The sequence below is a fragment of the Pseudomonas sp. D1HM genome (genome assembly GCF_019266105.1).
Classification (GTDB): domain Bacteria; phylum Pseudomonadota; class Gammaproteobacteria; order Pseudomonadales; family Pseudomonadaceae; genus Aquipseudomonas; species Aquipseudomonas taetrolens.
Genome location: NZ_LRMN01000006.1, coordinates 230,687 through 287,477, shown reverse-complemented (window position 1 = coordinate 287,477; position 56,791 = coordinate 230,687). Strand labels below are relative to the sequence as shown.

Annotated in this window: 53 protein-coding genes (2 of these 53 cut by a window edge); 36 read left to right on the top strand and 17 right to left on the bottom strand. The window is 60.0% G+C overall.

The window, feature by feature from the left end; all coding sequences use genetic code 11:
* The 7 genes from AWM69_RS08835 to AWM69_RS08805 all read left to right on the top strand — a co-directional run.
* Nucleotides 1-63 carry the final stretch of an acetyl-CoA carboxylase gene (locus AWM69_RS08835; RefSeq protein ID WP_131653871.1) on the top strand. It extends 183 nt beyond the left edge of the window, so 63 of the gene's 246 nt are visible here — the last part of the coding sequence; the start codon falls outside the window, past its left edge; the stop codon is at nt 61-63.
* Between the two features lie 10 nt (nt 64-73).
* A complete protein-coding gene (locus AWM69_RS08830) occupies nt 74-1,447 on the top strand; it encodes an acetyl-CoA carboxylase biotin carboxylase subunit (protein WP_218726307.1) in 1,374 nt (457 codons plus the stop codon).
* On the top strand, nt 1,444-2,316 hold the full coding sequence (locus AWM69_RS08825) for an allophanate hydrolase subunit 1 (RefSeq protein ID WP_218726306.1): 873 nt from the start codon (nt 1,444-1,446) through the stop codon (nt 2,314-2,316). The genes AWM69_RS08830 and AWM69_RS08825 overlap by 4 nt, the downstream gene beginning before the upstream one ends.
* Nucleotides 2,313-3,287 (top strand): biotin-dependent carboxyltransferase family protein, encoded by a 975-nt coding sequence (locus AWM69_RS08820; protein ID WP_218726305.1) that lies wholly within the window; start codon nt 2,313-2,315, stop codon nt 3,285-3,287. The genes AWM69_RS08825 and AWM69_RS08820 overlap by 4 nt, the downstream gene beginning before the upstream one ends.
* A gap of 199 nt (nt 3,288-3,486) precedes the next feature.
* The gene (locus AWM69_RS22830) at nt 3,487-3,822 is read left to right on the top strand and encodes an RcnB family protein (RefSeq protein ID WP_256930248.1); all 336 of its coding nucleotides are present in this window, start codon (nt 3,487-3,489) and stop codon (nt 3,820-3,822) included.
* A 561-nt stretch (nt 3,823-4,383) separates the two neighbouring features.
* On the top strand, nt 4,384-4,545 hold the full coding sequence (locus tag AWM69_RS08810) for a hypothetical protein (protein WP_218726304.1): 162 nt from the start codon (nt 4,384-4,386) through the stop codon (nt 4,543-4,545).
* A gap of 211 nt (nt 4,546-4,756) precedes the next feature.
* Nucleotides 4,757-5,167 carry an SgcJ/EcaC family oxidoreductase gene (locus tag AWM69_RS08805; protein ID WP_038452922.1) on the top strand — a complete coding sequence of 137 codons (411 nt, stop codon included), beginning with the start codon at nt 4,757-4,759 and terminating at the stop codon, nt 5,165-5,167.
* A 178-nt stretch (nt 5,168-5,345) separates the two neighbouring features.
* Here AWM69_RS08805 and AWM69_RS08800 read toward each other — a convergent pair whose 3' ends face one another.
* Entirely contained in the window at nt 5,346-5,603 is a 258-nt protein-coding gene (locus AWM69_RS08800; RefSeq protein WP_218726303.1) for a hypothetical protein, read from the bottom strand.
* A 38-nt stretch (nt 5,604-5,641) separates the two neighbouring features.
* Nucleotides 5,642-6,256, bottom strand: a complete 615-nt coding sequence (locus AWM69_RS08795) for a Yip1 family protein (protein ID WP_131653866.1) — start codon at nt 6,254-6,256, stop codon at nt 5,642-5,644.
* A gap of 310 nt (nt 6,257-6,566) precedes the next feature.
* Between AWM69_RS08795 and AWM69_RS08790 the strand changes: the two genes are divergently transcribed.
* From AWM69_RS08790 to AWM69_RS08780, 3 genes are read left to right on the top strand one after another with little or no spacing between them, the layout of a single operon-like run.
* Nucleotides 6,567-7,946 (top strand): iron-containing redox enzyme family protein, encoded by a 1,380-nt coding sequence (locus AWM69_RS08790; protein WP_218726302.1) that lies wholly within the window; start codon nt 6,567-6,569, stop codon nt 7,944-7,946.
* An 18-nt stretch (nt 7,947-7,964) separates the two neighbouring features.
* The gene (locus AWM69_RS08785; protein ID WP_218726301.1) at nt 7,965-8,945 is read left to right on the top strand and encodes a class I SAM-dependent methyltransferase; all 981 of its coding nucleotides are present in this window, start codon (nt 7,965-7,967) and stop codon (nt 8,943-8,945) included.
* Between the two features lie 6 nt (nt 8,946-8,951).
* Nucleotides 8,952-10,091, top strand: a complete 1,140-nt coding sequence (locus tag AWM69_RS08780) for a carboxylate-amine ligase (RefSeq protein WP_218726300.1) — start codon at nt 8,952-8,954, stop codon at nt 10,089-10,091.
* 11 nt (nt 10,092-10,102) lie between these two features.
* On the opposite strand, the gene AWM69_RS08775 is transcribed toward AWM69_RS08780, so the two are convergent.
* The gene (locus tag AWM69_RS08775) at nt 10,103-10,360 is read right to left on the bottom strand and encodes a DUF6555 family protein (RefSeq protein ID WP_218726299.1); all 258 of its coding nucleotides are present in this window, start codon (nt 10,358-10,360) and stop codon (nt 10,103-10,105) included.
* A 290-nt stretch (nt 10,361-10,650) separates the two neighbouring features.
* On the opposite strand from AWM69_RS08775, the gene AWM69_RS08770 reads away from it, so the two are divergent.
* The 12 genes from AWM69_RS08770 (at nt 10,651) to AWM69_RS08715 (ending at nt 24,251) form a co-directional block, all read left to right on the top strand.
* Nucleotides 10,651-10,914 (top strand): DUF2790 domain-containing protein, encoded by a 264-nt coding sequence (locus tag AWM69_RS08770; protein ID WP_218726298.1) that lies wholly within the window; start codon nt 10,651-10,653, stop codon nt 10,912-10,914.
* A gap of 82 nt (nt 10,915-10,996) precedes the next feature.
* Nucleotides 10,997-12,235: a cytochrome c biogenesis protein DipZ gene (locus AWM69_RS08765; RefSeq protein WP_218726297.1), complete on the top strand. Its 1,239-nt coding sequence runs from the start codon at nt 10,997-10,999 to the stop codon at nt 12,233-12,235.
* A gap of 171 nt (nt 12,236-12,406) precedes the next feature.
* Nucleotides 12,407-13,147 (top strand): response regulator, encoded by a 741-nt coding sequence (locus AWM69_RS08760; RefSeq protein ID WP_218726296.1) that lies wholly within the window; start codon nt 12,407-12,409, stop codon nt 13,145-13,147.
* On the top strand, nt 13,144-14,451 hold the full coding sequence (locus AWM69_RS08755; protein WP_218726295.1) for a HAMP domain-containing sensor histidine kinase: 1,308 nt from the start codon (nt 13,144-13,146) through the stop codon (nt 14,449-14,451). The genes AWM69_RS08760 and AWM69_RS08755 overlap by 4 nt, the downstream gene beginning before the upstream one ends.
* A gap of 172 nt (nt 14,452-14,623) precedes the next feature.
* Complete coding sequence (locus AWM69_RS08750) at nt 14,624-15,247, top strand: ferric reductase-like transmembrane domain-containing protein (protein WP_218726294.1); 624 nt, start codon at nt 14,624-14,626, stop codon at nt 15,245-15,247.
* A 33-nt stretch (nt 15,248-15,280) separates the two neighbouring features.
* Complete coding sequence (locus tag AWM69_RS08745; protein ID WP_218726293.1) at nt 15,281-15,805, top strand: DoxX family protein; 525 nt, start codon at nt 15,281-15,283, stop codon at nt 15,803-15,805.
* 46 nt (nt 15,806-15,851) lie between these two features.
* Nucleotides 15,852-16,712, top strand: coding sequence for a DUF692 domain-containing protein (locus tag AWM69_RS08740; RefSeq protein ID WP_218726292.1), 861 nt, complete (start codon nt 15,852-15,854; stop codon nt 16,710-16,712).
* Complete coding sequence (locus AWM69_RS08735; protein WP_218726291.1) at nt 16,705-17,475, top strand: DUF2063 domain-containing protein; 771 nt, start codon at nt 16,705-16,707, stop codon at nt 17,473-17,475. Before AWM69_RS08740 ends, AWM69_RS08735 begins: the two co-directional genes overlap by 8 nt.
* A gap of 290 nt (nt 17,476-17,765) precedes the next feature.
* Entirely contained in the window at nt 17,766-18,296 is a 531-nt protein-coding gene (locus AWM69_RS08730) for a hypothetical protein (RefSeq protein ID WP_218726290.1), read from the top strand.
* Nucleotides 18,297-18,463: 167 nt separating this feature from the next.
* Nucleotides 18,464-19,630: an efflux RND transporter periplasmic adaptor subunit gene (locus AWM69_RS08725; RefSeq protein ID WP_218726289.1), complete on the top strand. Its 1,167-nt coding sequence runs from the start codon at nt 18,464-18,466 to the stop codon at nt 19,628-19,630.
* The gene (locus AWM69_RS08720; protein WP_218726288.1) at nt 19,627-22,806 is read left to right on the top strand and encodes an efflux RND transporter permease subunit; all 3,180 of its coding nucleotides are present in this window, start codon (nt 19,627-19,629) and stop codon (nt 22,804-22,806) included. Before AWM69_RS08725 ends, AWM69_RS08720 begins: the two co-directional genes overlap by 4 nt.
* A complete protein-coding gene (locus tag AWM69_RS08715) occupies nt 22,803-24,251 on the top strand; it encodes an efflux transporter outer membrane subunit (protein WP_218726287.1) in 1,449 nt (482 codons plus the stop codon). Before AWM69_RS08720 ends, AWM69_RS08715 begins: the two co-directional genes overlap by 4 nt.
* A gap of 33 nt (nt 24,252-24,284) precedes the next feature.
* Here AWM69_RS08715 and AWM69_RS08710 read toward each other — a convergent pair whose 3' ends face one another.
* A complete protein-coding gene (locus tag AWM69_RS08710) occupies nt 24,285-24,950 on the bottom strand; it encodes a DUF3313 domain-containing protein (RefSeq protein WP_218726286.1) in 666 nt (221 codons plus the stop codon).
* Nucleotides 24,951-25,000: 50 nt separating this feature from the next.
* Nucleotides 25,001-25,285 carry a hypothetical protein gene (locus AWM69_RS08705; protein ID WP_131653850.1) on the bottom strand — a complete coding sequence of 95 codons (285 nt, stop codon included), beginning with the start codon at nt 25,283-25,285 and terminating at the stop codon, nt 25,001-25,003.
* A gap of 162 nt (nt 25,286-25,447) precedes the next feature.
* Here AWM69_RS08705 and AWM69_RS08700 point away from each other — a divergent pair, with 162 nt between their 5' ends.
* From AWM69_RS08700 to AWM69_RS08690, 3 genes are all read left to right on the top strand, one after another.
* On the top strand, nt 25,448-26,158 hold the full coding sequence (locus tag AWM69_RS08700; RefSeq protein WP_048379857.1) for a response regulator: 711 nt from the start codon (nt 25,448-25,450) through the stop codon (nt 26,156-26,158).
* A complete protein-coding gene (locus AWM69_RS08695) occupies nt 26,155-27,504 on the top strand; it encodes an ATP-binding protein (RefSeq protein ID WP_218726284.1) in 1,350 nt (449 codons plus the stop codon). The genes AWM69_RS08700 and AWM69_RS08695 overlap by 4 nt, the downstream gene beginning before the upstream one ends.
* A gap of 289 nt (nt 27,505-27,793) precedes the next feature.
* Entirely contained in the window at nt 27,794-28,441 is a 648-nt protein-coding gene (locus AWM69_RS08690; protein ID WP_218726283.1) for a dTMP kinase, read from the top strand.
* 102 nt (nt 28,442-28,543) lie between these two features.
* Here AWM69_RS08690 and AWM69_RS08685 read toward each other — a convergent pair whose 3' ends face one another.
* Nucleotides 28,544-29,386, bottom strand: coding sequence for a type 1 glutamine amidotransferase domain-containing protein (locus tag AWM69_RS08685; protein WP_218726282.1), 843 nt, complete (start codon nt 29,384-29,386; stop codon nt 28,544-28,546).
* 119 nt (nt 29,387-29,505) lie between these two features.
* On the opposite strand from AWM69_RS08685, the gene AWM69_RS08680 reads away from it, so the two are divergent.
* From AWM69_RS08680 to AWM69_RS08655, 6 genes are all read left to right on the top strand, one after another.
* The gene (locus AWM69_RS08680; RefSeq protein ID WP_218726281.1) at nt 29,506-30,411 is read left to right on the top strand and encodes a LysR family transcriptional regulator; all 906 of its coding nucleotides are present in this window, start codon (nt 29,506-29,508) and stop codon (nt 30,409-30,411) included.
* A 346-nt stretch (nt 30,412-30,757) separates the two neighbouring features.
* Entirely contained in the window at nt 30,758-32,002 is a 1,245-nt protein-coding gene (gene kynU, locus AWM69_RS08675; RefSeq protein ID WP_218726280.1) for a kynureninase, read from the top strand.
* 31 nt (nt 32,003-32,033) lie between these two features.
* Nucleotides 32,034-33,449 carry an amino acid permease gene (locus AWM69_RS08670; RefSeq protein WP_048379843.1) on the top strand — a complete coding sequence of 472 codons (1,416 nt, stop codon included), beginning with the start codon at nt 32,034-32,036 and terminating at the stop codon, nt 33,447-33,449.
* 131 nt (nt 33,450-33,580) lie between these two features.
* Nucleotides 33,581-34,906, top strand: a complete 1,326-nt coding sequence (locus AWM69_RS08665; RefSeq protein ID WP_218726279.1) for an OprD family porin — start codon at nt 33,581-33,583, stop codon at nt 34,904-34,906.
* A gap of 91 nt (nt 34,907-34,997) precedes the next feature.
* The gene (locus AWM69_RS08660; protein WP_218726278.1) at nt 34,998-36,752 is read left to right on the top strand and encodes a hypothetical protein; all 1,755 of its coding nucleotides are present in this window, start codon (nt 34,998-35,000) and stop codon (nt 36,750-36,752) included.
* A 104-nt stretch (nt 36,753-36,856) separates the two neighbouring features.
* Nucleotides 36,857-37,882: a porin gene (locus tag AWM69_RS08655; protein WP_048379841.1), complete on the top strand. Its 1,026-nt coding sequence runs from the start codon at nt 36,857-36,859 to the stop codon at nt 37,880-37,882.
* 162 nt (nt 37,883-38,044) lie between these two features.
* Here the strand turns inward: AWM69_RS08655 and AWM69_RS08650 are convergent, their stop codons facing one another.
* From AWM69_RS08650 to AWM69_RS08605, 10 genes are all read right to left on the bottom strand, one after another.
* Nucleotides 38,045-39,031 carry an amidohydrolase family protein gene (locus tag AWM69_RS08650; RefSeq protein ID WP_218726277.1) on the bottom strand — a complete coding sequence of 329 codons (987 nt, stop codon included), beginning with the start codon at nt 39,029-39,031 and terminating at the stop codon, nt 38,045-38,047.
* Nucleotides 39,028-39,600, bottom strand: coding sequence for a 3-hydroxyanthranilate 3,4-dioxygenase (locus AWM69_RS08645; protein WP_218726276.1), 573 nt, complete (start codon nt 39,598-39,600; stop codon nt 39,028-39,030). Before AWM69_RS08645 ends, AWM69_RS08650 begins: the two co-directional genes overlap by 4 nt.
* A gap of 10 nt (nt 39,601-39,610) precedes the next feature.
* A complete protein-coding gene (locus AWM69_RS08640) occupies nt 39,611-40,036 on the bottom strand; it encodes a RidA family protein (protein WP_218726275.1) in 426 nt (141 codons plus the stop codon).
* On the bottom strand, nt 40,036-40,821 hold the full coding sequence (locus AWM69_RS08635; RefSeq protein WP_218726274.1) for a 2-keto-4-pentenoate hydratase: 786 nt from the start codon (nt 40,819-40,821) through the stop codon (nt 40,036-40,038). The genes AWM69_RS08640 and AWM69_RS08635 overlap by 1 nt, the downstream gene beginning before the upstream one ends.
* 109 nt (nt 40,822-40,930) lie before the next feature.
* Nucleotides 40,931-41,950, bottom strand: a complete 1,020-nt coding sequence (gene dmpG, locus AWM69_RS08630) for a 4-hydroxy-2-oxovalerate aldolase (RefSeq protein ID WP_218726273.1) — start codon at nt 41,948-41,950, stop codon at nt 40,931-40,933.
* An 11-nt stretch (nt 41,951-41,961) separates the two neighbouring features.
* Nucleotides 41,962-42,900 (bottom strand): acetaldehyde dehydrogenase (acetylating), encoded by a 939-nt coding sequence (locus tag AWM69_RS08625; protein WP_218726272.1) that lies wholly within the window; start codon nt 42,898-42,900, stop codon nt 41,962-41,964.
* 14 nt (nt 42,901-42,914) lie between these two features.
* Nucleotides 42,915-43,727 carry a fumarylacetoacetate hydrolase family protein gene (locus tag AWM69_RS08620; RefSeq protein ID WP_218726271.1) on the bottom strand — a complete coding sequence of 271 codons (813 nt, stop codon included), beginning with the start codon at nt 43,725-43,727 and terminating at the stop codon, nt 42,915-42,917.
* Between the two features lie 17 nt (nt 43,728-43,744).
* Entirely contained in the window at nt 43,745-45,211 is a 1,467-nt protein-coding gene (locus AWM69_RS08615) for a 2-hydroxymuconic semialdehyde dehydrogenase (RefSeq protein ID WP_373274295.1), read from the bottom strand.
* A gap of 113 nt (nt 45,212-45,324) precedes the next feature.
* Entirely contained in the window at nt 45,325-46,293 is a 969-nt protein-coding gene (locus AWM69_RS08610) for a LysR substrate-binding domain-containing protein (protein WP_218726270.1), read from the bottom strand.
* A 144-nt stretch (nt 46,294-46,437) separates the two neighbouring features.
* Nucleotides 46,438-47,727: an MFS transporter gene (locus tag AWM69_RS08605; RefSeq protein ID WP_218726269.1), complete on the bottom strand. Its 1,290-nt coding sequence runs from the start codon at nt 47,725-47,727 to the stop codon at nt 46,438-46,440.
* A gap of 383 nt (nt 47,728-48,110) precedes the next feature.
* Between AWM69_RS08605 and yddG the strand changes: the two genes are divergently transcribed.
* The 5 genes from yddG (at nt 48,111) to fabF (ending at nt 55,697) form a co-directional block, all read left to right on the top strand.
* Nucleotides 48,111-49,049, top strand: a complete 939-nt coding sequence (yddG, locus tag AWM69_RS08600) for an aromatic amino acid DMT transporter YddG (protein ID WP_218726572.1) — start codon at nt 48,111-48,113, stop codon at nt 49,047-49,049.
* A gap of 82 nt (nt 49,050-49,131) precedes the next feature.
* Nucleotides 49,132-49,758 (top strand): TetR/AcrR family transcriptional regulator, encoded by a 627-nt coding sequence (locus AWM69_RS08595; RefSeq protein ID WP_218726268.1) that lies wholly within the window; start codon nt 49,132-49,134, stop codon nt 49,756-49,758.
* 357 nt (nt 49,759-50,115) lie between these two features.
* Nucleotides 50,116-51,225, top strand: a complete 1,110-nt coding sequence (locus AWM69_RS08590) for an efflux RND transporter periplasmic adaptor subunit (RefSeq protein ID WP_218726267.1) — start codon at nt 50,116-50,118, stop codon at nt 51,223-51,225.
* Complete coding sequence (locus tag AWM69_RS08585; protein ID WP_218726266.1) at nt 51,222-54,299, top strand: efflux RND transporter permease subunit; 3,078 nt, start codon at nt 51,222-51,224, stop codon at nt 54,297-54,299. The genes AWM69_RS08590 and AWM69_RS08585 overlap by 4 nt, the downstream gene beginning before the upstream one ends.
* 111 nt (nt 54,300-54,410) lie before the next feature.
* On the top strand, nt 54,411-55,697 hold the full coding sequence (gene fabF / locus AWM69_RS08580) for a beta-ketoacyl-ACP synthase II (RefSeq protein ID WP_218726265.1): 1,287 nt from the start codon (nt 54,411-54,413) through the stop codon (nt 55,695-55,697).
* A 66-nt stretch (nt 55,698-55,763) separates the two neighbouring features.
* On the opposite strand, the gene AWM69_RS08575 is transcribed toward fabF, so the two are convergent.
* Nucleotides 55,764-56,791: the 3' portion of an aldehyde dehydrogenase (NADP(+)) gene (locus tag AWM69_RS08575; RefSeq protein WP_218726264.1), read on the bottom strand. It continues 562 nt past the right edge of the window; 1,028 of the gene's 1,590 nt are visible here — the last part of the coding sequence; its start codon lies off the right edge, out of view; its stop codon occupies nt 55,764-55,766.

Here is a 56,791-nt window from a genome sequence, read left to right as displayed (position 1 = left end):
CTGGTCGAAGACGGTGATCCGGTTGAACCGGGCCAGGTTGTTGCTTCACTCGATGTGATATGAGGGGGCGATCATGACTCAAGCCATTCATAAACTGCTGGTCGCCAACCGTGGCGAAATTGCCGTGCGCATCATTCATGCCGCCAAAGCACTGGGAATTCCCACCGTCGCGGCATGCAGTGAGGCAGACCTTGACTCTCAGGCGGCCCGGATTGCGGATGAAGTCCACCTGCTGGGCCCGGCGCGGGCGGATAAAAGCTACCTCAACGTCGAGGCCTTGCTGGCGGCCTTGAAAGCCACCGGTGCCAATGCGGTACACCCCGGTTATGGTTTTCTCTCGGAGAATGCCGATTTTGCTGAAGCGGTCATGGCTGCCGGGGCAATTTTCGTCGGTCCAGACCCCGAGACGATCCGCCGCATGGGCGATAAAGCCGAGGCACGACGCACCGCGCAAGCGGCGGGGGTGCCCGTGGTACCAGGCTCTCCCGGCGAACTGTTTGACGTCAGTGCTGCGCTAAAAGCGGCTGAGTCGGTGGGTTTTCCCTTGCTGATCAAAGCCTCTGCCGGTGGCGGGGGGCGTGGTATTCGCCTGGCAGAAAACGCTCAACAGCTGGCTGAAGAGTTTCCTCGCTCACAACGCGAAGCCCAGGCAGCATTCGGCAATGGCGCCGTCTACCTGGAGCGTTTTATCAGCAAGGCGCGGCACATCGAAGTCCAGGTATTGGGGGATGGCCAGCACGCGGTGCATCTCTTCGAGCGCGAGTGCTCGCTGCAACGGCGCCGACAGAAAATCTTTGAAGAGGCGCCATCGCCGGTCCTCAGCCAGCAACAGCGCGAAACGCTCTGCGCCAGCGCCGTGCGCCTGACCGAATCCCTGAATTACAAGGGTGCCGGAACCCTGGAATACCTGTACGACGATACGACAGGCGAGTTTTTCTTTATCGAGATGAACACCCGGATTCAGGTCGAGCACCCCGTCAGCGAATTGATCACGGGCGTCGATCTGGTGCAGGAGATGTTGCGCATTGCTGGCGGCGAGCCGCTGGGCTACACCCAGCGCGACATTCAACTCAACGGCGCAGCCTTGCAAATGCGACTGAATGCCGAAGACCCGGCCCGGGATTTTTTCCCCAGCCCGGGCACGGTCGAGTCCCTGAACTGGCCCCAAGGCGAGGGGATTCGCGTCGACACCCATCTGTATCAGGGCTACCGGGTGCCGCCTTACTATGACTCGCTGCTGGCCAAGCTGATCGTTCACGGCGCTGATCGCGCCGAAGCTCTGGCCCGAGCACGAATCGCTGTAGAGCAAACCACGCTGACCGGCATGGCCAGCACCCTGGCGTTGCACGGCGAACTGCTGGAGCAGCCGTGGCTGCACAGTGCCGACTTCAACACGGGCACCCTGGAAACCTGGCTGGCCGAGCGCCGCGCTGGAGGTGAAGCATGAGCGAACCCATCCGCTACAGCTTTGGCGCCGATGAACATTTGTTCGCCGAAGTCAGCGACAGCATGTCCCTGGATGCGTTTTTCAAGGGGTTGGCCGTGACCCGTGCGGTGGAGCGTCTGGCGCTGGATGGCGTCCTCGATGTGTGCCTGGCCAATGCGTCGTTCCAGATTCGTTTTGACCCGGACCGCATTGCTCCCCAGACCTTGCTCGAAGCCGTCAAAGGCGCTGAAGCCGAGGCGGTGGCCGAGCGTACATTGCAGACCCGGATCATCGAAATTCCGGTGCTCTACAACGATCCCTGGACCCACGAAACCCTGATGCGCTTTCGCGACCGTCATCAGGATCCGGACGCCACTGACCTGGAATACGCAGCGCGGATCAACGGCCTGGCGGATGTCGAGGCGTTCATTGCAGCCCATAGCGGTGCCCCGTGGTTTGTTTCAATGGTCGGCTTCGTCGCGGGTTTGCCATTCATGTTCCAGATGGTCGAGCGCGAGCGTCAGTTGCAGGTGCCCAAATACCTGCGCCCGCGCACGGACACACCCAAATTGACCTTGGGTCATGGCGGTTGCTTCGGTTGCATTTACTCGGTGCGCGGAGCCGGTGGCTATCAAATGTTTGGTGTCACCCCGGCGCCGATCTACGACCCGCAGCAGAACCTGGCCTACCTGAAAGAGCACATGGTGTTTTTTCGCCCGGGTGACATCGTGCAGTTCAAACCCATGGACCGTGAGGCCTATGACCACGCTGTGGCCGAAGTGGAAGCGGGGCGCTTCGACCTGCGGATTCGCCCGGTGGAGTTTTCGCTGGATGCGTTTTTGGCCGACCCCGTCGGCTACCCCAAATCGCTGCAGGAGGTATTGCCATGATCAAGGTACTCAAGCCCGGTCTCGCCACCTCGGTACAGGACTTGGGCCGCGAAGGCTATTACCACCTGGGGATTCCGCCTTCCGGTGCCCTCGATCAGTATGCCCTGAGCGCGGCCAATCAACTGGTCGGCAACCCGGCAGGCCTGGCCGCACTGGAATGCACGTTGCTGGGGCCTGAACTGGAATTTCAGCAAGATGCCCTGGTGGCGATTTGTGGCGCGCACATGACACCACGGCTCGACGGTGCAGAAATGCACCACGACACTGCATTTTTGGTGAAAGCCGGGCAAGTCCTGCGCTTTGACTTCCCCAAGGCGGGTGCTCGCACGTATATCGCCGTGGCCGGCGGGATCGATGTGCCCGTGGTACTCGGCAGTCGCTCCACGTATGCCTTGGGCGCGCTGGGGGGATATCAGGGACGCAGGCTGGTGGCGGGCGATGAGTTGCCGATCGGCGTTGCCAGTGGCAAGGGCCGTGCAGGCGCCAGCCTGCCCATGGCGCTGCGACAATCACTGGGTGGCGAGATCACCCTGCGGGTCGTGCCGGGCCTGTACTACCACCGCTTGACCGAATCGGCAGCCAAGAGCTTCTTCGCCGAGTCCTGGACCGTCGGCTCGGAAGCCGACCGCATCGGCTATCGCGTCAAGGGGGGCAGCCCGCTGGACTTTCAGCCCCGTGAGCAACCCTTTGGCGCCGGCTCTGATCCATCGAACATCGTCGACAGCTGCTACCCGATCGGTTCAATCCAGGTTCCGGCCGGGCTTGAGCCCATCGTACTGCTGCGTGACGCGGTGTCCGGTGGTGGCTACGCGATGATCGGCACCGTGATCAGTGCCGACCTCGACCTGGTCGGCCAGATGCAACCCAACCAAAAAGCCCGGTTTGTGGCCGTCACCCTCGAAGAGGCGCTGGAAGCACGACGTTCCTACAAGAAAAAGCTCAGTTGCCTGAGCACGCTGTTTCCTTCCTGATTCTGCCCGGGCCTCCCGCGGGCCGTTTCAACCGACAGGCCGTTGCACGTCACTGCAGCGGCCTGTGTGCTTGCTCAGGCTGCCTGCAGCCCGACCGTCCGCGAAACAAACGGAACTCCTGCCTGACTGTGAACCTCTCACTACCTGTCATCTGATACCCCGCGACACGATTCACGGGGTCACCCACATAGAGGTAAACATGCGCAATCTATTATCAGCATCCATTATTGCCGGCTTGTTGTGCGCGGTGCCTTTGGCCTCGCAAGCCGCCGACGAAGTGGCCAGTGACTGCAAGCCCGGGCAAATACTGGCCGATTCCATGGACCTGAGCAGTTGCTATGGAAACGGCGACAAGGCCCCGGATCAATTTATCCGTGAAGAGATGGCGATCAAAAACTGGAAGTCCAAAGGCCTGCCTCAGCCGGATGAACATACGCAATGGGTCGAAATGAGCGGGCACTATGTGCTGGTCAATCGCGCGAATTCCGTGATCAAGGAAATCCGTACCCCGAACGCCAAGGTTTTGACCCACTGATAAAGGCTGTCCAGGTACAGCAGCCTGGACAGCCTCTGGCGTTCAGGGTTCAGGCGTATCCGGTTGAGGCCCGGGCAGGGTCGTGGTGCTGTCGTCCCTGTTTTGAGGCCCATTGCCATCCGTGTTCATGCCGCCTTGACGGCCTGCATCATTTCCCTGAATACGCGGGTCCATCGAAGGGTGGGTCGGCACATCCGTGTCGTTAAGGTTTTTTGCATCATTTTTGAGCGTGGGCTCCACAGGCTGGGGAGCCGATGGCCGGGGCGGATCTGTGGGCACAGTTGGCCCTGTAGACCCAGCAAAACTACTGGCAGTCATTACACTAAGCACGGCAGCCAGCGATAGTTTTCTGATCAATAAGAATGTCATGGTGAGTCTCCTTATTTAAGGAATACCTGATATTGGTATCGTTCTACGGCGGGTTAGTGCCGTCAAAAAGACAAACGGTTCATAACGTACCGACCCTAATCCGCTTCGACTCCTTACTTGCAGCAGACACCTTTTTAATACCTGCAATCAGTCAAGCCTCGATGGCATTCAAGTGTAAGCGTCGAACAGCATGTGCCTGGGAAATGGGCCTACCGGCAGTGCGAAACACTGATCCAGGCGCCGGTGCCGGCCCAGGTAATCGACAAGGGCATCCCGACCGCAGGCCTGCTGGCGCATGTGCTGGTGGCGAAATTCGCCGACCACTTGCTGCCGCATCAGTGGAGACCGGTATAGTGGCAAACGGTGTGTCCATACAGGATTGTATCAATTGATTTTCTTGGCTTTATGCGGCAGATTCATGCCATGAACAATTACAGTTTCCGTTGCGCAAGTTCAATTATTATCGCCTTCACATAGGTGGTGGGGCTGCGTACGATCTGCCGAACCCCGCCTCAAAAGCGGGGTTTTTCATTCCTGCTTCTGAGGCTCATACAGGAGCACAGGAATGGACGCACTTACCCGAACTCTCAAAGAGACAATCGAGGCCGCTGATCGCGCTATCACAGCCGAAGACTTCGACGAACTGATGAAATTTTATGCGGATGACGCCAGTCTCGTGGTCAAACCAGGATTGACCGTCTCAGGCAAAGAGAGCATCCGCCGAGCTTTTGTCGCCATTGCGGATCATTTCAATAACAGCATCGTTGTCACACAGGGGGAGATCCAAGTTATACAAGGAGGTGATGTAGCTCTCGTTATCATGGAGACCTTGCTACAGGCCACGGATAAGGCCGGTGTGAAAACTGAGATTTCGCGCAGGGCGACCTACGTGTTTCGACAAATCTCGGAAAAGTGGCTATGCGTAGTGGACAACTCCTATGGGACGACGCTACTTGATAGCGTCGTCGGATCGTAGGGCATCAAAAGGGTAGTGCCTACCTCCTGCAAGTAGGCTCCATCACCCACAAACGAAAGGCGGCAGTTTAGCGATCAGCAAAGTGTGTCTGCCAGACGCTTACCTCTATTCGGCCGCGTGCTTATATTTATTCACCTCAGCGCCCAAGTGCTTCATCGTGTATCGCTATTGCAGCGACTTAAGTGTCAACCTGTAACACCACACGTTTATTGTCCTTGGCAGGCACATGAATAACCCTTCCGTTCAAGTGTTCCCCCGAAGAAAGAGTCATGTTCAAGGCGTGAGCCTTGTGCAGATCCTGTGTGACGGGGGATAACACCTGCACTTGAAAAGTTTCAGCACTGATGAATGTGATGATCACGTCGCAATCAATACTGTGGGCAATCGGCCCAAAAAGAGTGTCACGCAAGTAACTCAAGTGCGCACCTACAATCATTGGCTGATCCTCCAGATCCCGATTACGCCTCGGGTGGGCTAGGGCACTGTCAGCGGGCGCATGTACTCCGGTGTCAACCCGTTGAGCCAGAACAGAATCATGCTCACCAGAATGGTGACGAGCACCAGTACGCCAACGCCCCAAACCGAAGCCGCGTACAGAAAACCCCGGTCTTGAGTCAGGCGCATGAATTTCGGCAGGCCGACAAACAGCAGATACGTGGCGTAGGCGCCAGCCACAATCAGGGCCGCCACAGCCAGCCAGCGGCTGGGGTAGAGCCCGGTAACGCCAGCCATGAAATACGGCGTGGCGGTATAGGCTGCAAAGCCGATGCACTGGTTCAGGGTGGGGCGGGCCTCGAAGGCGCGCGACATCCAGCGAATGAAGCCACCCATCAACAGCGTGCCGATCAGGGTCGTCAGGTACAGCAATACGCTCAGTTGCAGGGCGCTGACGGGGCTGAGCCGAACCCGCTCTTCGCCGGCCAGGCTCCAGCCAAACCAGGTAACCCCGATATACAGGCACACACTGGGCAGTAAGGCCCAGAGCAACAAATGGGGTAGATAGTGCCGGGGCTGCTGATCCTCTTCGGTACGGATATCGACCCAGGCATGATCCGGGTGGGTCAGGAGTTTCACGATGTGCGTTCTCATGGCTGCCTCCAGTTCGCGAATATCGCAAGGGCCCTGCACATATGGAAAAGCTCGCCACTCAAGAGGTTCAGTTTTGTTGGGGCCAGATCCCGGCGGATCACTGCCATTTGTCCGGGCCTGAAGTAAAAGAATGGAATTATTTCTCTCGGGCCGGTTCTTCCGAGTTAGAAGCGACAGCGCTATAGCGTCTGACGCCTCACACGGAGACGCGCTGGGAGCCTGCCATGCCTGCACTGAATGATTGCGTTGTTCTTGGACCTCCAGTCACTACAGGGGAGAACGGATTCGCCGTTATCCGCGGGTGGGCGCCATGAGTGTGTTCGAGTCCTTGCGAGGCATACCCGCGCGCAGGCAGGACGGTGGTCCGCTGCGCCGTCTGTATCACCGTTTGCTGAGCGACAGGGATGCGCAAACCACCCGCTTGGCCAATGATTTCTTGTGCCAGCAACTGGCGCTTGCAGCCGAGGGCGACGATGGGCCATGGCCTGAACGTACCGAGGATCTGCCAGGCCGGGTAGAGCACAACTGCGCGAACGTCGCCCGGGAGTACGCTCACTACCTGCAGGGGCGTAAACAGGGAAACCCTCGACGCTATTTTCAGGGCAAGGCCCATGCCCTGTACTTTCTCCAGTGTGTGGCACCCACCAAGCTGGTGGATGGTGCCTGGTTGTACGGGGTTGTGGAGCATTGGCAGGATTACCGGTATGACGGGCTGTTGACCACCTATCTCGAAGAACTCGGCGACGGCCACCCCGCACAGAACCACGTTGCGATTTATCACCGCCTGTTGGCCGAGGAAGGGTGTGAGGGTGACTTCGAATGGCAGGACGAACAATTTCGGCAAGGCGCCATACAACTGGCGCTCGGGCGCTGTGCAGCCACCCATATGCCGGAAATCCTGGGTTATAACCTGGGGTATGAACAACTGCCGCTGCATTTGTTGATCAGTGCCTATGAGCTCAATGAACTGGGGGTCGATCCTTATTACTTCAGCCTGCATGTCACCATTGATAACGCCAGCAGCGGACACGCCCGTCGGGCTGCACAGGCGGTGTCAGGGCTAATGCCCGGCGGCAAGGATGCCGCCACCTATTGGGAGCGGGCAAGACGGGGCTATCGCCTGAATGACCTCGGCGTGGGTTCCACCGCCGCAATCGAGGCCTTTGATCTTGAGCGAGAACTGCTTGCCATGCTGGAACGCAAACGCCAGTTCGGTCAGCACATGCACTCTGACTATTGTCGAATTGAAGGCAAGAGCGTCAATCAATGGCTGGCAGAGCCAGGGCAGATGAAGGCGTTTTTACAGGCACTGCAGAACAAGGGCTGGATTCGCCGTCATCGCTCACCTGAAGACAGTCGCTTCTGGCAACTGATTGAGGGCCCGGGTGCCGCCATGTTTGGCGTTTTCAGCGGATTTGAAAAACAGCTGCTGCACGACTGGATTGCCGGCGACTGGCACAGTGAACAGCGCATGGCCCCTCGACCCCTGGCCCGTCCGGCTGCCCATAACGCGCTGGAGAACCTGGCGGATGACCCGGAAACCGGCCAGTTGCGAGACACCCTGGCCCATCGCTCGAGCGAGCAACAGCTTGCACTGCTGTTACCTTGGCTAGCGCCTCACCGCCATCACCGCCCGGCCGGTCTGTTCGCCACCCGACGCTTCATAGAATTGCGCGGCTGCTTGCGCTGACCCGAAAGGAAACCTGTCATGGTCGACTCGACACTCTGTTCCCCGGCACCCTTGCCTGCAACGCTGGCCCGCGCGGATCAGGCGCTGTTGCATCTGGGCCGACGTCTGCAGGCTGACGGCTATCGTTTCATCACGCCGACGCCCTTGACCCATCAACGCGTCAATGCACGGCCCGGCAATGAAGATGCCTATGACTTGCGCGGTATATTCGGCTGGTCCCGCCCATTCGATTCGCAGGTATTCGACCCTGCCGAGTGGCTTGAACTGCAACAGGCCGGGATTATCCTGAATGTACACGGCCGTTGGCGCAGCACGGTGCGCTGGTCGACGCTGGGCTCACTGCTGCTGGCCCATTCGGCCTTTCCCACCGACGAAGCCGATTCGGTATTTTTCGGGCCCGACACCTACCGCTTCGCGGGGGTGATAGAAGAGCACTTGCGCCAGCGTTTTGTGCCCGTACACCGTGCCGTAGACATCGGTTGCGGAACGGGGGCGGGGGCAATATGGGTGGCACGTGCCCGCCATGAAGCCGAGGTGCTGGCCGTGGACATCAACCCTCGGGCCCTGCGTATGACGGCAGTCAACGCCGAACTGGCCGAAACATCTAACGTCGGCGTTTACCACAGTGACGTGCTGGACGGTGTCAACGGCCGATTCGATCTGATCCTCGCCAACCCGCCGTACATGAAAGACGCCCATGAGCGGGCCTACCGGCATGGTGGCGGTCAGCTGGGTGAGCAGTTGTCGTTGCGCATTCTCCAGGAAGCATTGCCGCGTCTGGAACTGTACGGGACGTTACTGCTGTACACCGGGGTGGCGATGATCGCTGGCCATGACCCGTTTCTTGAGGCTGCACGTGGTTTTCTGACCAGCGATCACTATGGTTGGACCTACCAGGAACTGGACCCCGATGTGTTTGGCGAAGAGCTTGATAAGCCCGGTTATGAGCAAGTCGAACGAATCGCCGTGGTGGTCCTGACCGTCAGTCGTCTGAAGTGATCGCCCATGAACAATCTCCCGCTTGCAAATGCCCATGCCGGGCAACGGTTCGGCATCGAGGAAGAATACTTCCTCACCGACTTGCGCAGCCGGCGCATGGTCGCCAAGCCGACGGCCCGCGTGCTTGACGCCTGCCGTGAGGCCATCGGGGAAGGGTTTGCCTACGAACTGCTTCAGGGCCAGATTGAAGTGGCCTCGCCGATCTTTGACTGCGCAGACCAGGCCGCTGCCTATCTGAGCAGGGTCAGGCGTGATCTGAATCAGACGCTGGCCGAGCATGGGCTGGGCGTCATCAGCAGTGGCTCGCATCCACTGGCAGAGTGGAGGGCCCAGCGCATCACGGTTCAGTCGCACTATCAGCAATTGCTCGGCGAATACGAAATCGTCGCGCGGCGCAGCGTCCTTTGCGGTTTGCATGTACACGCCGAGATCCCGGCCGGCATCGACCGGATCGCAGTGATGAACGAAATTTTGCCATGGTTCCCCATGTTGCTGGCCTTGAGTGTGTCCTCACCTTTTTGGCAGGGCCAATTAACCGGCTACTTCAGTTACCGGCAAGTCGCGTGTGATGAGTGGCCGCGCATGGGCATTCCCGAGTACTTGCCGGACGATCAGGCGTTTGAGCACTACCTGGCAATACTCAACCAGACCCGGGCAGCGGGCAGGGACGTCGACGTATGGTGGGGCTGCCGACCCTCGCAGCATTACCCCACGCTGGAGTTGCGCATAACCGATGCCTGTCCCAGATGGATCGATGCCCTGATCCTCGCCAGGCTGTATCGAGTGATGGTCAAACATGCATGCCTGTTGCCGGCTCCCGGCAGCCATTACCGTCCCGAACACCATTGGATGCTCAAGGAAAACCGCATCCAGGCCCGACGCTGGGGCCCCTATGGGCGCTTTGTGTTGCTGCCCGATACAACGCCAATGTCGCTGGAACAATGGCTTGACCGGGCTGAGCATACATTTGCAGCCACGGCCCGGGCACTGGGCGAAGAGGGTGTATTTACCCAGGCCCGGCACATATTGCGGGTCGGCACCAGCGCCGAGCGCCAGGTGCGTTGCTTCGACAGCTCCCAAGCTTCAGCGCTGGCGCGCCGGCAAGCCGTGGTCGATCTTTTGCTCGAAGAGAGTTCGGCAGGCTGACAACGCACCGGTCACGGAGCGCGGCCGGTGCTCCAGTCCAGGGTGGCCGAGCCGCGCCAGCGTACATCCGTAATACCGTACTTTTCGGCCAAAGGCCGGGAAACACGCTTGATATTCTGCTGGCCGTATCGGGGTATCAAGGCTACGCCGGCATCACAGCTCGCCCAGTGCCAGGCTTCAGCGTTGGTCATCTGCTCCAGGCGGATGACAAACGCCTTACGCTCGCCATGCAGCCGGTATTCAATGGTGAAGAGATCACTGCTCATCATGAAGTCTCCTTGGGGTCATGATGTAATGATTTTTGACGCCGCTGAAAATTCCAGAATCTTCCGGTCATTCGATCAACGTTGCCAACCTTGAGACGCCAGGGCGGGCCGCGGACGACGCAGTGTGTATCGCTACGTATCAGCAGGCGGTTCTGATACGTAGCGATTTATGCGCACGGGTTCTCGACACAGACAAGATACCTCACAGGCTTTTAATAGGTTCCAGCGAGGCCAACCTGCACCGCCTCGGCTCCACCCAACGAACTGCCTATTGAAGCCTTGAGGGAACCGCCATGAACACCAAAGCCATCTACGCCACCTTCCTGTTTGCCGCCCTGAGCGTGTGCACCCTTTCAGCCCGGGCCGAAACCCGTGTCACCCCGAAACCCTACACCTACGGCTCGCAACTGGACATCAAGAAAGTGTTGTCGCTGAAGCAGGAGGCCGCGACCGGCTGCGGGATTGTCGATGCCCGGATGACCTACCTGGATTCTCACGACAAGGTTCAGGTGATGAGCTACCGCACATTTGCTGACGGCTGCATCGGGGAAAACTGAGCCTCGGCTGACCTGCCGACACCGTCTTTTGATACAGGAAGCCCCTCATGAACAGCCTCACCTGTTTTACACGGTGACCCCCATGCTACTTATCGCGTTTCTGGGCGGCATATTGACCGTTCTCAGCCCCTGCATCCTGCCCGTCGTGCCGTTCCTGTTCGCAGGTATTGACCGCTCTCGCGCCTCGATTCTGCTGACTCTTGGGGGTATGGCCTTGACCTTCGCCCTGGTCTCGAGCCTGGCGGTGGTGAGCAGCGAGTGGGTGGTGCACGCCAGTAACACCGGCCGTCAGGTCGCCCTGGTCGTGATGGTGCTGTTCGCCTTGTCATTGCTTTCGACCCGTATCGGCGGCTGGCTGGCCCGGCCATTCGTATGGCTGGGCAACCGGGTCGCGCCCGACACGCGCACGATGTCCGCCCCGCTGAGGTCAGTGCTGATCGGTATCGCCACGGGGCTGCTGTGGGCGCCGTGCGCCGGTCCGATCCTTGGGGTCATCCTCACGGGGGCCATGCTGCAAGGTGCCAATGCGCACACCAGCCTGTGGTTGGTGGCCTATGGCCTGGGCAGCGCGTTGTCTCTGGGAGCCTTGATTTTCGCCAGTCGCGGGTTGGTCAATCGTCTGAAAGCTTCAATCCCGATCACTGGTGTGTTACGTCGCGGGGCCGGAGTCGCGGTACTGGCTGCAGCAACGGTGATGTTCACCGGTGCAGACAAAACCTTGCTGGCTGGCACCTCATCCGAAAGCGTCAGTCGTATCGAGAATGGGGTTCTGACTGCCGTACCGCACATGCTCGATTACCTGGTCAGCAAGGGCAGGGCCGACATGCACCTTGCTCCTGCACAGCGCGCCATGCCGTCGTTATCTGGCGCGGTCGAATGGCTCAACTCGCCGGCACTGAGCAGTGAATCGCTCAAGGGCAAAGTGGTGCTGGTGGATTTCTGGACGTACGACTGCATCAATTGCCAGCGCACGCTGCCTTACGTGAAAGACTGGGCGAGGAAGTACGAGAAGGACGGCCTGGTGGTCATCGGCGTCCATACCCCGGAATACGGCTATGAGCGGATCGTCGACAATGTCAGGGATCAGGTACGCAAGCTCGGTATCACCTATCCGGTGGCCATCGATAATAATTACGCGATCTGGAATAGCTATGATAACCAGTACTGGCCCGCGCACTACCTCATCGACGCCAGGGGGCAACTGCGTTATAGCCACTTTGGCGAAGGGGGCTATGACACTCAGGAGCACCTGATCCAGACATTGCTGGAGGAGGCTAACACCGGCAGTGCTGATCAGGTGCCGCAGCAGCTCCCTCGCTGAGTCGTGGGCATGACGGCCCGCGGGGTCGACGGTCCGAGCGAACCGATCAGGCCGGGATTTGCATCTGCGTGTATCCAGGGGGCGCTCGATACACTGCCATACAAAGCCCGGCGGGCAGATGCCTCGTGCCTCGTTATGCTGGGTGACTGCACACATTGAGAGGTTGAAGGGATGGAACACGTCGATCATGTGTTAATCGTCGATGACGATCGCGAGATCAGAGAACTGGTGGGCAACTACCTGACGAAAAACGGATTGCGCACCACGGTGGTGGCAGACGGTCGCCAAATGCGCGCTTTTCTGGACGCCAATCAGGTTGACCTGATCGTGCTCGACATCATGATGCCGGGCGATGACGGTCTCTTGCTGTGCCGCGAACTGCGGGCCGGCAAGCACAAGAAGACGCCGGTGTTGATGCTGACCGCGCGCAACGATGAAACCGACCGCATCATCGGCCTGGAGATGGGCGCCGATGACTACCTGAGCAAGCCGTTCTCTGCCCGTGAGTTACTCGCACGAATCAACGCCGTACTCCGGCGCACGCGAATGCTGCCGCCCAATCTGGTGGTCAGCGAGAGCGGCCGGCTGTTGGGGTTCGGTCGCTGGCGTCTCGATACCACCGCTCGCCACCTGCTTGACCAGGACGACACCCTGGTCGCCCTGAGCGGGGCCGAATACCGTCTGCTGCGGGTTTTCCTCGATCACGCACAACGGGTACTCAGTCGCGATCAATTGCTCAATCTGACCCAGGGTCGCGACGCCGATTTGTTCGATCGCTCCATTGATCTGCTGGTCAGCCGTCTGCGTCAGCGCTTGCTGGATGACGCCCGTGACCCGGCCTACATCAAGACGGTGCGCAGTGAGGGTTACGTGTTCACCTTTGCCGTCGAAATCCTGCCGGAGCAACCATGAATCGCGTGCTGCACTGGCCGCGCACGCTGGCCTCACGTCTGTCCTTGATCTTTCTAGTCGGCCTGATTCTCGCGCAGGCCCTGTCATTCGGTGCCCAGTATTACGAGCGCTACGAGAGCGCCAAGTCGATGATGCTGGGCAACCTCGAAACCGACGTCTCGACCTCCATCGCCATTCTCGACCGTTTGCCCGCGGCTGAGCGCCCGGGCTGGCTCGAGCGCCTGCGGCGCACTAACTACGGCTATCTGTTGAAAGAGCGCGACCCCGGTGTGCCCATGGACCGGGACAATCTGCCGATCGCCGTACACTCGATCAAAGACGCCCTCGGCCATGACTATGCGTTGACGTTCGAGGAAATTCCCGGCCCCCGGCAACATTTCCAGGCGCAGTTGCAGTTGAGCGACGGCAACCCCGTCACCCTCGACGTCTGGCCCGCGATGATGCCACTGTCGCCCTGGCTGCCTATTGTCCTGTTCGGTCAGTTCGTGCTGATGATTGGCTGCACCTGGCTCGCCGTCAGAATTGCCGTTCGGCCACTGACCCGGCTGAGCGAGGCGGTCGAAAATCTCGACCCCAATGCGCATCCGGTGCGCCTGGATGAGAGTGGCCCCACCGAGGTGGCACATGCGGCCAAGGCCTTTAACACCATGCAGGAACGCATCGCGGCCTACCTCAAGGAACGCATGCAACTGCTCGCGGCCATCTCCCATGACCTGCAAACGCCGATTACCCGCATGAAGCTGCGCGCGGAGTTTGCCGACGATTCGGTCGAGAAGGACAAACTGGTCCATGACCTCAATGAAATAGAGCACCTGGTGCGTGAGGGCATTGCCTATGCGCGCAGTATTCATGGAGCGACCGAGGCCAGTTGCCGGATCAATCTCGACTCGTTCCTGGACAGTCTGGTTTTTGACTATCAGGACACCGGCAAGGCCGTGACCCTGGCCGGGAAAAGTGGCGCAATCATCGACACCCGTCCCCATGCCCTGCGCCGGATTCTGGTGAACCTGGTGGACAACGCAGTGAAGTTCTCCGGTGCCGCCGAAGTGCGGGTGGAAGGGCAGAGCCCTGCCGGCCTGTCGATCAAGGTGCTGGATCGTGGCCCGGGGATTTCCGAGGACGTGTTGCACGAAGTCCTCAAACCGTTCTATCGCGTAGAGAACTCCCGCAACCGCAGTACCGGCGGTACCGGCCTGGGGCTGGCAATCGCCCAGCAATTGGCCGAGGCCATTGGTGGCTCGCTGACCCTGAGCAACCGCGAGGGCGGGGGACTCTGCGTGACGTTGCGTCTGACGGCCCGGTAATACCGCAGCGGCTTTTGTATGGAACTGTATCGACCGCTACCGTGCACACACAACATTGCACAACGGCGGGTTTCAGACATCACGGGCATACACGCACTTGCAAGACTCCCAACGGTCGGCTGGCCATCCGGACGCCCCGGATGGCAAAGGCCATTGCCACAGGAGTTTTGCCATGACGCCCCAACCCTTCAAAGTCTGGCCTCTGTTCAGCCTGCTTGCAGTGTTCATCCTGATAATGAGCGCGCTGGCCGTGGCGCTGCAGCCAGACCTGATCGAGGGACTGCGCAGCGCCATTCGCGCCACTGCACGCTCATCCTTTGTCCTGTTTCTCACGGCTTTTACCGCCTCGGCCTTTGCTGTCCTGATCCCTTCGCCCGTCACTAAAGCCCTGGTGCGCGAGCGACGTTTTATCGGGCTGGCCTTCGCCTTTTCCCATGCCGTACATGCGCTGTTGATCTATGCCTACGGGCAACTGAACACCGGGTTCTGGCCGATGCGCTCGGTCATCGACAACACCCCGGGCACGGTCGCCTATGGATTCATTCTGCTCATGGCGATCACCTCGTTCAAAGGTCCGGCACAGCTGCTGGGAGCGAAGGGCTGGAAGGTCCTGCATACCACCGGCCTGTGGATCATCGTTGCCGTGTTCGCCTACGCCAACTTCAAACGCATCCCCATGAGTGCCTGGTACGTCCTGCCGTTCGGCATGGTCTGTGCCGCAGTCGCCATTCGCCTGGTGGGCAAGTTGGCCCAGGCCAACAAACGCCGCCAGCAACCGGCAAGGGCTGCGGCCTAGCCCGAATCCGAACCGATCACAGAGGATCAAACCATGCACGCAACCCCTACATCCGCCCTGAAGTGGCTTCACCTGAACCTTGATCGCGCCGCAGGCTGGGTTGCCCCCCTCAGTCTGCGAGTGTTCCTGGCGTGGGAGTTTTTCGAGGCTGGCCTGCAAAAGTGGAACGGCGAAAATTGGTTCCAGGACATCCAGTCCGCTTTTCCTTTTCCATTCAACCATGTCCCGGCGACGCTGAACTGGCAGCTCTCGATGTGGGCCGAGCTGCTCTGCGCCATTGCCTTGCTTGCAGGCCTGGGAACACGTCTCTCGGCCTTTATCCTGATCGTGGTCACGCTCGTGGCGACCGCAACCGTCCACTGGCCAGCCGATTGGTCGACATTCAGCGAACTGGCCCGGGGCTACGCCATCAGCAACACAGGCTACGGCAACTACAAACTGCCTCTGATTTACCTTGTGGCGCTCGTGCCGCTGTTCTTTACCGGCGCAGGAAAGCTGAGCCTGGACGCGCTCATCGCACGATATTTCAGGTTGGCGAAGACCTTGAGCGAGAAGTAACGCTCGGGAGCTCATTTTCCTGATACAGAATCGGAGTATTCAAGGTATGCGAACAACTCACTCACCCTCCGTGCCGGCAGGCGCAGGGCTCGGACTACGCCGTGCACTGCTGAACATGCTGCGTGACGCCCCCAGCGGTGATTTCGACTTTCTGGAAGTGGCCCCGGAAAACTGGATCGGCATCGGTGGCGCTCACGGTGACGCACTGCAGTCGCTTGCCGAACGCTACCCGCTGTCGTGCCACGGCCTGTCCCTGTCGCTCGGGGGCAGTGCTGCGCTCGATACAGACTTTTTGCAGCAGATTCGCGGGTTTCTCGACCGTTTCAACGTGCCGTTTTACAGCGAGCACCTGAGCTACTGCAGCGACGACGGGCATCTGTACGATCTGCTACCGTTGCCATTCACCGAAGAGGCGGTTTTTCATGTCGCGGCGCGGATCCGTTGCGCACAGGACATCCTCGGGCGCCGGCTGGCGGTGGAGAACGTCTCCTACTACGCCGCAGCCCATCAGGACATGGATGAACTGGCCTTCACCAATGCGGTACTGCGCGAAGCCGACTGCGACCTCTTGCTCGACGTCAATAATGTGTACGTCAACTCGGTGAATCACGGGTTTGACCCGAAGGCTTTCCTGGCGGGCGTGGAACCCGGCCGGGTGATCGCCATGCATGTGGCCGGACATTATGACGAAGCCGACGACTTGATCATCGACAGTCATGGCGCTGCGGTGAAACCCGTGGTCTGGTCGCTGCTGGCGCAAGCCTATGGGCTCTTTGGGACGAAGCCGACACTGCTCGAGCGCGATTTCAATTTCCCTCCTTACGCAGCGCTGGTCGCCGAGCTGGATACCATCCGGCGGCTGCAAGATGAGGCCAATGCGCGGGTGCGGGAGGCCTCCAATGGTTGACATCTCGCCGGACTTGCACAGCCAGCAGCTTGCGTTGACCCGTTACCTGCGCGACCCGGACCGCCATGCACCGCCTGCGGGGATGGATGCCGCGAGGGCGAGCATCTACCTCGACCTGGTATTCAACAACCTGTCGGGCGTGCTGGGTGGAACATTTCCGGTGCTGATTGCGGTGCTGGGTGAGGCTGGCTGGCGTGACCTGATACGACGATTCCTGCGTGAGCACCGGGCGAAAACACCGTATTTCGGTGAAATCGCGCAGGAGTTTGTGGCATTTGTCGCCTGCCTGGAGGTGTCGTCAGATCAAGCACAAGCCGGGTACCCGTTCCTGCCTGAGCTCGCCCATTACGAGTGGGTGGAAATGGCCTTGCAACAGTTCGAAGCGCCGCCGTTTCAGGCGGGCAATATCGAGCACATGCTTGATCGCCCGCTCAGGCTATCACCGCTCGCCTGGCCGCTGGCCTACACCTGGGCCGTACACCGCCTCGGGCCCGGGCACCTGCCGGACGTAGCGCCGGAGCAGCCAACCTTACTGTTGATCCGGCGCTTGCCGGCAGGGCAGGTGCGGTTCTGCGAACTCAGTCCGCTGGCATGGCGTCTGCTGCAGCGAATCGAGCAATTCCCTGAACTGGATGGTCAGGCGCAGTTGCAGGGTCTGGCCGGGGAGGCCAGCGCGACAGATTTGCCCCGCTTCATGGCCGATGCACGGGTGCTCCTGGACCAGCTGCATGAGCAGGCCGTCGTCGGCGTGGTGGAGGCGTGACCGTGTCTTCTATCAAGCAAGCGCGGCCCTGCCTTTGTATCGCGGTGTATCGGGGGGACGTATCCCGGGGTTGGCTTACAAATGCGTTTGCCACGGGATACATCAGGGATACATGGCTGCGGCTAAATGGTCTCGCCCGAATGAAGTTGCCCGATCGAAGTGAAGGTTGTTGGCGCGCATGTCGCTGCGCAACTCCCGGTTTACCTCTTCGCCGGATGCTTCCCTTAGGGCAGCCCAGCCCTTGTGGCACGACCCGCGGCCTGGCCGCACACAGCTTCTGGAGAAACACTATGTACCGTATCCCGTTTTCGAATAAAAACACCCTCGGCCTGGCCGCTATCGCATTAGCCGGTGGCATGAGCCTGGCGTCATCTGCAGCCTTTGCCGCAGAACCCCTGCCTCAGGGCTATCAATTGGCCGCAGCGGACAAAACCGGGGAAGGCAAGTGTGGTGAGGGCAAATGTGGTGCCAGTGAAGCCACTGACAAGGCCACGACCACCGAAGGCAAGTGTGGAGAAGGCAAGTGCGGGGCCAGCGAAGCCAGTGGCAAGTCCGCCGCGGCTGAAGGCAAGTGCGGGGAAGGCAAGTGCGGCGATGCGTCCTTCACCCGTACCGACACCAACGGTGATGGCCGGGTATCGCTCAAAGAACTCCTGGCCGTGGCCCCGAAAGGCGCTGAGGAATTCAAAGCAATGGACACCAACAGCGATGGTTACCTGTCCGAAGGCGAGGTCTACACGTTCAGGAGCAACCAGTACACCGCCAACGGCAAAAAAGTCCCCACCGAGCTGTTCACCCGCCTGAGCAAAGCCCGGAGCTGATCCCGGCACGTGCACCTCCCTCCCGTCCTGCGGTTATGGATGGGGAGGGGGGTTGGTTTTGTGCAAAACCCCCGCCGTTGAGACTGAAAAACTGCTTGACCTTCCAAGAGTGGGAAGTCGGATAAGTACATGCAAACCATGTCGACTCCCGTGCGAAGGGCAAAACAATGAAAGTAAAACCCGTCATCCTGATCACTGCGGCGATAAGCGTCGCGCTCACTATGACCGGATGCAGGGAGACGGCGTCTACCGCCACTCCCGCGCAGCCACCGGGCGTGCCGGTGGCCTCGGTGAGCGTTCGTCCGGTGACACCGTTTTTTGAGTTCACCGGTTCATTGACCGCGATCAAGCGGGTTGAGCTGCGTCCGCGGGTCGCCGGCTACATTCAGGACGTCAGTGTTCCGGAGGGCCGTTTTGTCAACAAAGGCGACAAGCTTTTTGTCATCGATCCCCGGGTGTTTCAGGCCGCGATAAACGCCGCTGCGGCTCACCTGCGTGAAACCGAAGCAGCATCGAAGCTGGCCCAGGCGCAATATGCGCGGGCCGAACGGCTGTTCGCGCAGAAGGTTGTCGCCCGTGATCGACTCGACACCGCAACAGCCTCCCTCAATGCCAGCAGGGCACAGGTCGACGCCGCAAAGGCCGCACTGGAGGCTGCCGAACTGGACCTGAGTTTCACCCGCATCACGGCCCCGATCAGTGGCCGTGTGGGCCAGACCCTCGTCACCGAGGGCAATTACGTCGCCAGTGGCGTGACACCGCTCACGACCATCGTGTCGAATAATCCTTTGCATGTTTATTTCGATGTCGATGAACGCACCTATCTACACTCCCTTGCCCAGGGCCGGAGCAACGCCAGGCCCTATGGGGCCCGGCCGGCAAAGGTCAGGGTAGCGCTGCTCACCGACGCGACGTATTCACGGACCGGTCGCCTCGACTTCATCTCCAACACCGCGGACCGCGGGACCGGAACCATGCGGGTCCGCGCGGTAGTCGATAACCCCGACGGGCAATTGACCCCCGGACTGTTTGTCAGGGTCAAACTGGAGACCGGGGCGCCGCAAGCCAGGGTACTGGTCTCCGATCAGTCGATCGGTACCCACCAGGGCAGCCGTTATGTGCTGGTGGTCGACAAGGACGATACGACCCAATACCGCGCTGTCGAAACCGGCAACATGCTCGACGGTTTACGCGTGATCGAGCACGGCCTGCAGCCGGGCGAGCGCATCGTCGTCAAGGGGCTGGTGCGCCCGGGCATGCACGTCACGCCGCAGCCTGTCGCGATTGACGGTACACCCGTTGCGGTGCAGCAAACCGTGGGGGCCGCGAAATGAATTTTCCACGCTTCTTTATTGATCGCCCGGTGTTTGCCATCGTCCTTTCGATTTTGATGATGATCGCTGGAATCGTTGCATTTTTTCAGTTGCCGCTTAGCGAATATCCGGCAGTCACCCCGCCAACCGTGCAAGTGACCGCCGCCTACCCGGGCGCCAACCCCAAGGTCATTGCTGACACGGTGGCAGCGCCACTGGAACAGGCAATTACCGGGGTCGAGGGCATGCTGTACATGTCGTCGCAGTCGGCGACGGATGGCCAGATGACCCTGACAGTCACCTTCGCGCAGGGCACCGATGCCGATATGGCCCAGATCCAGGTGCAAAACAGGGTCTCGCGCGTGCTCTCGCGTTTGCCTGAAGAGGTACAGCGCCAGGGCATCGTCACGAAGAAAACCTCGCCGGACATTCTGATGGTGGTTCACCTGCTGTCGCCCGACAAGCGCTTCGACCCGCTGTTTATTTCCAATTACGCGTACCTTCAGGTGCGCGATGAGTTGTCACGCATCCCCGGCATCAGTGACGTCCTGGTTTGGGGCGCCGGCGAATACAGCATGCGGCTCTGGCTCGATCCGGATCTGATCGCCGCACGCGGGCTGACGGCCGGCAACGTGATTGCCGCCGTGCGCGAACAGAACGTGCAAGTCGCCGCCGGTTCCGTGGGCCAGGCGCCCAATTCCAGTGCGGCATTCCAGGTGACGGTGAACACGCTCGGGCGATTGACCGACGAGGAGCAGTTCGGCGACATCATCATTCGTACGGGCAGCGAAGGGCAGGTCACACGTTTGCGCGATGTCGCCCGCATCGAAATGGGCGCTGATGGTTACGCCCTGCGCAGCCTGCTTGACGGCGAACCGGCCGTTGCGCTGCAGATCATTCAGAGTCCTGGCGCCAACGCACTGGATGTTTCCCGGGCGGTACGCGACACCATGCAGCGGCTTGAAACCCACTTCCCGGAAGGACTTGTCTCGCGCATCGCCTATGACCCGACAGTCTTCGTCCAGGCGTCCCTCGAGTCGGTTGCGATCACCCTGCTGGAAGCGATTCTGCTGGTGGTAATCGTGGTCGTGGTGTTCCTGCGTAACTGGCGGGCCTCGCTTATCCCCCTGATGGCAGTGCCGGTGTCATTGGTCGGGACCTTCGCGGTCATGCATTTGCTGGGTTTTTCGCTCAACACGTTGTCGCTGTTTGGCCTGGTGCTGTCGATCGGGATCGTGGTGGACGACGCCATCGTGGTGGTTGAAAACGTAGAGCGTCACATCGACAATGGCGAGGAGCCCACGCAAGCCGCCAAGCGCGCGATGGCCGAGGTCACCGGCCCGATCATTGCGATCACCTCGGTGCTGGCCGCCGTTTTCATTCCGACCGCATTCCTGAGCGGACTGCAGGGTGAGTTCTATCGTCAGTTCGCCTTGACCATCGCGATCTCGACCCTCCTGTCGGCGGTCAACTCGCTCACCCTCAGTCCGGCGCTGGCCGGCATGCTGTTACGACGCCGTCGCGAGGCTATCGAGCTTGATCCGAACAGTCTGCGGGGGCGCGCTGATCGTGTGTTGCAAGCCCTGAGCCGACCCTTCCAGCGTGCGCCTGACGCTTACAGCAAGACGGTGCGCAAGGTTTTGCAACGCCGGGGCGGGGCGCTGGTGGTCTATGGCGGACTGCTCGTGCTGACCTTCTTTATGTTCCAGTCTGTGCCCCCGGGGTTCGTGCCGATGCAGGACAAATATTACCTGGTGGCGATCGCCCAGTTACCCAATGCGGCATCGCTGGATCGAACCGAAGAAGTCGTCAAGCAGATGACCCGGATCGCGCTGGCCGAACCGGGTGTCGAAAGCGTTGTCGCCTTCCCGGGGCTGTCGATCAACGGTTTCGTCAATGTGCCCAACGCGGCGGTGATGTTCATCATGCTTGATCCGTTCAAAGCGCGAACGACGCCCGATCTGTCCGCGAACGCGATCACGGGCCGTCTGCAAGCGCAATTCAGCAGCCTCCCGGACGGTTTTCTCGGCGTGTTCCCGCCACCCCCGGTGCCCGGTCTTGGCGCCACCGGTGGCTTCAAAATGCAGATTGAAGACCGCGGCGGGGCCGGGCTCGAAGCCCTGGTCCAACAGACCCATATCCTGATGACCAAAGCCTCTGAATCAGGGCTGGTGGCCGGCCTCATGACCAGTTTTGATGTCAATGCCCCGCAACTCGACGTGGTTATCGACCGGACCCGGGTCAAAAGCCAGGGTGTCCTGCTGGCGGATGTGTTCGAAGCGCTCCAGGTCTATCTGGGCTCGCTGTATGTCAACGACTTCAACCGCTTCGGCCGCACCTACAAAGTGATGGCCCAGGCGGATACCGAGCACCGAATGCAAGCCGAAGCCATTACCCGCTTGCAGGTGCGCAACGCTGCCGGGGACATGCTGCCTTTATCCTCGTTTGTCACGGTCACGCCAGGTTCCGGACCGGACCGGGTGATTCGCTACAACGGCTATCCTTCGGCCGATATCACGGGCGGCGCGATGCCGGGCATCAGTTCGGGGCAGGCGGTGGCCGCCATGGAGCGCCTGGCGCAGGAAGTGCTGCCTGAAGGCATGAGCCTGGAGTGGACCGACCTGACGTATCAGCAAAAGCTCGCCGCCGACTCGGCGCTGTTCATTTTCCCGCTATGCGTGCTGCTCGCTTATCTGATCCTTGCCGCGCAATACAACAGCTGGTTGCTGCCTCTGGTGGTCATGCTGATCGTCCCGATGTGTCTGCTGAGCGCGATCATTGGCGTGTGGCTGGTGGGCGGCGACAACAACGTGTTCGTTCAGATCGGGTTGATTGTGCTGGTCGGTCTGGCCGCCAAGAATGCCATCCTGATTGTCGAGTTTGCGCGAAGCCGTGAAGCCGAAGGCGCAACCGCGCTGGAGGCCGTTGTCGAGGCGTGTCGACTGCGGCTGCGACCGATCCTGATGACCTCACTGGCGTTCGTTGCCGGCGTTGTACCGCTGGTGTTGGCCAGTGGCGCCGGGGCGGAGATGCGCCAGGCCATGGGCATTGCTGTCTTCGCCGGCATGCTCGGCGTGACGCTGTTCGGGTTGTTCCTGACACCGGTGTTTTATGGGGTGGTACGCTGCCTGTCAGCACGCTTCGCGCAGCACAGGTCGACAACAACGGCGACCCGCGGTGAGGAGAGCGCATCATGAAGAACACCTATCGAACGGTAATGCTCCCGCTAAGTGCGCTGATCCTGCTGGCTGGATGCATGAGCGTGGGGCCCGACTACACACCGCCTTCGCAGCCGTCGTCGCAGTTTCCGGCGAGCTTTGGCGAGCTCCCGGCGGGGCTGGCCCCGGGGAATGTCGAGGTCGAGTGGTGGCGGGTCTTCGACGAACCCGCGCTCACGGCTTTAATACAGCGGGCGCTGGTGGCAAATCTCGACATCGGCATCGCTGCCGTACGGCTCGAAGAGGCACAGGCCATGTTGCGCGAAAGCCGACAGGGTTTTCTGCCTCGCGGGGGGCCCGCGCTGGGCTATGAGAACCGTCGTGGCAGTGACGTCGAAACGTCGCCAGGCCAGTCTCGGCAGAACGAAACCTACCGCAGCGCACTCGACGCCTCCTGGGAAATCGATCTCTTCGGGCGAGTCAGAAGGTCCGTGGAAGCGGGCAGGGCCCACGCGGGCTCTCGCGAAGCGCTGTTGCGCGGTGTACAGGCGGGCGTCGCTGCCGAGGTGGCCGCCACCTGGTTTGAACTGCGTGGTCTTGAGGCTGAACTGGCCGTGGTGAACGACATCAGCCGTAGCCAGCGTGAAAGCCTGGAGATGGTCGAGCGTCGGGTGAGCGCGCAGTCTGCCACCGAACTCGACCGGCTCCGCGCCGAGTCGTTGTTGCGCAGTGTCGAGGCGGTAGCGCCCGAACTGGAGCGGCGGCGGGCGACCTCGGTCAACGCCCTGGCCATTCTGCTTGGGGAAGCCCCGCAACTGTTCAAGCTGCCTGCCACCCCACCGCAGCGTGAAGCGCTGACCATCCGTACGATCGCGGTGGACAATCCTGCCGGACTGCTCGCCCGCCGATCCGATATTGCCGCCGCCGAACGGGCGCTTGCGGCGGCGACAGCCCGGATCGGGGTTGAAACCGCCGGTCTGTACCCCGAGATCCAGGTGCAAGGTTCGATTGGCTTTGTCGCGGGAAGTCTCGACGCCTTGGGGAGCGGGGGCACGCAGTCCAGCTTCATCGCCCCGATGATTCGCTGGAACCTGCTCGATATTGGCCGCGTGCGCGCCCGGATCGCCGCCAGTGAGTCGCGGGCCCAAGAAGCATTGATCGTTTACGACCAGACGGTCTTGCGTGCCCTGCAGGAAACCGATAACGCCTTCAAGGCCAATAGCGCCGCGGGCAGCACACTGAAGCTGCGTCTGCAGGCATCAACGGCGAACCGTGAGGCGGCACGGCTTGCCCGTTTACAGTTTTCCGAAGGCGAGGGTGTTTACCTGGATGTGCTCGAAGCCGAACGATCCGACTTTACCAGCCGCCGCGCCCTGACCATCGCGCGCACCAACCAGCGGCTTGCCATCGTCAGCCTCTACAAAGCATTGGGCGGTGGCTGGGAGCTGTGTACACGGGAGGGTCAAGACTGCCAGCCACGATGATGGACGGCTGAGGTCAGGCTGACTCTGGATCGATTACTTGCCGGACAAATAGGCCAGGCGCATGTCGCAGGCCCAGCCGTCGAGTACCGGTTTGAAATCATCCAGGGTCATCGCCTGCTTGTCATTTGACAGCGTCAACCCGGTTCCTTTGCGGATTACCTGCGCGACTACGACTTGATTGGTGGCATCCAGCACCGCGACTTCGGTGGTAATCACCGTGTCCTGGTCACGGATGCCGGTGGCGGTACTGACTCCGGCGGCGAGCAGGGTCACGGGCAACCACTCATAAAACCGCAAACTCTGGGTGGAGGCCGACACCGAGATAATGGCGGGTTTGACGATCAATGTGTTGGGCCCCGGGGTGGTGACAACCGTCATGACTTTGCCTAACTCGTGCTTGAGGGCGGCATCGTAATAATGACGAATGTCCGCAAGCATGGCCTTTGAACGCCGTTCAGTGGGCTGTTGCTGCGTATGAAGCTGGCTCGGCTCGATATACACACGGGTGTAGTGTTTGATATCAAGCGTCGGGTCTACCCAGGACAGTACGCTTTGCCCTGACGCCACCTGTTTCTCGGTGAGCTTGCTGTAATCCTGCAAAAACCCCGAATATTCTTCGGGCGCAACGGTTTTGTTCGCACACGCGGTGAGCGACATCGCCAGGGCCATCAGTAGCGGCAGTGAGCGGTTTCTTGGCATGTAATCGGCATTCCTGAGAGGAGGGGTGTCATGGGTGTTGTTCGCAGTCCTCAGGCGCCTGCGCTGCCATCAGAACTGACGACGTTCAATTGACCGTTGGCCATTAACCATTGGGTAAGTTCGGCAACGGATACCGAATGGGAGTACTCCACCCACTGTTCGCACTCCGGGCTGTAGTGCTCGATGTAGCGGACCAGAACGATACGGTCCAGGTCGCTGGAAAGTGCCAGTCGAGACTCCTGGAATAGTACCGGGCCGGTGCCACAGACGTTGCTGGTACGCTGGTTCAGAATAAAAGCACCAGCGCTTTGGGCCTTGTCGCTAAAGGTCGGCATCGAGAGCATCCCGCAATGAAGTGCCTGCAGTGTGCATGAGCGGTTTTGCCGGGAGATGTCTGGTTGATGTCCGCCGGGCAAAGATGTTTCTCGATTGAAATATATGACCTTGGCTGCAGAATGGTTTTAGATACCCTCCCTTTTGCCCATGGACCGCTGAATGTGAGCAGGTTACTGATCGTCGACGACGATGTAGAAATCCTATTGCTGCTGGAGAAGTTCTTTCTTTTGCATGCTTATGACGTCGAACTGGCCACCCACGGCGAAGCCATGTGGGCGGCCATTGGGCGTCAGCGGCCGGACCTGATCATTCTCGATCTCATGCTTCCCGGCGAAGGCGGGCTCAGCCTGTGCCAGAAACTACGCCTCAACACCGGCATCCCGATTGTGATGCTGACCGCCATGGGCGAGTTGAGTGACCGCATCGTAGGCCTGGAGCTGGGTGCCGATGACTACCTGACCAAACCTTTTGATCCTCGCGAATTACTGGCCAGGCTGCGGGCGGTACTGCGTCGGGCCAGTGATCCGGTCGTTCCGCGCAATGAAGACGCGCGGCTGGTGATCCACTTTGCGGGCTGGCAACTGGACGTTACCCGTCGCGAGTTGCGCTCGTCTGCCGATGTCATGATTCCGCTCTCTGGCGGTGAGTTCGATCTGCTGGTGGTCTTCCTTGAGCACCCCGAACGCATCCTCACCCGGGAACAATTGATCGATCTGACCCGCGGGCAGAACCACGAAGCCTTTGATCGCAGCATTGACGTGCAGGTCAGCCGCCTGAGACGAAAAATAGAGTCGGACAGCAAGCGCCCGGACCTGATTCGGACCGTGCGCAATGGCGGGTACATGTTTGACGCCAAGGTGACGCGAACATGATGAGGCTGATTCCCCACGTTGACACGCTTCGACGCCGGATTGCCCTGACCATTGTCACGGCGATGCTGGCTTCGCTCTTGCTCTATGCCCTGTTTGTCCAGGTCGCGGGCGTCTGGGCAAAACCGCCCGTCGATCAAATCGGCTTGCTGGATCAGGTCGCGGCCACGACCCGCATCATCCAGGCGGCCCCGGCGCACATACGGCCACAATTGGCCGCCGCTGCGAGCAATCCCACCCTGGGTGTGTTCTGGAGCCCGCACCGAGGTGATTTCGAGCTTCCGGGGCCGGGCACCTCGATAGACCTGAACAACTCGCCGGTTCTGCATGAGTTGCTGGAGGGCGCCCGGCACAAGATAGAAGTCTTTCAGCCCGATAACTGGCCCGCCAAAAGCCCGCAGGCACGCTATGTCATGCTGTTGCAATTGAGCGACAACAGCTGGTTGTCGTTTACCCCTCCGCAACGGAGCTGGGGAATGAGCTCAGCGTTGCGCTTTGCCGTGGTAATTGCCCTGGGGCTGGTGGCTACCTGGCTGGTTGCCTGGTTCGCCACACGGCAACTGGCTGACCCCCTTCAGCGCTTTACCAATGCCGTGCAGCGCTTTGGCACAGACTTGAACGCACCGGCCATTGAAGTCGAGGGGCCCCATGAAATTCGCCAGGCGATCATTGCCTACAACACCATGCAAGCGAAAATTCAGCAGTTCATTGCCGAACGTACGCACATGCTGGCGTCCATTTCCCATGACTTGCGGGCGCCACTGACCCGCATACGTCTGCGATGTGAATTTCTTGAGGACATCGATCAACAACGCAAGCTGATCCGCGACACCGATGAAATGCAATCGATGATCAACTACGCGCTGGGCTTTTTTCGCGATGAGGCCCGTCAGGAACCCGCCACCAGCTTCGACCTCTCTGAATTGCTGCAAACGGTGATCGATGACTATAGCGATCAGGGCATCGTCGTCGATTTTTCAGGGCCCGCCCACCTGGTGTATTTCGGCCGCCCGGTCGACATCAAAAGAATCACCGCCAACGTGCTGGAAAATGCCGTGAAGTATGCCCGGCATCCGCGCATTGAATTGATCAATGACCTGCGCACGGTGCGCATCGAAGTCAGCGATGAAGGGCCGGGGATTCCCGAGTCGGAGCTGGAGAATGTATTCGTCCCGTTCTTCCGCCTGGAACCCTCACGCAACCGCAATACCGGTGGCGTAGGGCTTGGCCTGTCCTCCGCGCGGGCAATCGCACGCAAGCACGGCGGAGACCTGCTCTTGCAAAACCGCAAGGGCGGCGGCCTCTTCGCACAGATCGAGTTGCCGCATGCGCCGTTGAAGGGTTCCTGAAGTGTCGAAGTTCGCGGCAATTTCCGGGTCTAGTTACCGGTACCGATACCGCTCAGGCCAAAGAACGTGTGGGGCCGCGAAGGCAGAAGTCACGGGCAAATCCATCTCACGGCGCACGCCCCAGCTACCCGCGCCCCGGGCGTAATGCGCCAATCATTGACCTTGCCGTCAGCTGCAGCGTAAGTTTCCCCAGTGCAATCCCTGCACCCACTCGATTCGCCGGGTCGCACTCAGCATTTCCAGTGAATGCTCCGGGCATAGAAACCGTCAATCAATTGTTAAGGGAAGAATGAATCGTCCGCTGTTTGTTTCTCTGGATGGGCCCAAAGGCACCGGTAAAACCACACTGCTGGAAGCCGTTACGAAAGTACTGAGGGCTGGCAACAACAAAGTGATCCGGCTTTGCGAGAAAAAAAGCGACCCCTACAGGGCTGAAACAATGGCCCTCGTCAACAGGCTTGTCAGAAACCCCGCCCCGGAGCTGGAGTGGCAGGTGTGTGAACGCCTGGCGCATAGCCGTGCCTGGATGACCCGACACGTGCTGGCCAAGCAGCCCCTCGGCTGCATCATCCTGATCGATCGCTGGTACCCCTCGGATGCTGCATTTCGCCGGATTGTCCCGTTTGCAGACATTCTGCAGTTGAACATGGACCGACACGTGCAGGTGCCAGACCTGCATGTCGGGGTTGTCACGAGCCCTGAGATTTCATGGGCGAGGGCAGCGGCACGAACCCGCGGTCTGAGCAGCACGGTACTGCACTCACTGGAAGAACATGCCGCATGCAGCACCGCGTTCGAGCGAGCGGTAGCAGAGCACGGCTGGGTGTTATGCCGTAATGAAGGAACCCTCGAAGACGCCACGAGCCAGGTCGTTTCTGAGATCAACAGGGCCCTTCAATGCCAGGATCCGGGTGACGGTGAGCGTTCGCCTGCCTGACGATCAACGGCTACAGCGCCTCTTTTAACGGGAGGCGCCACTCGCACAGTCGCACTTCAGCCGTGTATTCAGACGCGAAACCGGCTTGTCACCGCAGGTGGGTCATTTCAGCCGATCAAGCAATGCCTTGCCGACCTGATTGGCCGAGGCCGGGTTCTGGCCCGTGATCAATTCGCGATCGATGACCACATAAGGGGTCCAGTTCGAAGCGTTGCTGCGGTAAAGCCCCCCGGCCTGTTCCAGCGCGGTCTGCGGGTAAAACTTCATCGCGCCACCGTTGAGCAGCCCTTTGGCTTCTTCCTCCTCCTTGTTGCTGATCACGGTCATCTTGTAACCCGCATAAATCCAGTCGGCACTGCCTTTGACCGGTTTCGCACGCTGGAGTTGGCGCGTGAAATTCTCGGCATCCGGCAAGGTCGACAGCAGGGCAATCGGGCCATGACAAACGAGCGCAGTGGTCTTGCCCTGCTCATGGAAGTCCTTCAACAAACGCCCCAGTGGGCGGCTGTGGAGCAGATCCTGCATGGGGGCATGCCCGCCGGGAATGTACACCGCGTCGAAATGCGCATAACCGAGCTGCTCTACACGGGAAAGGCTGATGACCGGTGATTGTTCCGGCAGATTCAATTTCAGTTGAGCAAGCAAGTCCTTATACGTCTGAAGTTCGGCTTCATCGTTGTTGAAGTACATTTTATCGATGGAAGTTTTGTCCACCGTCGGGGCATTGCCGTTGGGAGTCGCAAACATGACGTGATGGCCAGCGTCAAGCAGCAGCTTCACCGGTTGCAAAAGCTCGTTCAGGTAGAAACCGGTCGCAAACACCTTACCGTCCTTCAAATCGAGCTTCGACGAATCGGAAAGCACCACAAGTACGTTGCCGGCGCTGGCGCCCAGGCTGGTGCTGGCGAGGGCTGCGGCCAGGGCGATACGGGTCAGTGTTTTCATGTCGGTTCCAGAGTTAATCGGGCGAACAGTTGCCGCCGCTGCCCGGATACTCTATTGATGTGTCAGATGGCGATAAACAACCGCCAATGCAATTCATTTGGACTTTGGAAGCAATAATAATGTCACGCAGATTCGACCATCTTGGGGATGTGGAAGTCTTTATTCGTGTGGTTGAACAGGGCACTGTCAGTGCTGCTGCCGTGGCCCTGGCAACCACGCCTTCGGTGCTCAGCCGTGCATTGAGCCGGCTTGAATCACGTCTTGGCGTGCAATTATTGCGACGCACCACCCGCAAGCTCAGCCTGACCGATGCCGGCAAGCTGTACCTGGAACAAACGCGCTCTGCCTTTACCCGGATTGAAGAAGCCGAGCGCAACCTCCGCGGCCAGGAAGGCGAGTTAAGCGGGGGCGTCAGGCTCAGTGTGCCGACCACTTACGGTCATCATCGTTTGCCGCCGATGCTCAGTGCATTCACCCGACAATTCCCGGCGGTGCGGGTTGAGCTGAGCATCACTAACCGTAATGTCGACCTGGTCGCCGAAGGCTACGATCTGGCAATTCGTCTTGGACATTTGCCGGATAGCGGTCTGGTGGGCCGCAAGCTGGAAGATGCACGGCTATGCCTGGTCGCTTCACCTGCATACCTGGCGCGTGCCGGCGTTCCCACCACGCTTGAAACGTTACGCAAGCACGTTTGCCTGCCGTTCATCATGCCCAGCAGTGGCAAGATCGGGCCCTGGCTGTTCTGCCTTGACGGGAAAAATATCGAATGGCTACCGCAGGCCAATGTACAAGTGTCGGATGATGTCCTGGGTATTGTTTCCCTGGCCGAAAGCGGTCTGGGCATTTGCCAGACCTATGACTTCATCGTGCGCAGCAAAGTGCAGAGCGGGCAACTGGTGGAAATTCTTCCAGCCCTGAGCGGGCGCAGCCGGCCATTCTCGATCATTTACCCGCCTCACCGACAATTGTCGGCCGCATCCCGAGCATTGATTGAGTTCATCCTCGACAACACCCCGTCCTGACCGTGCTGGATGACACACGCCTGCGCGACGCAGGGGTTATCCCGTAGCCCCCGACTGACCTGCGCATCAATGCCCGAACCAGGGCAAGAATCTGCCGCGACAAAACTGACGATCAGAGCCAACGCGTGGCGCAGGGGCGGTTGATGATCGCCAGCTATAACAGTCCAGAATACTTGGCGCAGGCTTTTCTATTTTCGGGTAATGGCGTGTGCGGTTAGCATCAAGCCACTTCGCAGCGGCCTGTCTACCGGTTTGCAGTGCAAGGAGGATCGATGCCCGTTGCAGGCCCGATCAGCAAGCGGCCCGTTAGCCCCACCCGTATAAGAACAATTGAGAAGGAGCGTTTATGTCCACGTCCACCCCCGGCACCCGAGCGGACTTTGAAGACCTCGATCTGAGAGATGAGTTGCGCAGCTCCCGTGAGCGTTTCGACTTGCCTGAGGGCGAAATCTACCTCGACGGCAACTCGTTGGGCGCAATGCCTGCGCACATTCCGGCGCGGATTGAGAAAGTGATCAAGCAGGAATGGGCTCATGGCCTGATTCGTTCCTGGAATGATGCCGACTGGTACCCGGCACCCCAGCGTACCGGGGCGAAAATTGCCGGGTTGATTGGCGCACAAGGCCACGAAGTCATTGTTGCCGACTCGACCTCGATCAATCTGTTTAAAGTGCTGGTCGCCGCCACTCGCCTGCGGCCTGGCCGCCGGGTGATTCTGGCCGAACGCGGCAACTTTCCAACTGACGTTTACATTGCCGATGGTGTGGCCGAATTGACGGGCAACCAATTACGCTGCGTCGAGCCGGACGACATCCTTGATGCCCTGGATGAAGAGGTGGCGATTGTGTCGCTGACACATGTCAACTTCAAATCCGGCAAGCGCTACGACATGGCGCGCATCACTGAGCGGGCCCATGCGGTCGGCGCGCTGGTGGTCTGGGACTTGTGCCACTCGGCCGGTGCCATGCCCATTGCGCTGAACGAGGTTAATGCCGACTTCGCCGTGGGTTGCGGCTACAAATACCTCAATGGCGGTCCGGGTGCTCCGGCATTTGTGTTCGTTGCCGAGCGTCATATTCCCCATATGCGCCAACCGATCACGGGCTGGCATGGACATGCCAAACCGTTCGATTTCGATCATCACTTCCGGCCTCACCCCAGCATCGACCGCATGCTCGCAGGCACTGCGCCGCAACTGGGTGTGTTGGCACTGGAAGCGGCGCTGGAGGTATTCGATGACGTCGACCTCAATGCGCTTCGACAAAAAAGCGTGGCTTTGGGCGACCTGTTCATTTCGCTGTGCGATCAGCAGTTGGCCGGCCTGGGCGTCGAGTTGCGCTCTCCGCGCGACGGCGAACAGCGTGGCAGCCAAGTGTCACTGGCCCATGAACAAGCTTACGCCGTGATGCAGGCATTGATCGCCCGCGGCATCGTTGGCGACTTCCGTGCGCCCGATATCCTGCGGTTTGGATTTGCACCGCTGTACATCCGCTATGTGGATATTTGGGACAGCGTGGTCGCCTTGCGAGAAATCCTCGAACAAAAAGAATGGGATCGCCCCGAGTTTCTGGCCCGCAAGTCAGTGACCTGAGCCCCTCCCACCGATTCGGAGCAATTGTGCAATGACAAAAACAACTAGCACCTTCGAACACTTGATGGATCGTGAAAAAGGCTTGAAACAAAGCCTTACCAGCGGCCAGTTGTCGATGATCGCCATTGGTGGCGCCATTGGCACCGGGCTGTTTCTGGGCAGCGGATTTGCCATTGGTTTTGCCGGCCCCAGTGTGCTGGTCAGCTATGGCATCGGCGCCCTGATTGCCCTGTTGTTGATGGGCTGTCTGGCGGAGATGACCGTGCGCCATCCCACGTCGGGTTCGTTTGGTTCGTTCGCCGAGTTTTACGTGGCGCCCTGGTTCGGGTTCGCCATTCGCTACGCCTATTGGTCGTCGATTGTATTCGCCGTGGGTACCGAAATCACCGCCGCAGCGATGTACATGAAGTACTGGTATCCGGACGTGCCGGGCGGTTACTGGATGGTTGCGTTTTCCATGGCACTGATCATCGCCAACGCCTTCAGCGTCAAGGTGTTTGGCGCCATTGAATACGTGTTTTCGCTGATCAAGCTGTGCGCGATCGTGGTGTTCATTCTGTTGGGGGCTTATGTGGTGTACGGCGCTCCGGCCGACACCGGCATCGGTTTTGCCAATTACACCAATGACCGCGGATTTTTCCCGAACGGCTGGTGGGGTACCTGGGTGGCGGTGATTGTGGCGTTCTTCAGTTACCTGAGCATCGAGATGATCGCGGTGGCGGCGGGCGAGGCCAAGGATCCGCAACGCGCAGTCACGCGTGCGTTCCGGATCACCGTGGTGCGCCTGGTCGTGTTTTACCTGCTGACCATCGCGCTGGTATTGGCGATTGTGCCCTGGGGCCAGAACAGCGGGGGCCAAAGCCCGTTCGTTACGGTGATGGCAGCGACCGGTGTGCCTTATGCGGGGGCAGTGTTTAACGCGGTGATTCTGATCGCCGCGCTGTCAGCGATGAACAGCCAGCTCTACATCACCACGCGATTGATGTTCAGCTTGTCGCGGGCCGGTCAGGCACCCTCGGTATTTGGCCGGGTGAACAGTAAAGGTGTGCCGCTGCCGGCACTGTTGTTGTCCTCGGTAGGGATCGGTCTGGCTACGCTGCTGTACCTGGCCTACCCGGAAAAAGCCTTCACCTTGATGATGTCCATTGCGATGTTCGGTGCAATGTTCACCTGGGCCGGGATTTTCCTCACACACTTGTTCTTCCGTCGGCGTCAGGCTGGCCAGCCTTTGGCTTTCAAACTGTGGGGCTACCCATGGACCAGCCTTGGCGGGTTGTTGCTAATGCTGGCAGTCATGATCACCACGCTGTTCACCGAAGAGTTTGCCCCGACCTTGCTCTGCGGCGTGCCGTTCCTGGCGGTGATCCTGCTGATCTACTTCCTGCGCTTTCGGCAAAAAAACCTCGTACTGACCGACGCGCCCAAGCCGTTGCCACTGCAACGCTGAGTGGCTATGCCTGACCACGGACGGTCCGGCACTTTCTTCTGCTGATGCATTGACCGGGCACCGGCTTGCCCTGGTCGATTGCGCGTGCCGATAAATCAGGTTTCGGCGCGCCTTCCACCTTGGGGATTGTCATGAATAACACCAGAGCCCTTGTTCTGTTGTTGGCCAGCGCCTGCGCGCTGCCTGCATTCGGCGCTGAGCTAACGGCACCTGGGGACGGGTTTATCGCAGGCAGTGATGTTGAAGTATTGCTGCGCAACTCCTACTTCAATCGCAGCAAGGAAGACGGTCGCCGTGACGCTCGCGACTGGACCCAGGGCGTGCTCGGCCACTTCAACTCCGGCTTTACCCAAGGCACCCTTGGGGTTGGCGTAGAAGCGTTTGCGTACCTGGGCTTGAAGCTGGATGCACCCGCCGACAAATCCGGCACGGGCAACTTGCCCGTGCATCATGATGGCCAACCGGCGGACAACTATTCCAAAGTCGGCGCTGCGCTCAAGCTGCGTTTGTCCAACAGCGTTCTGAAGGTGGGCGAACAACGACCGCAGACACCGGTGTTTGGCGTCAGCCATTTTCGAATCGTGCCGCAGACCGCCACTGGTTTGTCACTGATCAGTCGCGAAGTCGAAGGGCTTGAAGTTCAGGCCGGGCACTTCACTGCTGCCACCAGCCCCGTCACCACCCATGCCGATGGTGATCTGTGGGCTGTCATGGCCGGCGTGACGACGCCAACCGCAGACTACCTGGGCGGCAGCTATCAATTGACGCCGCAGGTCAGCGTCAGCCTGTACGGCTCGCGTTTCGAGGACATCTGGAACCAGTACTACGTCAACCTCGAAAGCCGTACCGATATCGACACGCTGAATCAGTTCGGGCTAGGCCTTAGCGCGTATCGCACCCTGGATACGGGGCTGGCCAGGGCCGGTGAGATCGACAACACCAGTGTCGGTCTGTCGACCTTCTGGCGCCATGGCGCACACCGCTGGCTGTTGGGCTTGCAGAAAATCGATGGCGACACGCCGTTCGATTACCTGGGCGTGGGCGACAACGACCGCAATGGTCGTAACGGCAACGATCAGGGGGCCTCGATTCAGTTGCCCAACGCTGCGCAATTTTCCGACTTCAACGGCCCGCAGGAGAAATCCTGGCAGGTGCGTTACGACGTGTCGCTGGCGACTTACGGCGTGCCCGGCCTGACCTTCATGAGCCGCTACGTGCGCGGGTGGGGCATCGATGGCAGCCGCATTGCCGCCACAGGCCCTTATTCCGGGCGCTACGGCGACGATGGCAAACATCACGAAACCAATCTGGAAGTGCGTTACATCGTCCAGTCCGGACCCGCCAAAGGTTTGAGTGTACGGGCGCGCCAAGCCTGGCATCGGGCGAACAGCGACCAGGGCTCGGGCAACCTCGACGACTTCCGGCTGATTACCGATTACCCCATCGACATTTTGTGAGGACGGTGCGCGGCACCGGCCTGTGTTTTTTCAACCCACCACCCTTGGCAATGACTAAGGCCCAACCGGGCACCACCCCCTGGAGTGAATAATGAAAACAATGCGACTCCCCCTCAAATCCAGTGCGCCATTCCTCAAAGGCACGCTGACCACATGTGTGATGTTGGCGCTCTGGTCCACAGCCCACGCTGACAGTTCGGCCCCGGTCAACATCACCGATCCGTTCGTCAAACAGCAGACGGCGTTGTCCGTGGACAAGATCCCGGCCATGCCCGCACCCGGCAGCTATGGCATGGACAAAGCGACGGGCAAGTTCACCCACCCTGTGGCGACGCCATTCAGTCACGAAGGCGAGCCGTTTGCCGGTGAGCTGGATTACTGGGACACCAAGAGCTACATCAAGAACATGACCGTCGAGGCGTATTACCCGATCACGGTCGAGCCGTTCCACACCTGGCAGAATATCGTCGACTTCGACGGCAAGCGTTACCTCTACCAGTACGTTCGGCGCAATCTGAAGATCTTCGATATCACTCATCCCAAGGACGTGAAGCTGGTGTTCACCAAGGGTTCGACCTGGGGCCCTGAAGGCCCGAGTGCCGAAGAAAACCCCTACGCCCCTGACGATATGTTTGGTGCAGCAACGGTGCAGTGGAACAAGAAACTGGGCAAAAACATCATGGTCCAGTCCTTCGAAGTACGGCGTTTTGGCGTACTGAATGATAAATACCGCGAACCGGACAAAGTCGAAGCCATCCGCAAATCCAGGCACCTCAAGGGCTTCAAGGTCTATGAGATGAACGGACCGCTGCCCAACGACTGGAAACTGATCGCCACCCGCACCAGCGACATCGAGCATCCCGATGCACCGATTGGCGAGCAGCAGGGCTCCGGTGTACGCGACATCCCGGCTTACTTCGGTGGCGACGTCATGTACGTGGCCGCAGCACCCAGCGATAAATATGCGCTGACCGAATACCCCAACGACTTGTACAACGCCGGTTACCAGTCCTGGGACATGTCGGACCCAAGCAACCCGAAACTGTTGCAGATGCTCACCGTGCCAGGGCAAATCGTCGGTGATCCACAGCACGAAGCCGTGTTCAAAGCCAACCCGCGTGCCGGCAACCGGGCTTCATGGATGGGCGCACGCATGTCGCTGTTCATTCCGACACCCGTCGAGCAGGGCGGCAAGTATGGCTATGCCGCAATGGGCGGGATGGGACTCTATGTGGTGGACATTACCCAGGCAGACAACATGAAAGTGGTCAGCCATCTGGAGTTTCCGGTAAGCGTAGCGGGCACCGAGGGCGACAACATTGATGTCTCGCAAGTGGAGAAGACCGGCATCCTCTATTTCAGTGGCTACCCGCTGTCGGAGGATTGCTTCGAGGCCAAAAAAGACATTTTCGCGGTCAACGTCAGCGACCCGAAAAAACCGGTAATCGAGTCTGTGCTGCCCCGCCCGATGCCACCTAAAGACGCTGCGTTCACCGATTATTGCCAGCGCAAAGGCAGCTTTGGGCCCAAGCGTTCGGGTTACTACACCCAGCCGGGGATCTCGCGGGAGGGGATCCTGCCCTACGCGTTCTACAACGCCGGGGTGCAGGTATTTGATGTGCGCGAGCCCGGCAAGCCAACCATCGGTGCGTACTTCGTGCCGCCGTTCGATACCAAGAACGTGGCGAGTTACGCCATGGGCAACCTGACCCACGGGACCTACACCGAGTACGACCGCAATTTGATCTGGGTCTTCACCAATCATGGTTTCTACGCATTGTCGACGCCGTTGCTGGGCACGCCGAGCTTCACCGCGCCGAGCAAACCGTGGCCGGCCCGAGACTGAACACGCCGTAACTGACGCCTCAACATAAAAATAATTAAGAAAAGTCTGGCGGTGGCTTGGCGACAAGCCACCGACCAGCACTTTCGCCGTGTCCGGAGTTTTTCATGCGTAAACTATTGTTCGTCATTCCTTTGCTGAGTGGTGCTTGCTACGCGGAGTTCAAGGTGTCCGGGGTGGTTGACCTGACGTATGAAGTGGCACATTCGGGAGGCGATACCGTGGACCGGTTGACAGGTGCGGGGCTCAGCGCCAACCGCATTCAGTTCAAGTGGACCCAGGCGGTGAACGATGACATCAAGCTCAATGCTGTCTACGAAGCCATGTACAACCCTCATTCCGACGACTCGACCGGCAAACGCGAAGTCTATTACCAGATCATTTCCGAACGTTGGGGGACGCTGAGCGCGGGTCGCCAGGACACGCCGTCAGCCAACAGCTACGGCTACGCCGACCCGTTGTACGGCAACGACTACAGCCTGATCAATAACGTCCAGGTGTTTTATGCGCCGTGGCGAGAGGATAACTCGCTGATGTACATCAGCCCGCGGTACGAGGGCTTTCAATTTCGCGGCATGGCCACCCTGGGCGAAAACGACGGCAGCCGCGACGGCGTGGTCTACAGCACCAGCATCGATTACTGGGCGGACAGCCCGTGGTATTTCGCCGCCGCCGTGGACCGCAAATACCAGCGCAACCTGTGGGATAACCACACCATGGAGCAGGCGACCGATGCCTACTTCACGCTGGTCTACACCATGGGCACCACAGACCTGACGGCGGTTTATCATCGTTATACCGGTTACTACGCCTATGCCCCCTGGGTTGATTTCGAGTCCAACGGAAGCGACCTGCAGTTGGGCATCCGCCACAACTTCTGGGGCAACCAGAACGTTGCGTTCAGCGTGGTCTACAAGGATGACCGCAAGAACGAAGCATTGAGCGACGCAAGCGGTATCAACCTGGCCTACATCTATAACCTCAACAAACAGACTGACCTCTACGCCGTGTATGGGTACGTTCACCATAACCGTGATTCCGAGGTGCGCTACCCGGTCAGCTGGAACCTTGAAAGCCCGCTGCGCAACGAAAACCCCGAAGGATTGCAAATGGGCGTGCGCTACAGGTTCTGATGGTTTGCTGTTTCGGCTCAGTCAAGTGAGAGGCAGAGGCACTTGACTGAGCCGCCTCGACTCCCGCCCCCGATTTCCCGCCAGCGACTTCCCCCCCGAATCACCGCGTAAAAAGCCCTGCTGCGATCACTCGCAGCAGGGCTTGGTGCCGCTTGAGTCGCCTCAGAGCCCGAAGAACGCCTGCGCGTTGCTTCCCAGAATGAGCGACTTGGCCTGTGGGGTCAGTTCCGGATGCTCGATCACACCGGAACCGATACGTTGCTCGCCCAGCGGAAAGGGTGAGTCAGAGCCGAGCATCACACGGTCGCTGCCCATCACGTCCACCAGCAACTTCAGTGAGCGCGGATCGAACACGGCGGAGTCGACGAAGAAACGTTTGACGTAACTCGACGGCAGTTCAGGACAGTCCTCGCGCACGATATCGCGGTGTTTCCAGGCGTTGTCCACACGGCCCAGCAGGAACGCAAAACCGCCGCCGCCGTGGGCAAAGCACAGCCGCAGTGAGGCTGGAATACGTTCAAAGGCTCCGGACAAGATCAGCGACAGGATGCCTAACTGGGTTTCCGCTGGCATCGCTACCAGCCACGGCAGCATCCACTTGCGCATGCGCTCGCCGCCCATCATGTCCCACGGGTGCACCAGCACCGGAATACCGTCCAGGGCGCAGTGGGTAAAGAATGTCACCAGGCCTTCGTGGTCCAGGTCCTGATTGCCCACGTGGTTGCCGATTTGCACGCCCACGTGGCCGGCGGCCTTGGCGCGGCTGGCTTCGCGGCACGCGGCGTCGATATCCTGCAAGGGCACTTGAGCCAGCACCTTGAGCCGGTCCGGTGCCACAGCAGTCATTTCCAGGGCGCGGTCGTTCATCAATTGCGCCCAGGGCAGGGCACGTTCAATGGGCGCATCGTAGGCGAACATCACCGGCGTGGCGCACATGATCTGTGCGTCCAGATTTTGCTCGTCGAGGTGCTCTATCCTGCGGTTCATGTCCCACAGCACGTCGTGCACCGGACGAAACGGCTTATCGCCGATCATGATCTGGCCGGTGCGCCCACTGGTGTGTAACCACGGCCCGCGATCACGGCTCAAACGAGCGGCTTCGGCTTGGCTGATGGTGGGGAAAAAGTGTGAATGCATGTCGATTTTCATGGGCGTTGTACCGCTTCGAGGGTGCGGTGCCACGTCTGCCAGTCACGACCCGGGTGGATTTCACCGCAGCCGTTGCAGCGTCGTTCAGCGTCGCTGGTGGCGTAGAACTGTTCATAGACGGGCGGCAGATCGTTGACGATGCTCTGCAGCTGTAACTCATAGCGTTTGACCAGCGTGCCACAGTGGGCGCAAGACCATTGCAGGGCGTCGAACTGACCCTCAGGCCGGGCTTTTTCGATTACCAGGCACAGGCTGCCGGGCTCCGGCCGTTGGGGCGAATGGATGACATGCGGGGCCATCAGGTACATGTCGCCCTCACGCAAATCAATGCGCTCGTATTGACCGCGGTCCCAGATATTGAGGTAGGCATTGCCTTTGAACTGATAGAAGAACTCTTCCACCGGGTCGTCATGAAAGTCCGTGCGCTGGTTAGGGCCACCGACCACTGTGACCATGGTGTCGCTGTCTTTCCACAGCTGACGATTGCCCACCGGTGGCTTGAGGAGGTGCGCGTATTCTTCGATCCAGCGATTGAAGTTCAGGGGTGGACTGAAATGATGCTTGTCCATTGAATTGTCCTTAAGCGTTGAGGGGAGCGTAGGCCACGGCTTTGATTTCGATGCGCAAGTGCGGGTGTGGCAATTGGTGCACGGCTACGGTGGTGCGGGTGGGACCGGTCTCGTCAAAATACTGCGCGTAGACCTGGTTGTATCCGTCAAAGTCGTTCATGTCGACCAGATAACTGCTGATCTCGACCAGGTCGCCAAGGCCTGCACCTTCGCTCTCGAGAATGTCGCGGATGTTCTCGATCACGGCCCGGGTTTGCGCGCGAATATCCAGGCGTGTCGTGCCCATGGCGTCGACTTCCACGCCTTCGAAACTATTGTCCGGACGGCGCGAACTAGTGCCTGACACGTAGAGAAAGTCACCGGCGCGCCTGATATGCGGAAAGCGCCCGCGAGGTGTGGCTTTTCCGGGTACAACGGTGGATCGGTTAATGCTCATCATGCCTCTCCGTGTTTGGCTGCCACGCTGAAACCGCACTCGCCGAAGCCGGCAACTTCCACGCTGACATACGCACCAGGACTCAAGGCTTCTGCAGCGGTCGCGGCACCGGCCATAATCAAACTGCCGGCGGGCAGGGCGATTTCTGCGCGGGCCAGCAACTGCGAAGCCTGCACCAGGCTGCGTAGCGGATGCCCGAGGATGGCGGCGGTTGAGCCGGCCTGAACCACTCGGCCATTGATGCGCATCAGCACCCCGGCGTTGTTCAACTGGGCGAAGTCTCTGGACCAGGCGCCAACCACGAGGCCGGATGAAGAGCAGTTGTCAGCGACCACGTCTTCAAGACTGAACTTGAACGCTTGGTAACGTGAGTCGATGATCTCGATCGCAGGCGCTACGGCTTCCAGGTAGTCGACCGCTTCCAGTGCGGTCAGCGGTCGGTCGATGGTACGCCGAGTGATAAAGCACACCTCCGGTTCAACCCGCGGGTGGATGAAGCGCTGCAGGTCGACGACACCGCCATCCTCTTCGAGCATGGCGTCGGTGAGCCAGCCCCAGATCAGGCTGTCGACGCCCATCTGCATCATCTTCGCGCGGCTGGTAAAGCCCAGCTTGAGGCCGATCTGGCGCTCGCCGGCAGCGTAGCGGTGTTGCATCGAGGCACGCTGGATCAGGTAGGCCTCGTCGAGGCTAAACGGTGTATGGGTACTGAATTGCGCCACGGCTTCGGCTTTACGGGCTGCCTGGTCCAGGGCCTTGGCGATGTGAGCGATATCGGTGCTCATGGGTGTAGCTCCTTGCACGATTTCAGAGGGTCCAACGCGATGGTCCGGGCAGGAGCAGGCATGCTCGCGATTGATCGCGAACACGTCCGCTGCGCCAGGGGGCATCGGGTTAGCGTTTCAGCAGATCCAGAGCGACATCGACGATCATGTCTTCCTGGCCGCCGACCATGCGCCGCTTGCCAAGCTCGACGAGGATATCCACGGTTTTGAGGCCGTATTTGTGCGCGGCAACTTCGGCGTGGCGCAGGAAGCTGGAGTAGACCCCGGCGTAGCCAAGGGCCAGGGTCTCGCGGTCAACGCGTACCGGGCGATCCTGTAGCGGGCGCACGATATCGTCGGCGGCGTCCATCAAGGTGTAGAGGTCGGTGCCGTGGTTCCAGCCCATGCGCTGCGCAGCGGCAATAAACACTTCAAGCGGCGCATTGCCGGCACCCGCGCCCATGCCGGCAAGGCTGGCATCGATACGGTCACAGCCTTCCTCAACCGCAACAATAGAATTGGCCACACCCAGGCTCAGGTTATGGTGGGCATGCACACCGGTCTGGGTCTCGGGCTTGAGCACGGCTTTGAGGGCCTGGAAACGCTCGCGAATATCCTGCATACCCATCGCGCCACCGGAGTCGACCACGTAGATGCAGGTGGCGCCGTAGCCCTCCATCAACAATGCCTGAGCGGCCAATTGCTGCGGGCTGATCATGTGGCTCATCATCAGAAAACCGACCGTGTCCATGCCCAGCGTGCGGGCATACTCGATGTGCTGGCGCGAGACATCGGCTTCAGTGCAATGGGTGGCCACACGCACAATGCGCGCTCCGGCCTGATACGCATTTTTGAGGTCATGCAGGGTGCCAATGCCAGGCAGCAAGAGTGTTGCGACTTTGGCGTGAGTCAGCACATCACTCACGGCTTCTATCCATTGCAGATCGGTATGGGCGCCAAAGCCATAGTTGAAGCTTGAACCCTGCAAACCGTCACCGTGGGCGACTTCGATCGAATCAACACGTGCCTGATCCAGCGCACGGGCGATGGCCTGCACCTGATTCAGTGAGTACTGGTGCCGGATCGCATGCATGCCGTCGCGCAGGGTGACATCAGAGATGTAGAGCTTTTTGCCGGGGTTGAACGTCATCGCAAATCTCCTCAGGCGTTAAGCATCGACTGCGCCATACGCTCGGCGGTAGCCAAGGCAGCGGAGGTCATGATGTCGAGGTTGCCGGCATAAGCAGGCAAATAGTGGGCAGCGCCTTCAACTTCGAGGAACACCGTCGTCTTCAGCCCGCTGAAATGCCCGTGGCCGGGAATCAGCAGCGGCGCGTCGGCACTGATCACGTCGAACTGGACTTTTTGTTTAAGGCGATACCCGGGCACGTAAGCCTGTACCGCTTGCGCCATGCGCTCGATGGACGCCTCGATGCTGGCCTGATCGGCAGCCTCGGACAGCACATACACGGTGTCGCGCATCATCAACGGCGGCTCGGCCGGGTTCATCACGATGATCGCCTTGCCCTTGGCTGCGCCTCCGATCACCTCAATTGCCCGCGAAGTGGTTTCGGTGAATTCATCGATGTTGGCGCGGGTGCCGGGGCCGGCAGATTTACTGGCAATCGAGGCGATGATCTCGGCGTAATGCACTTTGGCGACGCGCGATACCGCGGCCACCATCGGGATAGTAGCCTGCCCGCCGCAGGTGACCATGTTGACGTTGAGCTGATCCATGATCTGATCCAGGTTCACCACGGGCACGCAGTACGGGCCGATAGCCGCCGGTGTCAGGTCAATCAGGCGGATGCCCGGCCTGGCTTTGCGCAACAAGGCCGCGTTGTGCACGTGGGCAGTGGCCGATGTGGCGTCGAAGACGAAATCGATGTCGGCAAACTGCGCCATTTCAATCAACCCTTCGACACCCTGATGGGTGGTCGCCACGCCCATGCGCCGGGCACGGGCCAGGCCGTCGGAATGCTCGTCGATACCGACCATGACCGCCATCTGCAAATACCGGGCGTTGCGCAGTACCTTGATCATCAGGTCGGTACCGATGTTGCCGGAACCGGCGATGGCGATATTCAGTTTCTGATTCATGCAGGGCTCCACGATCACGATTGCAGGTCGAAGGCAGCGGTGACGCTGCCCAGCCCCTGGATATGTGCGGTGAACACGTTGCCCGGCCGCGCCGCCACCATCGGGCCGAGGGCACCGGTCAGCAGAATGTCGCCAGCGCGCAATGGCGTCCCCAGCCGCGCCAGGGTGTCGGCCAGCCATACGGCGGCGTTCAACGGGTTGCCCAGGCAGGCGGCACCGGCGCCAACCGATACCGGCTCTGCGCCCAAAGTCATGCGCATGCCGCAGCGCACCAGATCCAGACGCGACAGCTGCACCGGACGAGTGCCCAGCACAAACAGGCCTGAGGAGGCATTATCGGCAATGGTGTCGACCAGCTGGATATCCCACTGGGCGATCCGGCTGCCGACCACTTCGATGGCAGGCAAGGCGAATGCGGTCGCGCGAATCAGATCGGCGACGGTATGGCGCTCGTGGCACAGGTCGTGCTCCAGCACCAGGGCAATTTCCGCCTCGACCTTGGGTTGCCGGGTGTCGCTCCAGGCAATCGGCTGATCGTCACCGCGGGCCATACTGGCGAACAATTGGCCGAAGTCCGGTTGATCGACGCCCAACTGTTGCTGGACCGCACGTGAAGTCAGGCCGACTTTGCGCCCGACCGGACGCTGGCCAGCCTCGATGGCGGCCGCATTGTTGTATTGCTGCACGGCGTAGGCGAGGGCGACCGGATCGATTGAAGGGTCTGCGGCGAGGGCACTGGCGATCAGTTCGCGCACCGGAGCGCACGGTTTCCCGTCGCGTTCGGCCTGGCGCAGCCGACTGGCCGCTTCTATAAGAGCTGCATGCATGGGCGAAACTCCGGGGCTCAAGGGTTGACGCAGATGGTGGTGATTTGCGAGTAGAAATCCAGCGAATGGCGGCCGCCTTCACGGCCCAGGCCTGACAGGCGCGTACCGCCAAACGGGGTGCGCAGGTCGCGCAGGAACCAGGTGTTGACCCACACCATGCCGACCTTGAAACGCCGCGAGACGGTATGCGCGCGTTTCAAGTCGCGGGTCCACAGGGCAGTGGCCAGGCCGTAAGGCGAGTCGTTGACGCGTCGCACGACTTCATCGTCCGTGTCGAACGGGGCAATGTGGCAAACCGGACCGAATACCTCTTCACGCACACACCGCGCGTCATCGTTGAGGCCCGTCCAGATGGTCGGTTGCACGTAGGCACCGTTATCGCGCTCGTCACCAAAACACGGCACGCCGCCACCAGTGACGACGGTTGCACCTTCGTTGCGGGCCAGTTCGAAGTAACCCAATACCTTGTCGCGATGCTTATGCGAAATCAGCGACCCCATGTTCACGCCATCTTCATCCGGGTAGCCGATTTTCAATGCTTCGGCACCGGCTTTCATGGCCGCCACAAAGCGCTCATAGATCGGCCGCTCGACATACACCCGCTCCGAGCACAGGCACACCTGACCGGCATTGGTGAAGCTGGAGCGCAAAACACCGGCCACCGCGGCGTCGAAATCACAGTCGGCAAACACGACGGCTGCGTTCTTGCCGCCCAGTTCGAACGACACATCACGCACGCCTTCGGCGGCGACCTTCATGATGGTTTCGCCGGTGCGCGACTCGCCGGTAAAGGTGATGGCATCCACATCCGGGTTACGGGTCAGAAACTCGCCGGCCGACCCCGGCCCGAAACCGTGCACCAGGTTAAACACGCCTGCAGGCAATCCCGCTTCGTGCATGACTTCGGCGAGCAGGGTCGCGGTGGACGGTGAGTCCTCCGACGGCTTGATCACCACTGAGTTGCCACACGCCAATGCCGGGGCCACTTTCCAGGTCATCAACAGCATCGGCAGATTCCACGGCGAGATGATCGCCACCACACCGTGTGGCTTGCGCACCGAGTAACTGAACACATCACTGCCATCGGCAGTGCGCATCTCAAAACATTCACTGCCGGCCTGGTTGATCAGCTCGGCGAAAGTGCGAAAGTTGTGAATCCCGCGGGCGATATCCAGGGTGCGCGCCTGTTGCACCGGGCGTCCGGTATCGGACACTTCGGCGGCGACAAATTCTTCGAAACGGCGCTCGATAATATCGGCAATACGCTGTAACAGCGCAGCCCGCTGACTGGCGCTGTACTCACTCCAAGGCCCGTACTGTGCGGCTTTTGCAGCCGCGACAGCACGGTCGACCAGCGCGTTGTCGGCTTCGCAGACATGGCTGAGCGTACGGCCATCGATGGGCGAAATATTGGGGAAGGTCTGCTCGCAAGCGACGAATTCGCCCGAGATGTAATTACGCAGCAACGGCAAGGGTGCAGACACATCAGCCTCCGGAAAATTGGGGTAGTCGGAGGAAGTGTAGGGAGAACGGATATTAGTGAATAATAAAAAAGTCGCGCCTTGCTATGCTGGATTGGAATACCTGAATGGGCACCTCAACCCTTGGAGGGATGGCGTTCACTGGACTCGCAACGGGCCTGATTCAGGCACTCGCGAAATAATCGTGCCGCAGGCCCCAACGCCCGGGTATTGGAGAAGAAGCAGCCAATATCGCCAAACTGCAGCGGCTTACCGAGGTCAAACGCCTTGAGCAAACCGGCGCTGACAAACTGTTGCGCGGCTTCGAACGGCATCAGCGCAACGGTTTGCTGATCTTGCATCAGGGTGATGTTGGTAAGGATCGACAGCGACTCGACCACATTGCCCGGCGGGGCAAGATCAGCCTCGGCGAACAGTTCGTCGGCAGTACGCCGCAGCAGCGAATCACGGGTCGGCAGCACCCACGGGTACTCAAGCAAATCGGCGAGACTGATCGGCGAGCGCCCGTGTAATGGATGACCGGCTCCAGCGACCACGCTCAACTCTTCGGCATACAACACCTCGACATCGAGCATGGGTGACTCATTGCGCCAGCGCCAATCGTCAGGCACGCGGCCCACCACCAGATCGACTTCACCGACTGCCAGTGCCGGAAACAGTTGGTCCATCTGCCCGACTCGCAGCGACACCAGCACGCCGGGGGCTTGTTGCTTGAGCAACTGCATGGCCCTTGGCAGCAAAGAGGTTGAAGCCGAAATCAAGGTGCCCACCATGACATGCCCGGAAGTACCTTCCTGAAAGGCATTGACCTCGTCCGTCAGCGAGCGCAACTCCGCCAACAATGACTTGGCCCGCCGAACCACCAATTCCCCCAGCTCAGTGGCCGTCACGCCGCGATTGCCACGAATCAGCAAAGGCGCATCGAAGTACGACTCCAGCTCATGAATGATCTTCGTCACCGCTGGCTGAGTCAGGTTGAGTGCATGCGCAGCACGCACCAGCGAGCCACTTTGCAGCACCTGATCGAACACTACCAATTGGTAAAACTTGAGCTTTCGCGCAACAGAAATCGTGGTGAACTTCATTCGGAGTCTCAAATCATGCACGGGCACAGCGGGCTTTCTGAACCCTGGGCGGTGGACGCTATAGTAATCACGATCTGGAGGGAAGAGGGGGGTGTGACGGTGGATTCAGGGCATTTCTACTTTTTAGAAATGCCCCTCACCGGTTTAATTCAGCGGCGCAGGTTCGCCACTCAGCGCATCGACCATGGCCGGATGATCCTGAGCGGCCTGGCGCAAGTCTTCGGTGACCCGCAGCTCGGCGCCGGTCGGGGAGAAGGTGGCGGCTGCCGCAAAAGGCGCGGGATTGGCCGGTACCGGGCGCTTGCCACGGCGCCAGAAGAAGAACGTGACCATGCACAGGTTGACCAACGCGAAGACCCAGAACAGGCCATTTGCGCCGAACGAATTCATCACCGGCGAGATCATCATCGGACTGATCGCCGAGCCCAGCGAGTTGATCAGCAGCAGGCCCTGGATCATCGGTACCAACGCTTCGGCAGGGGCGCGGTCGGCGGCATGGCTGACCGCAACCGGGTACAGCGCAAACACCCCACCGCCGAGCAGGAACAGCAGTGCGGCCAGCAGCGTCGAAGACAAGGGCAGCAGCACGATCATCAGCGACAATACCGTGCAGGCCACCGCCAGAATGGTCAGCACCTGCAAGCGATCCTTGTGGTCGGACCAGCGTCCAACCGGGTATTGCAGGAGCATGGCGCCGAGGATCGTCCAGGCCATCATGCTGCCGACTTCACCGACGTCCAGGCCCGCGCGTTGCAGGTACAGCGGCAGCAAGGTGTAAATCGCGGCGATGCTGACACCCGAGCCGAAACACCCGACCAGCCCGGTCGGCGTTACGCCCAGCAGTTGCCGGGGCTTGAGTGGCTCAACCTGGTCCAGCAGTGGCGACACCCGTGGCAGGATCACAATCGGCAGGACCGACAACGAAGCGAGCATGCCGGCCACCATGAAGGGCGCACTGTCGCTCAAGCCGGTGATTGTTCCCAACGCGGCCTGACCCAGCACACCGGCGCCATACAGCACGATCATGTACAGCGCGAGCAAGCGCCCGCGAATCTTGGCGTCACCGGCCAGCAGCAGCCAGCTTTCGATCACCAGAAATACCCCGACCGTGGCCCAGCCGTTGATCAAACGCAGCGCGAACCAGCCCCATGTGTCGTAGAACAGGCCCTGGAGCAGAATGGTCACGGCGATCAACGAGGCAAAACTGCCGTAGGCGCGGATATGACCGATGCGCAGAATCAAGCGATCATTGAAGACGGCACCCAGGGTCAACCCGATGAAATAGGCTGATGAAACGACCCCGATCATGGTGGCCGACGTGCCGGCGGCGTCCAGTCGCAGGGTGGTCAGGGATGAAAGAAAGCCGTTGCCCAATGCAACAATGAACAGCCCAAGCAGGGGCGCCAGCGCCATGGCCAGCAAACGCGGAGACATATAAACCTCTGGAAATCGAACAGCGGACCGTGCGCCTCTGCGCATGCGATTGCCAAGCCGAAGAGTGTGTTGTGCAAATGCCCACCCTACGGGCAGGGCGGTTGTGTCGGGCACACATCGACGAGGTGTGGCCAGCCATTGAGCGACGCGCCTGTGTCACTGCTGCGCCCCCTCAGGGCTCAGGCAACTGCAAACGAGCGCGGGATTCTAAGGCTTGCGGGGGATTTTCCAAGGGTTGTCTGCTGCGACGTTAGGACGCAGGCGGTTCCAGGCCCTTCATATAACGACAGGTCATCGTTAGCGCACTGAAAATATCACTTTATCCCGCCTGTCCCGCTGGTTAGCCTGTGCGGTCGAGTTACCATTTTGAACATGGGGTCATGATGCAGATCAGGGGTGAGCGGGCGGCCACAGCGTGTGGTCTGGTAGCGATTGTGTTGTGGAGCACTGCCGCCGGATTGATCAGGGGTGTCAGCGAACATTTCGGCCCGCTGGGTGGCGCCGCGCTGATTTATTCGTTGGGTGCCCTGATGCTGCTCATATTTCTGGGACGCCCGCGAATCCGCTCGACATCAACGCTTTACCTGTTGCTCGGCAGCGCCTTGTTTGTCGCTTACGAAGTGTGCCTGTCGTTGGCGCTGGGGTTTGCCAGTGACCGTCAGCAAGCCATCGAACTGGGCGTGGTGAATTATCTGTGGCCTTGCCTGACCGTGGTGCTGGCGATTTTCATGAACGGCCAGAAGACCCGCTGGTTCATCGTGCCGGGCTCCGCCCTCGCGCTGTTCGGCATCTTGTGGGTGGTCAGTGGTGACGGTTTATCCCTGCCGGGCATTGTGCGCAATGTGCAGTCGAATCCGCTCAGCTACAGCCTGGCACTGACCTGTGCGATCACGTTTGCGCTGTATTGCAATGTCACCCGCCGCTATGCGGGCGGGCAGAATCTGGTGGTCCTGTTTTTTGTGCTGGCGGCCGCGGTGCTGTGGCTGAAGTGGTTTGTGAGCGACGAACAGATCCCGGCCTTCACGTGGGCCAATTCCCTTGAGCTACTGGCTGCCGGAGTCGCCATGGCGGGTGGATACGCGCTATGGAATATCGGCATCCTGCGGGGGAATCTGACGCTGCTGGCGACCTCATCCTATTCAGCTCCGGTGCTGTCATCGGCGTTCGCTGCGGTATGGCTGGGTGTCAGTCTGCAGGCACAGTTCTGGCAGGGTGCAGTGCTTGTGACGGCGGGATCGCTGCTGTGCTGGCACGCAACCCGACAGCGGGCGGCTCTTGAGCCGCTACCGATACAGGTCAGTGCTGACGAAAGCCCGCGTTGAACAGGCTACAGCCGTACATACACGGCAGTATCTCTGGTGGTCACACGTTGTCAGTTGTCGCCGGGGTGAGTAAGCTGCCCCGATGAGTCAGCCATCCCTATTTTCATCTTCAGCCAGCGCCCGTGGTCCAGCCGATCATGACATTCGAGATCAGATTGTCGCGGCTGCCAACCAGCACTTTAGCCAGTACGGCTACGGTAAAACCACGGTTTCCGAGCTGGCCAGGGCCATTGGATTTTCCAAGGCTTACATTTACAAGTTTTTTGATTCCAAGCAGGCGATAGGTGAAGCCATCTGCGCAAACTGCCTGGCTCAAATCGTCGCGGCAGTGGATCAAGCGATCAATGTTGCAAACCTGTCGCCTACCGAGCGCTTTCGACGTTTGGTCAAGACCTTGATCTCGACCGGTGTTGACCTGTTCTTCAACGATAGAAAGCTCTATGACATCGCAGCGTTTGCAGCGTCAGAAAGCTGGCCCGTCTCCCAGGCGTATGAGGCACAGATCAAACGCTTCGTGCTGCAAATAGTCCGGGAAGGGCGAGAGGCAGGAGAGTTTGAGCGCAAGACACCCTTAGACGAGACCGTCGACGCTATACATTTAGCGCTGCGGCCCTTCGTTAACCCTTTGCTGTTGCAATACAACCTCGATTTTGTCGACGAAGCCCCCACCCTGACCACCAATCTGATCTTGCGCAGCCTTATGCCCTGACTGTGGGTCTGCGTTTTTCCTTCTTCCATCATCCGCCCGGGCCACGTCTGGGCGTCACGTCACGCTGCTGTGCGACATAAAGCTGACCCCAGTCACGATCCGCAAACGGGGCCTCTGGACGATGCTCGTCCGGGCCGATAAAAGCGAGGGAAGGGCGGGGGCATTGCGTGTCCTTCGGCAGGCTTGAATGTGACCATATCAAACACCAGTCACGACCTTTAAATCGCGACCAATTGCGCGTTTACAGCTTTTGTGTCGATAGCGAGAAGCGTACCGCTTTACGATTAGTGACCATTGACACAAGTAGTCACCATGCTGAGAATATGGCGCTCGTCCTATATTTCAGTAAGGGAACCTATGCGCCGGCTTCGACCTTTCCCCATTGCCGCTTGCTTGCTGCCTCTTGTCCTGACGGCATGTGGCGACTCATCCAGCGTTGATGATCCGCGCACACATGCCCCCCTGGTCAGGTCCGCGGCGGTGCAGGGAGCCTCCGACGTCTCACGTTCTTTCACCGGAGTGGTGGCTGCCCGCGTCCAGGGCGATCTGGGTTTTCGTGTATCAGGCAAAGTGCAAGAGCGTCTGGTTGACACCGGTCAGAGCGTTAAACGGGGTCAGCCCCTCATGCGCCTTGATCCCATCGACCTGAGGTTGCAGGCGCAAGCGCAGCACGCGTCAGTCATCGCCATCAGGGCCCGAGCCAAACAGACAGCGGATGACGAGGCCCGATATCGCAATCTGGTCGCCGCAGGTGCTGTTTCTGCATCGACCTATGACCAGATCAAAGCCGCAGCGGATACCGCCAAAGCGCAGCTTAGTGCCGCACACGCCCAGGCTGATGTGGCGAGCAATGCGTCTGGTTATGCAGTGCTGTTGGCGGATGCCGATGGCGTTGTGGTGGAGACGCTCGCCGAGCCCGGACAAGTGGTCAGCCCCGGGCAGCCCGTGCTGCGTCTGGCGCGTGCAGGCCAGCGCGAAGCCATCGTGCACTTGCCCGAGACATTGCGTCCCGCAGCAGGCTCCACCGCGCAGGCGACGCTTTATGGCAATACGACCGGAGCTGTTACCGCGAAGCTGAGGCTGCTGTCCGATTCGGCCGACCGAATGACCCGCACCTTCGAGGCGCGGTATGTGCTTGAGGGGGCGCTGGCCAATGCCCCCATAGGTTCGACCGTGACCCTCCGGATCGCTGAAGGCGCCGTGCAACGGCCAACGATGCAAGTGCCGATCGCCGCCGTTTATGACCCTGGCCAGGGCACTGGCCTGTGGGTCATCGCCGGCACCCCGGCGAAAGTGAGCTGGAGACCCGTTCAGGTGTTGGGCCTGAGCGACGACGTTGCGCAAGTCACGGGTGATCTCAAGGTGGGTGAGCAGATCGTTGCGCTGGGCGCACATCTGCTGCACGAGGGGGAGGCGGTGAGAGTGTCTCAACAAGAGCACGCCAACGCTGCCGGGAGTCGTCCATGAGCGAGGGACGTTTTAATCTGTCCGCGATTGCCGTTCGCGAGCGCTCGATCACAGTCTTTCTGATCTTCCTGATTGCCGTTGCAGGGATCCTGTCGTTCTTCCAGCTGGGTAGAGCAGAAGACCCTCCGTTTACGGTCAAGCAGATGACGGTCATTACTGCCTGGCCGGGGGCTACTGCGCAGGAAATGCAGGATCAGGTCGCCGAGCCACTGGAAAAACGCCTGCAAGAATTGAAGTGGTATGACCGCTCGGAAACCTACACCCGTCCCGGTCTTGCTTTCACGATGCTGTCACTGCTCGATAGCACGCCACCGGCTGAGGTGCAGGAAGAGTTCTATCAGGCGCGCAAAAAGCTCGACGATGAAACCAGAAAGCTACCGCCGGGTGTTATCGGGCCAATGGTCAACGACGAGTTTTCGGACGTGACATTCGCGCTTCTTGCCCTGAAAGCCAAAGGCGAGCCGCAGCGGCTGCTGGTGCGTGATGCCGAGTTGCTACGCCAGCGCCTTTTGCATGTTCCGGGGGTGAAGAAGGTCAACATCATCGGCGAGCAACCCGAACGTATCTTTGTATCCTTTGCCCATGACCGGCTGGCCACCCTGGGCGTATCCCCTCAGGCTATCTTTGCTGCCCTGAATGACCAGAACGTGCTCACACCTGCCGGTTCGATCGATACCGCAGGGCCGCAGGTGTTCCTTCGACTGGATGGCGCCTTTGACACACTGCAAAAAATCCGGGACACCGCCATTACGGTACAGGGGCGGACGCTCAAGCTCTCTGATGTGGCGACCATCGAGCGAGGCTATGAGGATCCCGCAACCTTCCTCGTGCGTAACAACGGTGAAGACGCGCTGCTACTGGGGATTGTGATGCGTGAGGGCTGGAATGGCCTTGACCTCGGCAAGGCACTGGACGCGCAAACGCTCAAGATCAACCAAGACATGCCTTTGGGCATGACGCTCTCCAAGGTCACCGACCAATCTGTGAATATTGATTCGGCGGTCGGCGAGTTCATGGTCAAGTTCTTCGTTGCGCTGCTGGTGGTGATGCTGGTGTGCTTCCTCAGCATGGGCTGGCGTGTGGGTTTTGTGGTCGCGGCGGCTGTTCCGCTAACGCTGGCCGTGGTGTTTGTGGTGATGGCAGCCACCGGCAAGAACTTTGACCGTATCACCCTCGGCTCGCTGATTCTGGCACTTGGCCTGCTGGTCGATGACGCCATTATTGCCATCGAAATGATGGTGGTGAAAATGGAGGAGGGCTACGACCGCCTCAAGGCTTGTGCGTACGCCTGGAGTCACACGGCCGCGCCGATGTTGTCCGGTACGCTGGTGACGGCAATCGGCTTTATGCCCAACGGCTTCGCGCAATCAACCGCGGGCGAATACACCAGCAACATGTTCTGGATCGTAGGCATCGCCCTGATTGCCTCCTGGGTGGTTGCGGTCGTGTTTACACCCTATCTGGGGGTGAAGATGTTGCCGGATATCAAGAAGGTCGAGGGCGGTCACGCGGCCATCTACAACACCCCTAACTACAATCGATTTCGCCGGGTATTGACGCAGGTTATCGCGCGCAAATGGCTGGTAGCCGGGGCTGTTATTGTGTCTTTTGTCGCCGCGGTCCTGGGCATGAGTCTGGTTAAAAAGCAGTTCTTCCCGACCTCCGACCGTCCAGAAGTCTTGATTGAAGTGCAAATGCCGTATGGAACCGCCATCGAGCAGACCAGCGCGACCGCCGCGACCCTGGAGGCCTGGCTGCAAAAGCAGGATGAGGCAAAAATCGTCACGTCTTACATCGGCCAGGGCGCACCCCGTTTCTATCTGGCGATGGCGCCGGAACTGCCTGATCCATCGTTCGCCAAGATTGTGGTGCTGACCGATAGCCAAGAACAGCGCGAGGCCCTCAAGTTGCGGCTTCGACAGGCGGCCGCTGAAGGGCTTGCCCCGCAAGCGCGGATCAGGGTGACTCAACTGGTGTTTGGTCCCTATTCGCCATTTCCTGTTGCCTACCGGGTAATGGGGCCAGATCCTTCAAAACTGCGTGAAATAGCGGGGCAGGTGCAGGACGTATTGCAGTCGAGCCCGCTGATGAGAACCGTCAATACCGACTGGGGACCGCTGACGCCGACGCTGCATTTCACACTCGATCAAGATCGCCTGCAGGCGGTGGGCCTAACGACTGCTTCAGTTGCACAGCAACTGCAGTTCCTGCTGACCGGCGTACCGATCACCACCGTGCGTGAGGACATTCGCTCGGTGCAGGTGGTGGGGCGCGCAGCGGGTTCTGTCAGGCTCGATCCGGGCAAGATAGAAGGTTTTACGTTGGCAGGCACAGCGGGCCAGCGGATTCCGCTGTCCCAGGTGGGAGAGGTCGATGTGCGAATGGAGGACCCGCTCCTGAGGCGGCGTGACCGTACGCCGACCATCACCGTGCGCGGCGACATCGCCGAAGGCCTGCAGCCACCAGACGTATCGAGCGTGATGATCAAGGCATTGCAGCCGGTGATCGATCAATTGCCTGACGGATACCGGATCGAGCAGGCGGGGGCCATCGAGGAGTCGGGCAAGGCCGGCAAAGCGATGTTGCCACTCTTCCCGATCATGATCGCCTTGACGCTGCTGATCATCATTGTGCAGGTCCGGTCTATTTCGGCGATGGTCATGGTCTTTCTCACCTCGCCACTGGGCTTGATTGGCGTGGTGCCGACGCTGCTGATCTTCCAGCAGCCGTTTGGCATCAATGCGCTGGTCGGGCTGATCGCGCTATCGGGCATTTTGATGCGCAATACGCTGATTCTGATCGGGCAAATCCATCAAAACGCACAACAAGGGCTGGATCCGTTTCACGCAGTGGTCGAGGCCACGGTACAGCGGGCCCGCCCGGTACTGCTGACAGCGCTGGCGGCCATCCTGGCGTTCATCCCCCTGACGCACTCCGTGTTCTGGGGGACGCTGGCCTACACCCTGATCGGGGGAACGTTCGTGGGGACCATCATGACATTGGTGTTCCTGCCGGCGATGTACGCCATCTGGTTCAGGATCCGCCCTGACAGCGCGGGCAACACGTCAACCTGATCACACGAACCTGATGGAGAGGGCGCCTGCGTCCTCTCGCCATAAAGGTATGGCCCCGGGTTTAAGTACGCTGCTTTTCAGGGGCGTCGATTGATAAATGAAGAGGTTCGAATGATTAATCTTGAAGGTCAAAAGCGAATCGTAGTGACAGGCGTCGGAATGGTCGGGCCTCTGGGATGCGGTGCAGAAGAAGTCTGGAGCAGATTGCTGTCTGGACGTTCCGGCATCCGTACCTTGCCAGGCGATATCACCCAGGACACTGGGGTTAGCGCAGGAGGTCAAGTGCCATCTCTGGAGGAGGACGCCATTGCCGGCTACGACCCGGAACGCGTCATTTCGGCCAAGGACCGCAAGAAGATGGACCGCTTCATCGAGTTCGCGCTGGTGGCCGCCCATGAAGCGCTGGAGCAGGCTGGCTGGCGGCCAATAACCGCCGCAGAGCAGGAGCGAACCGCAACGGTCATCGCCTCGGGTGTGGGTGGGTTTGGCGCAATTGCCGATGCGGTACGAACCACTGACACACGTGGCCCCCGTCGGTTGTCGCCGTTCACTGCGCCGTCTTTCCTCGCCAATATGGCGGCAGGGCACTTGTCCATCAACTACGGCTTCAAAGGCCCGCTCGGCGCACCGGTAACCGCCTGTGCCGCTGGGGTGCAGGCCATCGGTGATGCGGCGCGAATCATCCGCAGCGGCGAGGCAGACATCGCCATCTGCGGCGGGACCGAAGCGGCGATAGACCGAGTGACTCTGGGCTGCTTTGCGGCGGCCCGCGCGCTGTCGACCGGATTTGCCGAGCACCCGCAGCAAGCGTCACGCCCTTTTGATCGTGATCGCGACGGCTTTGTGATGTCCGAAGGTGCCGGGTTGCTGGTGATCGAGACACTGGAACACGCCCTCGCGCGCGGAGCCACGCCTCTGGCGGAGCTGGTCGGCTATGGCACCAGCGCCGATGCTTACCACCTGACCGCGGGGCCCGCAGACGGCAGCGGGGCACGACGCGCCATGGAAATGGCGTTGCGCCAGGCGGCTGTGAGCCCCGCCGACGTGCAGCATATCAACGCCCACGCCACCTCCACCCCGGTCGGTGACAGAGGAGAGCTGGCAGCCATTCACTCGTTGTTCGGGGCTGACTCCGGCGTAGCGATCAGCGCCACCAAATCCGCCACCGGGCATCTTCTGGGAGCCGCCGGAGGCGTCGAGGCCATCTTCACGGTACTGGCGCTTCGTGACCAGATCGCGCCCCCGACCCTGAACCTGATGAACCCCGATGAAGCGGCCAGCGGGCTTAACCTCGTTGCTCTGCAGCCACGCAACATGCCAATTGACTACGCACTTTCCAATGGCTTCGGCTTCGGTGGCGTTAACGCCAGCCTTCTATTCAGACGCTGGCATGATTAATCCCGTGTGCAGCCTTGAACACCCATGAGCCAGGACTGACGCCCTGGCTCATGGCGTGACTACCGGTTAGCCGCAGGGAGCCAAAGGTTTCCCGTCAACCTGACGCCAGAGATTCAGCGGGTTGTCTTGCTTAAGCGCAGCAGGGAGCAAGATGTCCGGGAAGTTCTGATAGCAGACCGGACGCAGGAAACGCTCAATTGCCGTCGAGCCTACCGACGTGGTGCGGCTGTCCGAGGTGGCGGGGAAGGCGCCACCATGCACCATGGTGTTGCAGACCTCTACGCCGGTCGGGAAACCGTTGATGAGAATACGCCCCGCCTTTTTCTCCATAGCCTGAACGAGCCCCTGAGCAATCTTCAGGTCCTGGTTTTCCAGATGAAGGGTCGCCGTCAGTTGCCCCTCGATGGATTGAGCAAAAGCCAGCATCTCTTCGACGTTCTGGCAACGAATGACAATAGCTGCGGGGCCGAACACCTCTTCCAGCAGACCTGCATTGGTCGCCACATTCGCGAACGCTGTCTGGTAAAGCTGGCCCTGAGCTTGGTTGATGCCGGAATCAAGCTGCCCGGATGCCACAGCCTCGATACCTGGTTCGTCCAAGATTCGGCTGATCCCCTGTGCGTAAGCTGAGTGAATGCCGGAAGTGAGCATGGTCTGGGCTGCCTTCTCAGACAGGTGAACGCCGGCCCGTGCCAGGAAGGCGTCCAGATCTGGGCCTTCCACGGCCAATACCACGCCGGGATTGGTGCAGAACTGGCCCGCCCCCATGACCAGGGCGTCCACGAAGGCTGTAGCAATGGAACCGGCTCGATTGGCCAATGCCCCGGGCAGCAGGAATACAGGATTGATGCTGCTCATTTCCGCGTAGACCGGGATCGGCTCGGGGCGCGCTGCGGCAGTACGCATCAGAGCCAGACCGCCTGCTCGCGAACCGGTAAAGCCGACCGCTTTGATGGCCGGGTGCGAAACCAGTTGCTGGCCAACGTCACTGCCGTCACCTGCCACCAGGGAGAATGTCCCTTCCGGCAGTTCAAGGCGCTTCGACGCCTCCTGAATCACCCGGCCGACCAACTCCGAGGTGCCAAGGTGAGCAC

What these genes read in the sequence shown, in the direction of transcription:
- AWM69_RS08830 (WP_218726307.1), top strand. Translation starts at nt 74, where the DNA reads ATGACTCAAGCCATTCATAAACTGCTGGTCGCCAACCGTGGCGAAATT.
- AWM69_RS08825 (WP_218726306.1), top strand. Translation starts at nt 1,444, where the DNA reads ATGAGCGAACCCATCCGCTACAGCTTTGGCGCCGATGAACATTTGTTC.
- AWM69_RS08820 (WP_218726305.1), top strand. Translation starts at nt 2,313, where the DNA reads ATGATCAAGGTACTCAAGCCCGGTCTCGCCACCTCGGTACAGGACTTG.
- AWM69_RS22830 (WP_256930248.1), top strand. Translation starts at nt 3,487, where the DNA reads ATGCGCAATCTATTATCAGCATCCATTATTGCCGGCTTGTTGTGCGCG.
- AWM69_RS08805 (WP_038452922.1), top strand. Translation starts at nt 4,757, where the DNA reads ATGGACGCACTTACCCGAACTCTCAAAGAGACAATCGAGGCCGCTGAT.
- AWM69_RS08800 (WP_218726303.1), bottom strand. Translation starts at nt 5,603, where the DNA reads ATGATTGTAGGTGCGCACTTGAGTTACTTGCGTGACACTCTTTTTGGG.
- AWM69_RS08795 (WP_131653866.1), bottom strand. Translation starts at nt 6,256, where the DNA reads ATGAGAACGCACATCGTGAAACTCCTGACCCACCCGGATCATGCCTGG.
- AWM69_RS08790 (WP_218726302.1), top strand. Translation starts at nt 6,567, where the DNA reads ATGAGTGTGTTCGAGTCCTTGCGAGGCATACCCGCGCGCAGGCAGGAC.
- AWM69_RS08785 (WP_218726301.1), top strand. Translation starts at nt 7,965, where the DNA reads ATGGTCGACTCGACACTCTGTTCCCCGGCACCCTTGCCTGCAACGCTG.
- AWM69_RS08780 (WP_218726300.1), top strand. Translation starts at nt 8,952, where the DNA reads ATGAACAATCTCCCGCTTGCAAATGCCCATGCCGGGCAACGGTTCGGC.
- AWM69_RS08775 (WP_218726299.1), bottom strand. Translation starts at nt 10,360, where the DNA reads ATGATGAGCAGTGATCTCTTCACCATTGAATACCGGCTGCATGGCGAG.
- AWM69_RS08770 (WP_218726298.1), top strand. Translation starts at nt 10,651, where the DNA reads ATGAACACCAAAGCCATCTACGCCACCTTCCTGTTTGCCGCCCTGAGC.
- AWM69_RS08765 (WP_218726297.1), top strand. Translation starts at nt 10,997, where the DNA reads ATGCTACTTATCGCGTTTCTGGGCGGCATATTGACCGTTCTCAGCCCC.
- AWM69_RS08760 (WP_218726296.1), top strand. Translation starts at nt 12,407, where the DNA reads ATGGAACACGTCGATCATGTGTTAATCGTCGATGACGATCGCGAGATC.
- AWM69_RS08755 (WP_218726295.1), top strand. Translation starts at nt 13,144, where the DNA reads ATGAATCGCGTGCTGCACTGGCCGCGCACGCTGGCCTCACGTCTGTCC.
- AWM69_RS08750 (WP_218726294.1), top strand. Translation starts at nt 14,624, where the DNA reads ATGACGCCCCAACCCTTCAAAGTCTGGCCTCTGTTCAGCCTGCTTGCA.
- AWM69_RS08745 (WP_218726293.1), top strand. Translation starts at nt 15,281, where the DNA reads ATGCACGCAACCCCTACATCCGCCCTGAAGTGGCTTCACCTGAACCTT.
- AWM69_RS08740 (WP_218726292.1), top strand. Translation starts at nt 15,852, where the DNA reads ATGCGAACAACTCACTCACCCTCCGTGCCGGCAGGCGCAGGGCTCGGA.
- AWM69_RS08735 (WP_218726291.1), top strand. Translation starts at nt 16,705, where the DNA reads ATGGTTGACATCTCGCCGGACTTGCACAGCCAGCAGCTTGCGTTGACC.
- AWM69_RS08730 (WP_218726290.1), top strand. Translation starts at nt 17,766, where the DNA reads ATGTACCGTATCCCGTTTTCGAATAAAAACACCCTCGGCCTGGCCGCT.
- AWM69_RS08725 (WP_218726289.1), top strand. Translation starts at nt 18,464, where the DNA reads ATGAAAGTAAAACCCGTCATCCTGATCACTGCGGCGATAAGCGTCGCG.
- AWM69_RS08720 (WP_218726288.1), top strand. Translation starts at nt 19,627, where the DNA reads ATGAATTTTCCACGCTTCTTTATTGATCGCCCGGTGTTTGCCATCGTC.
- AWM69_RS08715 (WP_218726287.1), top strand. Translation starts at nt 22,803, where the DNA reads ATGAAGAACACCTATCGAACGGTAATGCTCCCGCTAAGTGCGCTGATC.
- AWM69_RS08710 (WP_218726286.1), bottom strand. Translation starts at nt 24,950, where the DNA reads ATGCCAAGAAACCGCTCACTGCCGCTACTGATGGCCCTGGCGATGTCG.
- AWM69_RS08705 (WP_131653850.1), bottom strand. Translation starts at nt 25,285, where the DNA reads ATGCCGACCTTTAGCGACAAGGCCCAAAGCGCTGGTGCTTTTATTCTG.
- AWM69_RS08695 (WP_218726284.1), top strand. Translation starts at nt 26,155, where the DNA reads ATGATGAGGCTGATTCCCCACGTTGACACGCTTCGACGCCGGATTGCC.
- AWM69_RS08690 (WP_218726283.1), top strand. Translation starts at nt 27,794, where the DNA reads ATGAATCGTCCGCTGTTTGTTTCTCTGGATGGGCCCAAAGGCACCGGT.
- AWM69_RS08685 (WP_218726282.1), bottom strand. Translation starts at nt 29,386, where the DNA reads ATGAAAACACTGACCCGTATCGCCCTGGCCGCAGCCCTCGCCAGCACC.
- AWM69_RS08680 (WP_218726281.1), top strand. Translation starts at nt 29,506, where the DNA reads ATGTCACGCAGATTCGACCATCTTGGGGATGTGGAAGTCTTTATTCGT.
- kynU (WP_218726280.1), top strand. Translation starts at nt 30,758, where the DNA reads ATGTCCACGTCCACCCCCGGCACCCGAGCGGACTTTGAAGACCTCGAT.
- AWM69_RS08670 (WP_048379843.1), top strand. Translation starts at nt 32,034, where the DNA reads ATGACAAAAACAACTAGCACCTTCGAACACTTGATGGATCGTGAAAAA.
- AWM69_RS08665 (WP_218726279.1), top strand. Translation starts at nt 33,581, where the DNA reads ATGAATAACACCAGAGCCCTTGTTCTGTTGTTGGCCAGCGCCTGCGCG.
- AWM69_RS08660 (WP_218726278.1), top strand. Translation starts at nt 34,998, where the DNA reads ATGAAAACAATGCGACTCCCCCTCAAATCCAGTGCGCCATTCCTCAAA.
- AWM69_RS08655 (WP_048379841.1), top strand. Translation starts at nt 36,857, where the DNA reads ATGCGTAAACTATTGTTCGTCATTCCTTTGCTGAGTGGTGCTTGCTAC.
- AWM69_RS08650 (WP_218726277.1), bottom strand. Translation starts at nt 39,031, where the DNA reads ATGAAAATCGACATGCATTCACACTTTTTCCCCACCATCAGCCAAGCC.
- AWM69_RS08645 (WP_218726276.1), bottom strand. Translation starts at nt 39,600, where the DNA reads ATGGACAAGCATCATTTCAGTCCACCCCTGAACTTCAATCGCTGGATC.
- AWM69_RS08640 (WP_218726275.1), bottom strand. Translation starts at nt 40,036, where the DNA reads ATGAGCATTAACCGATCCACCGTTGTACCCGGAAAAGCCACACCTCGC.
- AWM69_RS08635 (WP_218726274.1), bottom strand. Translation starts at nt 40,821, where the DNA reads ATGAGCACCGATATCGCTCACATCGCCAAGGCCCTGGACCAGGCAGCC.
- dmpG (WP_218726273.1), bottom strand. Translation starts at nt 41,950, where the DNA reads ATGACGTTCAACCCCGGCAAAAAGCTCTACATCTCTGATGTCACCCTG.
- AWM69_RS08625 (WP_218726272.1), bottom strand. Translation starts at nt 42,900, where the DNA reads ATGAATCAGAAACTGAATATCGCCATCGCCGGTTCCGGCAACATCGGT.
- AWM69_RS08620 (WP_218726271.1), bottom strand. Translation starts at nt 43,727, where the DNA reads ATGCATGCAGCTCTTATAGAAGCGGCCAGTCGGCTGCGCCAGGCCGAA.
- AWM69_RS08610 (WP_218726270.1), bottom strand. Translation starts at nt 46,293, where the DNA reads ATGAAGTTCACCACGATTTCTGTTGCGCGAAAGCTCAAGTTTTACCAA.
- AWM69_RS08605 (WP_218726269.1), bottom strand. Translation starts at nt 47,727, where the DNA reads ATGTCTCCGCGTTTGCTGGCCATGGCGCTGGCGCCCCTGCTTGGGCTG.
- yddG (WP_218726572.1), top strand. Translation starts at nt 48,111, where the DNA reads ATGCAGATCAGGGGTGAGCGGGCGGCCACAGCGTGTGGTCTGGTAGCG.
- AWM69_RS08595 (WP_218726268.1), top strand. Translation starts at nt 49,132, where the DNA reads ATGAGTCAGCCATCCCTATTTTCATCTTCAGCCAGCGCCCGTGGTCCA.
- AWM69_RS08590 (WP_218726267.1), top strand. Translation starts at nt 50,116, where the DNA reads ATGCGCCGGCTTCGACCTTTCCCCATTGCCGCTTGCTTGCTGCCTCTT.
- AWM69_RS08585 (WP_218726266.1), top strand. Translation starts at nt 51,222, where the DNA reads ATGAGCGAGGGACGTTTTAATCTGTCCGCGATTGCCGTTCGCGAGCGC.
- fabF (WP_218726265.1), top strand. Translation starts at nt 54,411, where the DNA reads ATGATTAATCTTGAAGGTCAAAAGCGAATCGTAGTGACAGGCGTCGGA.